The sequence below is a fragment of the Streptomyces sp. NPDC051104 genome (genome assembly GCF_040682835.1).
Taxonomy (GTDB): Bacteria; Actinomycetota; Actinomycetes; order Streptomycetales; family Streptomycetaceae; genus Streptomyces; species Streptomyces cynarae.
In genome coordinates this window covers 862,973-920,034 of the sequence record NZ_JBFBBS010000001.1, presented here as the reverse complement: position 1 = coordinate 920,034, position 57,062 = coordinate 862,973, and the positions used below count along the sequence as shown (strand labels likewise).

46 protein-coding genes, 4 pseudogenes and 1 riboswitch (2 of these 51 running past the window's edge) are annotated in these 57,062 nt (G+C 70.7%); of the genes and pseudogenes, 32 read left to right on the top strand and 18 right to left on the bottom strand.

Going from position 1 to position 57,062, the window contains the following annotated elements; genetic code table 11:
- A protein-coding gene (locus AB0N14_RS04485; RefSeq protein WP_366024259.1) for a MaoC/PaaZ C-terminal domain-containing protein crosses the window boundary here: on the bottom strand, nt 1-629 show its 5' portion. It extends 244 nt beyond the left edge of the window; only the first 629 of its 873 coding nucleotides appear in the window; the start codon lies at nt 627-629; its stop codon lies off the left edge, out of view.
- A pseudogene (locus AB0N14_RS04480) lies at nt 629-1,926 on the bottom strand (3-oxoacyl-ACP reductase). The gene AB0N14_RS04485 and the pseudogene AB0N14_RS04480 overlap by 1 nt, the downstream one beginning before the upstream one ends.
- An 84-nt stretch (nt 1,927-2,010) precedes the next feature.
- Between AB0N14_RS04480 and AB0N14_RS04475 the strand changes: the two are divergent.
- From AB0N14_RS04475 to AB0N14_RS04460, 4 genes are all read left to right on the top strand, one after another.
- Complete coding sequence (locus tag AB0N14_RS04475) at nt 2,011-3,300, top strand: acetyl-CoA C-acetyltransferase (RefSeq protein ID WP_366024184.1); 1,290 nt, start codon at nt 2,011-2,013, stop codon at nt 3,298-3,300.
- 207 nt (nt 3,301-3,507) lie between these two features.
- Nucleotides 3,508-5,445: an AMP-dependent synthetase/ligase gene (locus AB0N14_RS04470; RefSeq protein WP_366024183.1), complete on the top strand. Its 1,938-nt coding sequence runs from the start codon at nt 3,508-3,510 to the stop codon at nt 5,443-5,445.
- A 201-nt stretch (nt 5,446-5,646) separates the two neighbouring features.
- On the top strand, nt 5,647-6,654 hold the full coding sequence (locus AB0N14_RS04465; protein ID WP_366024182.1) for a DUF1259 domain-containing protein: 1,008 nt from the start codon (nt 5,647-5,649) through the stop codon (nt 6,652-6,654).
- Between the two features lie 72 nt (nt 6,655-6,726).
- Nucleotides 6,727-7,932 (top strand): cytochrome P450, encoded by a 1,206-nt coding sequence (locus tag AB0N14_RS04460; protein WP_366024181.1) that lies wholly within the window; start codon nt 6,727-6,729, stop codon nt 7,930-7,932.
- 15 nt (nt 7,933-7,947) lie between these two features.
- Here AB0N14_RS04460 and AB0N14_RS04455 read toward each other — a convergent pair whose 3' ends face one another.
- Nucleotides 7,948-8,262: an AzlD domain-containing protein gene (locus AB0N14_RS04455; protein ID WP_366024180.1), complete on the bottom strand. Its 315-nt coding sequence runs from the start codon at nt 8,260-8,262 to the stop codon at nt 7,948-7,950.
- A complete protein-coding gene (locus AB0N14_RS04450; protein WP_366024179.1) occupies nt 8,259-8,975 on the bottom strand; it encodes an AzlC family ABC transporter permease in 717 nt (238 codons plus the stop codon). The genes AB0N14_RS04455 and AB0N14_RS04450 overlap by 4 nt, the downstream gene beginning before the upstream one ends.
- Nucleotides 8,976-9,043: 68 nt before the next feature.
- Here AB0N14_RS04450 and AB0N14_RS04445 point away from each other — a divergent pair, with 68 nt between their 5' ends.
- The gene (locus tag AB0N14_RS04445; protein ID WP_366024178.1) at nt 9,044-9,619 is read left to right on the top strand and encodes an XRE family transcriptional regulator; all 576 of its coding nucleotides are present in this window, start codon (nt 9,044-9,046) and stop codon (nt 9,617-9,619) included.
- Between the two features lie 141 nt (nt 9,620-9,760).
- Here AB0N14_RS04445 and AB0N14_RS04440 read toward each other — a convergent pair whose 3' ends face one another.
- Nucleotides 9,761-9,964 carry a cold-shock protein gene (locus AB0N14_RS04440; RefSeq protein WP_043442843.1) on the bottom strand — a complete coding sequence of 68 codons (204 nt, stop codon included), beginning with the start codon at nt 9,962-9,964 and terminating at the stop codon, nt 9,761-9,763.
- Nucleotides 9,965-10,251: 287 nt separating this feature from the next.
- On the opposite strand from AB0N14_RS04440, the gene AB0N14_RS04435 reads away from it, so the two are divergent.
- The 5 genes and pseudogenes from AB0N14_RS04435 (at nt 10,252) to AB0N14_RS04415 (ending at nt 14,842) form a co-directional block, all read left to right on the top strand.
- Nucleotides 10,252-11,100, top strand: coding sequence for a menaquinone biosynthesis protein (locus tag AB0N14_RS04435; protein WP_366024177.1), 849 nt, complete (start codon nt 10,252-10,254; stop codon nt 11,098-11,100).
- Between the two features lie 33 nt (nt 11,101-11,133).
- Nucleotides 11,134-11,859, top strand: coding sequence for an A24 family peptidase (locus tag AB0N14_RS04430; protein WP_366024176.1), 726 nt, complete (start codon nt 11,134-11,136; stop codon nt 11,857-11,859).
- An 88-nt stretch (nt 11,860-11,947) separates the two neighbouring features.
- On the top strand, nt 11,948-13,162 hold the full coding sequence (gene mqnC / locus AB0N14_RS04425) for a cyclic dehypoxanthinyl futalosine synthase (RefSeq protein WP_366024175.1): 1,215 nt from the start codon (nt 11,948-11,950) through the stop codon (nt 13,160-13,162).
- A 269-nt stretch (nt 13,163-13,431) separates the two neighbouring features.
- Nucleotides 13,432-14,072 (top strand): annotated as a pseudogene (locus tag AB0N14_RS04420) (hypothetical protein).
- A 74-nt stretch (nt 14,073-14,146) separates the two neighbouring features.
- Nucleotides 14,147-14,842: a demethylmenaquinone methyltransferase gene (locus tag AB0N14_RS04415; RefSeq protein WP_366024174.1), complete on the top strand. Its 696-nt coding sequence runs from the start codon at nt 14,147-14,149 to the stop codon at nt 14,840-14,842.
- On the opposite strand, the gene AB0N14_RS04410 is transcribed toward AB0N14_RS04415, so the two are convergent.
- Together AB0N14_RS04410 and AB0N14_RS04405 are read right to left on the bottom strand one after the other, a co-directional pair.
- Nucleotides 14,829-15,170, bottom strand: a complete 342-nt coding sequence (locus tag AB0N14_RS04410) for a PASTA domain-containing protein (protein WP_366024173.1) — start codon at nt 15,168-15,170, stop codon at nt 14,829-14,831. The genes AB0N14_RS04415 and AB0N14_RS04410 overlap by 14 nt on opposite strands.
- Nucleotides 15,171-15,262: 92 nt before the next feature.
- Nucleotides 15,263-15,769, bottom strand: a complete 507-nt coding sequence (locus tag AB0N14_RS04405) for a GNAT family N-acetyltransferase (protein WP_366024172.1) — start codon at nt 15,767-15,769, stop codon at nt 15,263-15,265.
- Between the two features lie 158 nt (nt 15,770-15,927).
- On the opposite strand from AB0N14_RS04405, the gene AB0N14_RS04400 reads away from it, so the two are divergent.
- Together AB0N14_RS04400 and AB0N14_RS04395 are read left to right on the top strand one after the other, a co-directional pair.
- Entirely contained in the window at nt 15,928-17,217 is a 1,290-nt protein-coding gene (locus AB0N14_RS04400; RefSeq protein ID WP_366024171.1) for a geranylgeranyl reductase family protein, read from the top strand.
- Nucleotides 17,218-17,302: 85 nt separating this feature from the next.
- The gene (locus AB0N14_RS04395) at nt 17,303-19,093 is read left to right on the top strand and encodes an FAD-dependent oxidoreductase (protein ID WP_366024170.1); all 1,791 of its coding nucleotides are present in this window, start codon (nt 17,303-17,305) and stop codon (nt 19,091-19,093) included.
- 87 nt (nt 19,094-19,180) lie between these two features.
- Here AB0N14_RS04395 and AB0N14_RS04390 read toward each other — a convergent pair whose 3' ends face one another.
- Nucleotides 19,181-20,002 (bottom strand): C40 family peptidase, encoded by an 822-nt coding sequence (locus tag AB0N14_RS04390; RefSeq protein WP_366024169.1) that lies wholly within the window; start codon nt 20,000-20,002, stop codon nt 19,181-19,183.
- Nucleotides 20,003-20,808: 806 nt separating this feature from the next.
- Here AB0N14_RS04390 and AB0N14_RS04385 point away from each other — a divergent pair.
- Genes AB0N14_RS04385 through nuoN form a run of 14 tightly spaced genes read left to right on the top strand, consistent with a single transcriptional unit; the run spans nt 20,809 to nt 36,886 of the window.
- Entirely contained in the window at nt 20,809-21,168 is a 360-nt protein-coding gene (locus AB0N14_RS04385; protein ID WP_003992243.1) for an NADH-quinone oxidoreductase subunit A, read from the top strand.
- A gap of 13 nt (nt 21,169-21,181) precedes the next feature.
- Entirely contained in the window at nt 21,182-21,736 is a 555-nt protein-coding gene (locus tag AB0N14_RS04380) for an NADH-quinone oxidoreductase subunit B family protein (protein ID WP_007383964.1), read from the top strand.
- Nucleotides 21,733-22,524 (top strand): NADH-quinone oxidoreductase subunit C, encoded by a 792-nt coding sequence (locus AB0N14_RS04375; RefSeq protein WP_366024168.1) that lies wholly within the window; start codon nt 21,733-21,735, stop codon nt 22,522-22,524. Before AB0N14_RS04380 ends, AB0N14_RS04375 begins: the two co-directional genes overlap by 4 nt.
- The gene (locus tag AB0N14_RS04370) at nt 22,521-23,852 is read left to right on the top strand and encodes an NADH-quinone oxidoreductase subunit D (RefSeq protein WP_366024167.1); all 1,332 of its coding nucleotides are present in this window, start codon (nt 22,521-22,523) and stop codon (nt 23,850-23,852) included. Before AB0N14_RS04375 ends, AB0N14_RS04370 begins: the two co-directional genes overlap by 4 nt.
- Entirely contained in the window at nt 23,849-24,724 is an 876-nt protein-coding gene (gene nuoE, locus AB0N14_RS04365; RefSeq protein WP_366024166.1) for an NADH-quinone oxidoreductase subunit NuoE, read from the top strand. Before AB0N14_RS04370 ends, nuoE begins: the two co-directional genes overlap by 4 nt.
- Nucleotides 24,724-26,073 carry an NADH-quinone oxidoreductase subunit NuoF gene (nuoF, locus tag AB0N14_RS04360; RefSeq protein WP_366024165.1) on the top strand — a complete coding sequence of 450 codons (1,350 nt, stop codon included), beginning with the start codon at nt 24,724-24,726 and terminating at the stop codon, nt 26,071-26,073. The genes nuoE and nuoF overlap by 1 nt, the downstream gene beginning before the upstream one ends.
- A complete protein-coding gene (locus AB0N14_RS04355) occupies nt 26,070-28,574 on the top strand; it encodes an NADH-quinone oxidoreductase subunit G (RefSeq protein WP_366024164.1) in 2,505 nt (834 codons plus the stop codon). Before nuoF ends, AB0N14_RS04355 begins: the two co-directional genes overlap by 4 nt.
- Nucleotides 28,571-29,935 carry an NADH-quinone oxidoreductase subunit NuoH gene (nuoH, locus tag AB0N14_RS04350; protein ID WP_366024163.1) on the top strand — a complete coding sequence of 455 codons (1,365 nt, stop codon included), beginning with the start codon at nt 28,571-28,573 and terminating at the stop codon, nt 29,933-29,935. The genes AB0N14_RS04355 and nuoH overlap by 4 nt, the downstream gene beginning before the upstream one ends.
- Nucleotides 29,928-30,569 (top strand): NADH-quinone oxidoreductase subunit NuoI, encoded by a 642-nt coding sequence (gene nuoI / locus AB0N14_RS04345; protein ID WP_366024162.1) that lies wholly within the window; start codon nt 29,928-29,930, stop codon nt 30,567-30,569. The genes nuoH and nuoI overlap by 8 nt, the downstream gene beginning before the upstream one ends.
- Entirely contained in the window at nt 30,566-31,405 is an 840-nt protein-coding gene (locus AB0N14_RS04340) for an NADH-quinone oxidoreductase subunit J (RefSeq protein WP_366024161.1), read from the top strand. The genes nuoI and AB0N14_RS04340 overlap by 4 nt, the downstream gene beginning before the upstream one ends.
- Complete coding sequence (gene nuoK / locus AB0N14_RS04335; protein ID WP_023547474.1) at nt 31,402-31,701, top strand: NADH-quinone oxidoreductase subunit NuoK; 300 nt, start codon at nt 31,402-31,404, stop codon at nt 31,699-31,701. Before AB0N14_RS04340 ends, nuoK begins: the two co-directional genes overlap by 4 nt.
- A gap of 15 nt (nt 31,702-31,716) precedes the next feature.
- Nucleotides 31,717-33,663, top strand: a complete 1,947-nt coding sequence (nuoL, locus tag AB0N14_RS04330) for an NADH-quinone oxidoreductase subunit L (protein WP_366024160.1) — start codon at nt 31,717-31,719, stop codon at nt 33,661-33,663.
- 5 nt (nt 33,664-33,668) lie between these two features.
- On the top strand, nt 33,669-35,240 hold the full coding sequence (locus AB0N14_RS04325) for an NADH-quinone oxidoreductase subunit M (RefSeq protein WP_366024159.1): 1,572 nt from the start codon (nt 33,669-33,671) through the stop codon (nt 35,238-35,240).
- Complete coding sequence (gene nuoN, locus AB0N14_RS04320) at nt 35,237-36,886, top strand: NADH-quinone oxidoreductase subunit NuoN (protein ID WP_366024158.1); 1,650 nt, start codon at nt 35,237-35,239, stop codon at nt 36,884-36,886. Before AB0N14_RS04325 ends, nuoN begins: the two co-directional genes overlap by 4 nt.
- A gap of 70 nt (nt 36,887-36,956) precedes the next feature.
- Here the strand turns inward: nuoN and AB0N14_RS04315 are convergent, their stop codons facing one another.
- Complete coding sequence (locus tag AB0N14_RS04315; RefSeq protein ID WP_366024157.1) at nt 36,957-37,562, bottom strand: Uma2 family endonuclease; 606 nt, start codon at nt 37,560-37,562, stop codon at nt 36,957-36,959.
- Between the two features lie 194 nt (nt 37,563-37,756).
- Here AB0N14_RS04315 and recQ point away from each other — a divergent pair, with 194 nt between their 5' ends.
- Complete coding sequence (recQ, locus tag AB0N14_RS04310; RefSeq protein ID WP_366024156.1) at nt 37,757-39,769, top strand: DNA helicase RecQ; 2,013 nt, start codon at nt 37,757-37,759, stop codon at nt 39,767-39,769.
- Between the two features lie 25 nt (nt 39,770-39,794).
- Here the strand turns inward: recQ and AB0N14_RS04305 are convergent, their stop codons facing one another.
- The 8 genes from AB0N14_RS04305 to fahA form a co-directional block, all read right to left on the bottom strand.
- Nucleotides 39,795-40,988, bottom strand: coding sequence for an RNA-guided endonuclease TnpB family protein (locus tag AB0N14_RS04305; protein ID WP_366024155.1), 1,194 nt, complete (start codon nt 40,986-40,988; stop codon nt 39,795-39,797).
- A gap of 162 nt (nt 40,989-41,150) precedes the next feature.
- Nucleotides 41,151-43,907 carry a fumarate reductase/succinate dehydrogenase flavoprotein subunit gene (locus AB0N14_RS04300; protein WP_366024258.1) on the bottom strand — a complete coding sequence of 919 codons (2,757 nt, stop codon included), beginning with the start codon at nt 43,905-43,907 and terminating at the stop codon, nt 41,151-41,153.
- Nucleotides 43,908-43,939: 32 nt separating this feature from the next.
- Complete coding sequence (locus AB0N14_RS04295) at nt 43,940-44,707, bottom strand: ABC transporter ATP-binding protein (protein WP_366024154.1); 768 nt, start codon at nt 44,705-44,707, stop codon at nt 43,940-43,942.
- Nucleotides 44,691-45,566 carry an ABC transporter permease gene (locus tag AB0N14_RS04290; protein ID WP_366024153.1) on the bottom strand — a complete coding sequence of 292 codons (876 nt, stop codon included), beginning with the start codon at nt 45,564-45,566 and terminating at the stop codon, nt 44,691-44,693. Before AB0N14_RS04290 ends, AB0N14_RS04295 begins: the two co-directional genes overlap by 17 nt.
- Complete coding sequence (locus AB0N14_RS04285) at nt 45,563-46,900, bottom strand: ABC transporter substrate-binding protein (protein ID WP_366024152.1); 1,338 nt, start codon at nt 46,898-46,900, stop codon at nt 45,563-45,565. Before AB0N14_RS04285 ends, AB0N14_RS04290 begins: the two co-directional genes overlap by 4 nt.
- 14 nt (nt 46,901-46,914) lie before the next feature.
- The gene (locus AB0N14_RS04280; protein WP_103838192.1) at nt 46,915-47,142 is read right to left on the bottom strand and encodes a ferredoxin family protein; all 228 of its coding nucleotides are present in this window, start codon (nt 47,140-47,142) and stop codon (nt 46,915-46,917) included.
- Nucleotides 47,143-47,193: 51 nt separating this feature from the next.
- A complete protein-coding gene (locus tag AB0N14_RS04275) occupies nt 47,194-47,985 on the bottom strand; it encodes a GntR family transcriptional regulator (RefSeq protein ID WP_366024151.1) in 792 nt (263 codons plus the stop codon).
- Nucleotides 47,986-48,132: 147 nt separating this feature from the next.
- A complete protein-coding gene (gene fahA, locus AB0N14_RS04270; protein WP_366024150.1) occupies nt 48,133-49,353 on the bottom strand; it encodes a fumarylacetoacetase in 1,221 nt (406 codons plus the stop codon).
- Between the two features lie 255 nt (nt 49,354-49,608).
- Between fahA and AB0N14_RS04265 the strand changes: the two are divergent.
- From AB0N14_RS04265 to AB0N14_RS04255, 3 genes and pseudogenes are all read left to right on the top strand, one after another.
- Nucleotides 49,609-50,849 (top strand): annotated as a pseudogene (locus AB0N14_RS04265) (ATP-grasp domain-containing protein).
- Between the two features lie 95 nt (nt 50,850-50,944).
- Nucleotides 50,945-52,146: pseudogene (locus tag AB0N14_RS04260) on the top strand (FAD-dependent oxidoreductase).
- Nucleotides 52,147-52,425: 279 nt separating this feature from the next.
- Complete coding sequence (locus AB0N14_RS04255; protein WP_366024149.1) at nt 52,426-53,238, top strand: HAD family hydrolase; 813 nt, start codon at nt 52,426-52,428, stop codon at nt 53,236-53,238.
- Nucleotides 53,239-53,281: 43 nt separating this feature from the next.
- Here AB0N14_RS04255 and AB0N14_RS04250 read toward each other — a convergent pair whose 3' ends face one another.
- Complete coding sequence (locus AB0N14_RS04250) at nt 53,282-53,782, bottom strand: transglycosylase SLT domain-containing protein (RefSeq protein ID WP_366024257.1); 501 nt, start codon at nt 53,780-53,782, stop codon at nt 53,282-53,284.
- 19 nt (nt 53,783-53,801) lie between these two features.
- Nucleotides 53,802-53,966, bottom strand: a riboswitch (cyclic di-AMP (ydaO/yuaA leader).
- An 889-nt stretch (nt 53,967-54,855) separates the two neighbouring features.
- Here AB0N14_RS04250 and AB0N14_RS04245 point away from each other — a divergent pair.
- Nucleotides 54,856-55,866, top strand: coding sequence for a polyprenyl synthetase family protein (locus AB0N14_RS04245; protein ID WP_366024148.1), 1,011 nt, complete (start codon nt 54,856-54,858; stop codon nt 55,864-55,866).
- A gap of 275 nt (nt 55,867-56,141) precedes the next feature.
- Nucleotides 56,142-57,062, top strand: the 5' portion of a protein-coding gene (locus tag AB0N14_RS04240; protein ID WP_366024147.1) for a sigma-E factor regulatory protein RseB domain-containing protein. The gene runs 309 nt beyond the window's last position; only the first 921 of its 1,230 coding nucleotides appear in the window; it begins with the start codon at nt 56,142-56,144; its stop codon lies off the right edge, out of view.

Here is a 57,062-nt window from a genome sequence, read left to right as displayed (position 1 = left end):
GGGAAGCCGAACAGGCGGGCGGTGAGCGGGTGCATGTGGATGGGGTTGCGGTCGCCGGACACGGCGCCGTAGCGCCGGCCGACGTCTCCGGCCAGGTGCCACTCGGCGACGGCGGGCAGGGGCATGTGTTCCGCTCGTTCGGCGGGACTCCCCGCCGTGCGGTGCCGTGCCAGATACGTGCTCGTCGACTCCCATAGGACGTCCTCGCCGACCCGCACCTCGGTGACCACCGAAGCCTCGGTCCCGCGCCGGTGCGGCGCCAGTCCGCCGATGTACACGGCGAGTTCGTACTCCCCGGTGACCGCCGGCGCCCGGTACCGGGTGATCTCGATCGAGGTGTGGACGAGGCCGAGCAGCGGCAGCGGGAAGCCCAGGCCGCTCATCAGTCGCATGGCCAGCGGGAAGCCCAGCACGTGCGGATAGGCCAGAGGCAGTGCGTCGTCGCCGGTCGCGAATCCGCACACGCGCTCGTACGCCGCGAGCCGCGCGAGGTCGATGCGCAGGGCGGGCAGGACGAGCCGGTCGCGGGGGAAGTCGGCGTCCGGACGGGGGCGTTTGAAGGGGGACAGCAGGGCGCCGCGGGCCAGGAGCGGCCCGAGTGCGGGGGGTCGGGCGAGGACGACGGACATCACGCCCCCAGCAGGCTCTGGCCGCAGACGCGAACGACCTGCCCGTTGACCGCGCCCGACGCCGGGTGCGCGAGCCAGGCCGTGGTCTCGGCGACGTCTGCCGGAACACCGCCCTGCGCAAGGGAGTTCATCCGGCGCCCCGCCTCACGGATGAACAGCGGGATCGCGGCCGTCACCTCGTCTCGATGAACCCGGGCGCGACCGCGTTCACCGTGACTCCGTGGTCGGCGAGCGCACGCGGCGCGAGGGAGTGGACCAGGCCGACGACGCCCGCCTTGGCGGCGCCGTAGTTCGTCTGTCCGGCGTTTCCGGCGAGCCCCGCGATCGACGCGGTGGCGACGATGCGTCCACCCCGCTCGATCGTCCCGGTCTTCAGCAGCGCGTCCGTCGTCCGCAGCACGCTCGCCAGATTGACGTCGAGGACCGAACTCCACTGAGCCGCAGGCATGTTGACCAAGCGCAGGTCGCGGGTGATCCCCGCGTTGTGGATCAGCACGTCCAGGCCGTCCGGGAGTGCGGAGGCGATGCGCTCACCCGCGTCGGCGTCGGCGATGTCGAGCGCGAGGGCCCTGCCGCCGAGCCGTTCGGCGACCGACCGGGCCTCCTGCGCGGCCTGCGGTGTGTCGAGTACGACGACCCGGGCCCCGTCCCTGGCCAGCGTCTCCGCGACCGCCTCGCCGATGCCGCGGGCGGCGCCGGTGACGAGAGCGGTGCGGCCGGCGAGGGGGCGGTCCCAGCCGGCGGTGGCCTCTGTGGAGGTTCCCACCTCGATCAACTGGCCGCTGATGTAGGCGGACCTGGGGGAAAGGAGGAAGCGCAGGGTCGACTCGGCGGCGGCGTCCGTCAGCCGGACGAGATTCACGGTCCGCCCGCGCCCGATCTCCTTGCCGAGCGAGCGCACGAACCCCTCCAGCGCCTGCTGGGCGGCGGCCTGGTGGTGGTCGGTGGGGTCGAGGGGCGAGCCCAGGACGACGACCCGGCCGCTGCTCGCTACCGACCGCACCACAGGGTGGAGCGCCGCGTGCACCTCGGCGAGCGATTCGACCTCCCGCACGCCGGTGGCGTCGAGGACGACGGCGGCGGGGTTGTCCCGGCCGGGTGTGAGCCCCGTACGGTCGAGAACGGGAGCGAGGTCCAGGTCGGCCTTGCCGGCCGTGAGATGGAGCAGCGGACCGGACAGGGCCGGCCGCCCGGGCGACCAGCGCTGCAGGGGCGCCGGCTGCGGCAGCCCCAGGCGGCGGGTCAGGAAGCGGCCGGGCGTGGTGCCGGTGAAGCGCAGATAGCGGTCGGTCGTCATGGCAGCTCCCTGCTCGCCCCAATGCTTACTCCGGAGTAAGGTTACCTGCGGTAAGGCTACGTCACCGGTGAGGAGCAGGTCGAGATGAGCAGTCCCCTCACGATCGGGAAGGTCCGGCGGGTCGCGGTCGTCGGCGGCAGCCGCATTCCCTTCGCCCGCTCCGACGGCCCGTACGCCACCGCCTCCAACCAGCAGATGCTGACCGCGGCGGTCGACGGCCTGGTCGAGCGGTACGGCCTGGACGACCCCGGCGCGGTCGGCGAACTCGTCGCCGGGGCGGTCCTCAAGCACAGCCGCGACTTCAACCTCGCCCGCGAGACCGTCCTGGGCTCCCGACTTCACCCCCGCACCCCCGCGTACGACATCCAGCAGGCCTGCGGCACCGGCCTCCAGGCGGTGATCGCCGCCGCCAACAAGATCGCCCTCGGGCAGACCGAGTCCGCGATCGCGGGCGGCGCCGACACGGCCAGCGACGCGCCGCTCGGCGTCAACGACCGCCTGCGCCGCATCCTCCTCGAGGCCCGCCGCGCGAAGTCGCCCGGCGCCCGGCTGAAGGCCCTGGCGAAGATCCGCCCCACCCATCTGATCCCGGACATCCCGCGCAACGCCGAACCCCGCACCGGACTGTCCATGGGCGAGCACGCCGCCGTCACGGCCCGCGCCTGGGGCATCACCCGCGAGGCGCAGGACGAACTCGCGGCGACCAGCCACCAGCGGCTGGCGGCGGCGTACGAACGCGGCTTCCTGGCCGACGTGGTGGTCCCCTTCCGGGGCCTGGAACGCGACCAGAACCTCCGCCCGGACTCCACCCCGGCGAAACTCGCCCGCCTCAAGCCGGTGTTCGGCGCGGACGGCCCGGATCCGACCATGACGGCGGGCAATTCGACCCCGCTCACGGACGGCGCCGCGGTGGTTCTGCTCGCGAGTGAGGAGTGGGCGCGGCGGCGGGGCCTCGAACCGCTGGCGTATCTCACGGCGTACGAGACCGCGGCCGTCGACTTCGTCCGCGGGGATGTCGCGGGCGGCGAGGACGGCCTGCTGATGGCGCCGGCGTACGCGGTGCCGCGCATGCTCGAGAAGGCCGGACACGGCATCGAGGACTTCGACCTCGTCGAGATCCACGAGGCGTTCGCGTCCCAGGTGCTGGCGACCCTCGCCGCCTGGGAGAAACGGGGTCTCGCCCCGGTGGACCGCGCCCGGCTGAACGTGGCCGGGTCCTCCCTGGCCACCGGCCACCCCTTCGCCGCCACGGGCGCCCGGATCGTGGCGACGATCGCGGGGCTCCTGGCCGAGCGGGACACCCCCTCGCGCGGCCTGATCTCGATCTGCGCGGCCGGCGGCCAGGGCGTCACGGCGATCCTGGAACGCCCCTGACGGCACCTCAAACCCGTACGGCAAGGCCTGCACAGCCCCGTCCCCGGACCATCCCCGAACCCGCACAGCCTCCCCACGCGGGCGCCGTACGATCGCGGTCCTGACCGACGGTAACAGCGAGCCGCTGCCGCAGGTGAACATATCGGTGCGCACCGCGCGTACCTATGCAGCACAGCAGTGTGTAGCTGCAGGCCCCAGGAGCTGCCCATGCCCATCTCGTACTCGTCCGCGCCCGTGCCCGCCGCGCCCGTCGCCCTCGATCACGACGGCCGCCCGGTGTTCGTGGAGCCGGAGACCCGGCGGCTGAACGGGGAGGTCCGGGAGGCCTACGTGCCGCCGCTGGTGCCGCCGGTGACCCACGGCTCGCTCGCCGACCTGCCGTTCGAGAACGCGAGCGAGGCGCCCGGCCACCGGGTGCTGAGCCGCCGGGACGCGGGCGGCGGCTGGACGGATGTGACGGCGGCCCAGTTCGCCGACCAGGTGCTGGCACTGGCGAAGGGACTGATCTCCGAGGGCCTGATGCCGGGCGACCGGATCGCGGTCATGGCGCGCACGACCTACGAGTGGACGCTGCTCGACTTCGCGGCCTGGGCGGCCGGCCTGGTCACGGTCCCCGTCTACCCCACCTCGTCGCTGTTCCAGACCCGCTGGATCCTCCAGGACTCCGGCGCGGCGGCCCTGATCACGGAGACGGTCGGCCAGGCCGCGGCCATCGGCCCGGAACGCCACCGCCTGCCCGACCTGCGCCACGCCTGGGTGATCGAGAAGGGGCACGTGGAGCGGCTGGCCGAGCTGGGCGCGGCGGTCCCCGACCAGGAGGTGACCGTCCGCCGGGGCGTGCTCGGCCCGGACACCCTCGCCACCCTCGTCTACACCTCGGGCACGACCGGCCGCCCCAAGGGGTGCGCGCTGACACACGGCAACTTCCTGGCGGAGGTGGACAACGCCACCCAGCTCCTCCACCCGGTCTTCCACGCCAGGACGAGCGAGGAGCCGTCGACGCTGCTGTTCCTGCCGCTGTCGCACGTCTTCGGCCGTATGGTCGCGGTCGCCTGCATCCGCGCACGGGTACGGCTCGGGCACGGGCCCAGCATGAAGGCGGAGGACCTGCTGGCCGACCTGGCGAGCTTCCGGCCGACCTTCCTGCTGGTCATCCCGTACATGCTGGAGAAGGTCTTCAACAACGCCCGGGCGGCGGCCGAGCGCGGCGGCCGGGGAGCGCTGTTCGACCGCGCGGCCTCGGTGGCCCGCCGCTACGGCGAGGCGCTGGAGGCCCGGCAGCACGGCACCGGCCCCGGCCCGAGCCGGGCCCTGAAGGCGGCCCGCGCCTTCTACGACCCTCTCGTCTACCGCCGCATCCGCGGCGCCCTGGGCGGCCGGCTCCGCCATGTGATCAGCGGCGGCTCCCCGCTGGGCACCCGCCTCGCCGCCTTCTACGCGGGCGCCGGCATCGAGATCTTCGAGGGCTACGGCCTGACGGAGTCGACCGGCGCGGCCACCGTCACGCCCCCGCTCAAGCCCCGGCTGGGCACGGTGGGCCGGCCGCTGCCCGGCACCCGGGTGCGGATCGCGGCGGACGGGGAGGTGCTGCTCTCCGGCGGGCAGGTCTTCCGCGGCTACTGGGACCCGCACGCGGGCGGGGTCATCCCGGCGACCCTCGACGGCTGGTTCCCGACGGGCGACATCGGCCGCCTGGACGACGAGGGCTACCTCACGATCACGGGCCGGAAGAAGGAGATCCTGATCACCGCGGGCGGCAAGAACGTGGCGCCCGCCCCGCTGGAGAACTGGCTTCGCTCCCACCCCCTGATCTCGCAGTGCCTCGTCATCGGCGACGGCCGCCCCTATGTCTCCGCCCTCGTCACGCTCGATGCGGACGGCGTCACCCACTGGCGCCGGATGAACGGCAAGCACCCCGTCCCGCCGGAGCTGCTGGTGGGGGACGAGGAGCTCGACGCGGTCCTGCAGCGAGCGGTGGACGAGGCCAACAAACTCCTCTCCCGCCCCGAGTCGATCCGCCGCTTCGCGGTCCTGCCCGTGGACTTCACCGAGGAGGCCGGGCATCTGACGCCGTCGATGAAGCTGCGCCGTGAGGCGATCATGCGGGACTTCGCCCGGGAGGTCGAGGAGCTGTACGCGCCGTAGGGCCCGTACGCGCCGTAGGGCCCGTACGCGGCGCAGGGCCCCTACGCGCAGTAGGGTCCGTGTGTCACGCCCCCGCCGGCGACGGATCTCACCCGTTCGCAAACGACCACTAGCCCACTTGGCCGCAGGCGGCGGCCGTGCTGGCGGCGGTCCGGGGGCCCCCGTGTTTCCATCGCGTCGAGAGGCGTCGAGGAGGCTCACATGATGGCCGATGATCCACAGCAGAACACCCGCGCCCGATCGGGTGCACCCCGGCGGCGCGTGCTGGCCGCGGCCGCCGCGCTGGCGCCCGTGCTGGCCGCCGCGCACACCGCCCCCGCCCGTGCCCTGCCCGCCGCGGCGGACCACGGACACCGTGACGGGCCGGTCAGACCGGTGCGCACCGCCCTGTCGGACTGGGCGGACGTGGCCAAGGCGCTGGGCCGCGGCGGCGACATGAAGCGCGACGTGATGTACCACACGGGCCTGCCGCGCCGGGACCTGTCGGTGATCTCCCAGGGCGTCCTCGTCAAACCGGAACTCGCCCTGGGCTCCCACGTGTCCTTCGTCCGCTATGCCGACGGCAGCACGATGACGATGGGCGACCTGGTGGTCACCGAGCAGGAACTGCAGCCGTTCCTCGATGTCCTCCAGCAGCACCGGATCGCGGTGACCGCGCTCCACAAGCACCTGCTCTCCCAGATGCCCGACATCTGGTGGGTGCACGTCCACGCGCACGGCCACGACCCGGTGACGGTGGCCCGCGGGCTGCGCGCGGCGTTCGACCGTACCGGCACCCCGCCCCCGCAGCGTCCCGCACCGTCGGGCCACACCCTGGACACCGCGGGCATCGATGCCGCGCTGGGCGTCAAGGGCATCTACGACGACGGGGTCTACAAGAGCCTCTTCCTCCGCCGCGAGACGATCACCGAGGGCGGCATGGTGCTGCCGCCGGGCCTGGGGGCGACCACCGCGTTCAACTGGCAGCCGCTGGGCGGCGACCGGGTGGCGATCAGCGGCGACGTCGCGATGGTCGCCGGGGAGGTCCAGAACGTCCTCGCGGCCCTCAGGCGCGCCAAGACCCAGCTGGTCGAGCTGCACAACCACGGGCTGAGGGACGAACCCCGCCTGTTCTTCACCCACTTCTGGGCCGTCGGGGACGGCGTCACGCTGGCCCGGGGCCTGCGCCCCGCGGTGGACGCCACCAACGCGGCACCGGCCGGCGGTTGAAGAGACGTCATCCCCCCGCTTCCGGTACCGCCGGGGGCCAAGCAGAGCACGTGGACGAGGGAGAACCCCGCGATGACCCAGAGCAGCGAACCCATGATGTGCCCGTTCGACTTCAGCGAGGGTCTGGAGTTCGATCCCGCGCTCGCGGAGCTGATGGGCGGTGATTCCATCACCCGTATCCGGCTGCCGTACGGCGACGGCGCCGCCTGGCTGATCACCGACTTCGAGGGCGTACGCCAGGTGACCACCGACCAGCGGTTCAGCCGGGCGGCGATCATGGAGCACGACTATCCGCGGCTGACCCCGGAGCCCATCGTCTCCCGGGAGTCCATCAACGTGATGGACCCGCCGCACAGCAGCCGCCTGCGCCGCCTGGCGTCCCAGGGCTTCGCCCGGGGGCACGTGGAGCGGATGCGGCAGCAGATCGTCCGGCTGGCCGACACCCTTCTGGAGGAGATGGCCGAGCAGGGGCCGCCCGCGGACCTCGTCCAGCACCTGTCCAACCAGCTCCCGCAGCAGACCATCTACGACGTCCTCGGCATCCCCCGCGAGGACTGGGCGCGGATGCAGGAGTACGCGCACCAGTTGCTCGAGACCGGGCCGGACAGCCGCGAGACCGCCGCGAACGCCAAGGCCGCGCTGCGCTCCTACTTCCTGGAGCAGGTCGAACAGCGGCGGCGCACCCCCGGGAACGACCTGATCAGCGCGCTGGCCGCGGCTAGGGACGGCGACGACGCCCTCGACGACGAGGAACTGGCGGTCATGGCGCTGACGCTGGTGCTCAGCGGGCAGGACACCGCCACCTGCCAGATCAGCGACATCTGCTACCTGCTGCTGACGCGCCCCGAGCTGATGGAGCACCTCAGGAGCCGGCCGGAGTCCCTGACCGACGTCATCAACGAACTGCTCCGCTACATCCCGTTCCGCAAGGGGGTCGGCATCCCCCGCGTGGCGCTGGAGGACGTCGAGATGGACGGCGTCCGGATCCGCAAGGGCGACTTCGTCCACGTGTCGTACCTGACGGCGAACCGCGACCCGAAGCGCTACCCGGACCCGGACGTCATCGACCCGGAGCGGCCGCCCATGCCCCATATGACGTTCGGCTGGGGCGGCCACCGCTGCATCGCCGTACCGCTGGCGATGGCGGAGCTGGAGGTGGCCATCGGGCGGCTGGTGGAGCGGTTCCCGACGCTGCGCCTCGCCGTGCCGGCGGAGGAGATCCGCTGGGACACGGAGACGATCCGCCGCTTTCCGCTGGAGCTGCCGGTGACCTGGTGAGGCGCGGCCGGGCGGTCAGGCCACCCCGGCCGCCCGCAGCAGGGCCGTCGTGGCCGCAGCGCCCAGCACGACGACCACGAACGGCGCCCGCCGCCACGCCAGGCCCACGGCCACCAGGACCCCGGCCGGGCGCGCCCACCCGGCGAAGCCGCCCGACTCGGTGAGCGCGCCCGTTGTCAGCAGGGCGACCAGCAGCACCACAGCGCCCGCCGACAGCAACCGCTGGACCCGGTCCGGGAGTTCGACACGGCCGTGCAGCAGCGGGCCCGCCAGCCGGAAGGCGTACGTCCCCACGGCCAGCGCCACGATCGCGGCGAGCGTCACCGTCATGCCTGCCTCCCGGAGCCCTGTCGGCCCAGCGCGAGCAGCCCTGCCAGTGCCAGCAGCACCGGCAGCCCCGCCGGCACGAACGGTGTCACCGCGAGGGCCACCGCGCCACCGGCCAGCGCCGCCCGCCGTACGCCCGCGTCGTCCCGTACGGAGGGGAGGACCAGCGCCGCCAGCACGGCGGGGAAGGCGGCGTCCAGCCCGAAGGTGTCGGTGTCGCCGAGCGCGCCCCCGGCGAGGGCCCCGCCGAGCACGCTCACGTTCCAGACCGTGTACATCCCGATCCCGGAGATCCAGAACGCCGCGCGGCGCCGGGCCGGGTCCCGCTGGGCCAGGGCGAAGGCCGCGGTCTCGTCGGTCACCAGGTGAGCGCCCAGGAACCGGGCCGCGCGCCCCCGGCCGCCCAGCACGTCCGCCACCGCGAGGCTGAACGCCGCCGTACGCGTGTTCAGCAGCAGACCCGTCGCCGCCGCGGCCACGGGACCGCCCCCGGCGAGCAGGATCCCCACCGCGCTGAACTGAGCGGAGCCCGCGTACACCACCAGCGACATCACCACCGGCACCCACACCGGCAGCCCGCCCGCGACCGCGATCGCCCCGAACGACACGCCGACCACTCCACTGGCGAGGCAGACGAGGGAGATGTCCTGGAGCAGGGCACGGTCCACGGTCGTCGGTAAGGGGAGAAGATCGGGTGTTCGGAACGGCGAACGCATGTTTCCTACAATGGACAACAGCCTCTCTGTTCGTCAAGGTGAACGAACGTACCGATGGAGCGAACGCGATGACCGACGACACCGCCGCCCCACCGCCCCGGCTCCCGCTGGACTGGATCGCCGCCGCCCTGCGCCGAGAGCGCACCCGGGCCGGGCTCTCCCTCTCCGAGCTGGCCAAGCGGGCCGGCATCGCCAAGTCCACGCTGTCCCAGCTGGAGGCGGCGGGCGGCAATCCCAGCGTGGAGACCCTCTGGGCGCTCGGCGTCGCCCTCGGCGTGCCGTTCAGCGCGCTGGTCGAACCGCCCGCCCCGGCCGTTCAGGTGATTCGCGCGGGTCAGGGGCCGACCGTGCACTCGGAGCAGGCCGGCTACGCGGCGACCCTGCTGTCCGCGAGCCCGCCCGGCGCGCGCCGGGACCTCTACCACGTCCGGCTGGAACCGGGGGCGGCGCGCGTATCGGAACCCCATATTCCGGGCAGCATGGAGCACTTGATCGTGAGTGAGGGGCGGGTTCTCGCCGGGCCGCGCGGTGAGGAGGTGGAGCTGGGCCCCGGGGACTACATGGCGTTCCGCGGTGACGTCGCCCATGCGTACGAGGCGCTGGCACCCGGGAGCGCCTTCGTGCTCGTCATGCAGCACGTCTGAGTGCGCCCCGGCTCTCGTGGGGAAGACCGGCGCACAGGGAAGAATTCGCGAAGAATTCACCGAAAGGCAGGAGCCCCGCCGCCGAATGGCGCGGGGCTCCTTGGGTACTGCTCTCAGTTCTGGATCAGGGACTCAGCGATCTCAGATCGCGGTGACGTTCTCCGCCTGCGGGCCCTTCGGCCCCTGCGTCACGTCGAAGGAGACCTGCTGGTTCTCCTCGAGGGAACGGAAGCCGTTCGCGTTGATCGCGGAGTAGTGGACGAAGACGTCCGGGCCGCCGCCTTCCTGGGCGATGAAGCCAAAGCCCTTCTCGGCGTTGAACCACTTCACGGTTCCGGTAGCCATAAGCCCTCCTTGGGCCCAAAGGGTTGCCCTGCTCCAGAACTGCAAGTGTGAAAACGGAACCGCTGCACAACTGCATATGTCTGAAAACGACGAGAGCCCGCGGTCACATGCTCCGCAGGCTCTGTACTGCAAGGAAACCAAACTGCAACTTGCTGCGAGCGTAGCACGCGGGGAGCCAAAAGCAATAGAGGTCAAGATCACGTCACCCGGACGTTTGAATGATGCGGGAACCCTTGACAGCGGGGGGCGGAGACGGCGCCGCACGGCGCGAGGGCTAGTCTCGCGATGTGGACAATTCTCGCACCCGGCCGCGCGTCGGCCACATCCAGTTCCTCAACTGCCTGCCCCTGTACTGGGGGCTCGCGAGAACCGGCACCCTCCTCGACTTCGAGCTGACCAAGGACACACCCGAGAAGCTCAGTGAGCGGCTCGTGCGGGGCGACCTCGACATCGGTCCGATCACCCTGGTGGAGTTCCTCAGGAACGCCGACGACCTGGTCGCCTTCCCCGACATCGCGGTCGGCTGCGACGGCCCGGTGATGTCCTGCGTGATCGTCTCCCAGGTCCCGCTGGACCGGCTGGACGGCGCCCGGGTCGCCCTCGGCTCCACCTCGCGGACCTCCGTACGCCTCGCCCAGCTGCTGCTCGCCGAGCGGTACGGGGTGGCCCCGGACTACTACACCTGCCCGCCCGACCTCAGCCTGATGATGCAGGAGGCCGAGGCGGCCGTGCTGATCGGCGACGCCGCCCTGCGCGCCAACCTCATCGACGGACCGCGCTTCGGCCTCGACGTCCACGACCTGGGCACGCTGTGGAAGGAGTGGACGGGCCTGCCGTTCGTCTTCGCGGTGTGGGCGGCCCGGCGCGACTACCTGGAGCGGGAGCCCGTCATCACCCGCACGGTGCACGAGGCCTTCCTCTCCTCCCGCAACCTGTCCCTGGAGGAGGTCGGCAAGGTCGCGGAGCAGGCCGCGCGCTGGGAGGCCTTCGACGAGGACGTCCTGGAGCGCTACTTCACGACGCTCGACTTCAGCTTCGGGAGCCCGCAGCTGGAGGCTGTCGCCGAGTTCGCCCGCCGGGTCGGCCCGACGACCGGTTTCCCGGCGGACGTGAAGGTGAAGCTGCTCGAACGGTAGGGGAGTTGTCCGCTCCGTCCCTACGCTGTCCGGGTGGATCTGGACCTCTGGGCGGCCGTCGGTGCCGCGGTGTGGGGTGCGGCGGCCGGCGCGCTGGTGCCCCGTGCCGCGTACCGGCTGTCCGTCGAGCCCGGGCAGCCGTGGCGGGACCGGTGCCCGGACGGGCATCCGGTCGGCGGATGGGTCGGACGGGCGCGGTGTCCGGACGGGAGGGCGTACGGCCCCGGGACCGTGCTCGTGGGCGCGGTCACCGCACTGGTGTGCGCGGTGCTCGCACTCGCCACCGGCACGCGCCCGGAGCTGGCCGTGTGGCTGCTCCTCGCCCCCGTCGGCGTCCTGCTGACCCTCGTGGACTTCCGGGTACAGCGGCTGCCGGACGTCCTGACCCTGCCGCTGGCCGGCGCGGCCCCCGCCCTGCTGGGGCTGGCCGCGCTGGCGCCCGAGCACGCGGGACGGTGGCGCACCGCGCTGCTCGGCGCGCTCGTGCTGGGCGGCGCCTACTTCCTGCTGTTCCTCCTCAACCCGCACGGCCTCGGCTTCGGGGACGTCAAGCTGGCGCCCGGGCTCGGTGCGGTGCTCGGCTGGTACGGCTGGGGGACCGTGGTGCTCGGGACCTTCGCCGGGTTCCTGTTCGGGGGGTTGTACGGGCTCGGGCTCGTCCTCGTCCGGCGCGCCGGACGACGTACGACGATCCCGTTCGGGCCGTTCCTCATCGCGGGCACGTTCGTCGGGCTGCTCATCGGCGCGTACGCGGCCTGACGTCGGGCCCGTAAAAGCGCTGGCGTAGGCTGGTTCGGTCCGCCCACGACCCTTACGTGTCCGTCCATCCCCGCCGAAAGGGAGCCCGGTGACCGAGAAGGCCGACCTCACGTCCATTGATGTCACAGCCGTGCTCGACCGTGCCGCCGACGGTGGGCGGATCACCCCCGAGGAAGCCCTCGTCCTCTACCGCGACGCGCCGCTGCACGCGCTGGGCGCCGCCGCCGACGCCGTGCGCCGGCGCAAGTACGCCGGGACCGAGCACATCGCGACGTACATCATCGAGCGCAACATCAACTACACGAACGTGTGTGTGACGGCGTGCAAGTTCTGCGCCTTCTACGCGGCCCCCAAGGACACGGAGAAGGGCTGGACGCGCGACCTCGACGACATCCTGCGCCGCTGCGCCGAGACCGTCGAACTCGGCGGCACCCAGATCATGTTCCAGGGCGGCCACCACCCCGACTACGGCGTCGAGTACTACGAGCGGCACTTCCGCGCCATCAAGGAGGCGTTCCCCCAGCTGGTCATCCACAGCCTGGGGGCGTCCGAGGTGGAGCACATGGCCCGTATCTCGGGCGTGTCCGTGGAGGAGGCCGTCTCCCGCATCCACGCCGCCGGGCTCGACTCCTTCGCCGGTGCCGGTGCCGAACTGCTGCCCGAGCGGCCGCGCAAGGCGATCGCGCCGCTGAAGGAGAGCGGCGAGCGCTGGCTGGAGATCATGGAGACCGCGCACCGGCTGGGTGTGGAGTCCACCTCGACCATGCTGATGGGCACGGGCGAGACCAACGCCGAGCGCATCGAGCACCTGCGGATGATCCGCGACGTGCAGGACCGCACGGGCGGGTTCCGGGCGTTCATCCCGTACACCTACCAGCCCGAGAACAACCACCTGAAGGGCCGCACCCAGGCGACCGTCTTCGAGTACCTGCGGATGATCGCGGTCGCCCGCCTCTTCCTCGACAACGTCCGGCACATCCAGGGCTCCTGGCTGACCACCGGCAAGGACGTCGGCCAGCTGACCCTGCACTACGGCGCCGACGACCTCGGCTCGATCATGCTCGAGGAGAACGTCGTCTCCTCGGCCGGCGCCAAGCACCGCTCCAACCGCATGGAGATCATCGACCTGATCCGGAAGGCGGGGCGCGTCCCGGCCCAGCGGTCGACGACGTACGAGCACCTCGTGGTCCACGACGACCCGGCCAACGACCCGGTCGACGACCGCGTGATGTCCCACATCTCCTCCACGGCCATCGAGGGCGGAACGGCCCACCCGGAGTTGAAGCTCCTGGCGTCCAACTAGTGCCCCGACAGGCAACGTTCGCCCCGTCGCGACGCCCGGCACTCCCCCAAGCTCTCGGCTTCGCTCGAGCAGGGGGGACCCCCACCCCCAAGCTCTTCGAGCAGGGGGGACCCCCACTCGCCGCACCGGCCGAAAGCCCAAGTACGTCCAGTACGAGGGCTTCCGGCCGGCACTCCCCCAAGCTCTTCGAGCAGGGGGTACCCCCAGAGCACGCACCGGACGCCGCTCCTTGACGGGCAAACGTTGCCTGCCGGGGCACTAGGGCGCGCATGCTGACGCTTCAGGTAGCCGACCTCGTGGTCACCGGTGATGCGCGGCCGTCCGTCCCGGAAGGCGCCCTGCTCGTCGACGGCCGGGAGCTCGCGGGCCTCGGGACGTACGAGGAGTTGGTGGCCGCGCACCCCACGGCCCGGGTCAGGCGCTGGCCCGGACTGCTCGCCCCCGGGCTGCTGAATCCGTACGGGCCCGAACTGCTGGAGCAGGCCTACCACCCGGACCCGCGTGAGGCCGATGAGCTGGGTACCGAGCCGCTCAGTGGCGCGGCCCTCGCGGCGCTCGCCCTGAGCGACGCCCGCTGGGGCGCCAGCGCACGGCGCGGGGTGCAGCGGATGCTGGCGCACGGGACCGTCGCGGTGGCGGGTGACCTGTGGCGCCCCGCCGTGGTGTCCGCCGTGTACCGGGCGGGGTTGACGGTCGAGCAGCGGTTCGGGGCTCCCACGGGCCCGCCGTGTTTCGATCCGCTGACCGGACGGAGCATGGAGGAGGCGATCGTGCTGCCGCTGCCGCTCGTCGGCATGGACGCCACGTTCGCCGTGTTCGACGTCCCGGACGATGCGGCGCTCGCCGAACGCGGAGCCGGAACGTGCGTGGCGACCTCATCGCCGGACGTCTGGTGCACCGGCGTCGATAGCGAGGCCTGGTGCACCGGCGCCGATGGCGAGGCTGCCGACCCGACGCCGTACCCCCTGCTGCCACAATGGCCCCGTGACCCGCGCATCCCTGGACAAGCAGCCGCACGAAGTCGCCTCGATGTTCGACGACGTGGCGGAACGGTACGACCTGACGAACGACGTGCTGTCACTCGGGCAGGCGCGGCTGTGGCGCAAGGAGGTCGCGAAGGCGGTCGACGCGCGGCCCGCGCAGAAGGTCCTGGACCTCGCGGCCGGCACGGCGACCTCGTCGCTCCCCTTCACGCGGACCGGCGCGTACGTCGTACCGTGCGACTTCTCGATCGGGATGCTCCAGGTCGGCAAGAAGCGGCACCCCTGGATGCCCTTCACCGCGGGCGACGCGACGAAGCTGCCGTTCAAGGACGACACCTTCGACGCCGTCACCATCTCCTTCGGCTTGCGCAACGTGCAGGACACGGACGCGGGGCTGCGCGAGCTGTACCGGGTGACCAGGCCTGGCGGGCGGGTCGTGATCTGCGAGTTCTCGCATCCCACATGGGCGCCGTTCCGCACGGTCTACACCGAGTACCTGATGCGCGCGCTGCCGCCGGTGGCCCGCGCGGTGTCGTCCAACCCCGACGCGTACGTCTACCTCGCCGAGTCCATCCGGGCCTGGCCCGACCAGCCGGCCCTCGCCGAGCGGCTGCGCAAGGCGGGCTGGTCCAAGGTGGCGTGGCGGAACCTCACCGGCGGGATCGTGGCCCTGCACCGGGGCTTCAAGCAGGACTGACCGCGTACGGGTCGCCCGGCTCGTCCAGCTCGCGCTGCATTCCGCCCGTCGGCGGTGGCGGCACGCGCGGTTCGCGTACGCCCGCTCCGCCGCCCCCCTCGCCCTCACCGAGGTCGAACCAGACGGTGACTACGGCACCGCGCGGCACCTCGGCGCCCGGCTGCGGGTACTGCCGTACGACGTAGTCGACGACGGTGCGGTGGAAGTCGGGCCGGTCGGGTGCGGCGAGCAGGACGCCCTGCTGCTCGGCGGCCTCGCGCGCGTCCATCGCCATCAGACCGATCAGCCGCGGCACGCGCACTTCGGGTGTTTTGGGTGGTATAGGCACAGATGTCACCCCCAGCGGTATTGGAAGGGTAACCGGCCGGGGTGCCACCCGGAAGCGCCAGGTGTCTTTCTGTGACAGTCGATCACGCTCGGTCACAGATCGAGGCGGTAGCAGTGGCCCTGCCGCTGCGACGCAGGCGTGGTGAAGGTCTCCGCGAGGCGCATCCCCAGCCGCTGTGTGACCGCGATGGACCGCGTGTTGCGGGAGTCGACCATGGCCACCACGCCGCTCACGCCCGCCACCCGCACGCGCTCCAGGGTCATCCGGGCGGCCGCCGTCACATACCCCTTGCCCCAGTGCGCCCGCCCGAGCCGCCAGCCGATCTCGATCTCCCCCTTCGGGCCCCACTCGCGCGGCCACGGCTGAGCGCCCGTGAAGCCGATGACCTCCCCGGACTCGTCGAGCACGCTCCACAGGCAGAAGCCGTACTCGGCGTCGTGCCGGCGCTGGCGGGCGGTGAGCTCCTCGTAGACGGACAGCTCGGCGGCCTTGCCGCCGCGGAACTCCATGACCTCGGGGTCGGCGAACACCCGGTGCCAGGCGAAGGCGTCCTCGTCGGTGGGGACGCGCAGCCGTACGTCGGGGAGAGCTCGGTTCATGGGGGCAGCCCTTCAGCCGGGGGGTCGGTGACGCTGAATAGACTGCCCATGTCCAGTGCCCGTCAGAACGCTGTTTCGGCCGCGGTTTCCCCGTGGCCTTCTCGCCGCCTGCCGCAGGCGCTGGTGTTGCCGTCGTCGAGCCTTGGGGAGAACCCGCCGTGACCGAGCCCCAGCCCCTTACCGAACACACCGCCGATGTGATCGTCGTCGGGGCCGGGCCAGCCGGTTCCACCACCGCGTACTACCTCGCGAAGGCGGGCCTGGACGTCCTGCTGCTGGAGAAGACCGCGTTCCCGCGCGAGAAGGTGTGCGGTGACGGCCTGACGCCGCGCGCCACCAAGCAGCTCGTCGCGATGGGCATCGACATCTCCGAGGAGGCCGGCTGGCTGCGCAACAAGGGTCTGCGGATCATCGGCGGCGGGGTGCGGCTCCAGCTCGACTGGCCGGATCTCGCCTCCTACCCGGACTACGGACTGGTCCGCAAGCGCGACGACTTCGACGAGCAGCTGGCCCGGCAGGCGCAGAAGGCGGGTGCGCGGCTGTACGAGCGCTGCAATGTGGGCGCCCCGATCGTCGACGACCGCACCGGCCGTATCACCGGCGTGCACGCCAAGCTGGGCGAGGAGAAGCGCGAGGTCACCTTCCACGCGCCGCTGGTGGTCGCGGCGGACGGCAACTCCTCGCGGCTGTCGCTGGGGATGGGCCTGCACCGCCGAGAGGACCGCCCCATGGGCGTCGCGGTCCGTACGTACTTCACGTCCCCGCGCCACGACGACGACTACCTGGAGTCCTGGCTGGAGCTCTGGGACCGGCGCGGCGGCCAGGAGCGGCTGCTGCCCGGCTACGGCTGGATCTTCGGCATGGGCGACGGGACGAGCAACGTCGGCCTGGGCGTGCTGAACACCTCCGAGGCCTTCAAGGAACTGGACTGGCGCGAGGTGCTCAAGGCCTGGTGCGCCTCTATGCCGGAGGACTGGGGCTACACCCCCGAGAACATGACCGGCCCGATCCGCGGTGCCGCCCTCCCCATGGCCTTCAACCGCCAGCCGCACTACACCAAGGGCCTGTTGCTCGTCGGTGACGCGGGCGGCCTGGTGAACCCCTTCAACGGCGAGGGCATCGCCTACGCCATGGAGTCCGGCCAGATCGCGGCGGACGTCATCGTCCAGGCCCTGGCCCGCGCGACCCCCGGCCAGCGCGAACTCGCCCTGCACAATTACCCGAAGATCCTGAAGGACACCTACGGCGGCTACTACACGCTGGGCCGCGCCTTCGTGAAGCTGATCGGCAACCCGAAGGTGATGAAGATCGCGACCCAGCGCGGCCTCACGCACCCCGTGCTCATGAAGTTCACCCTGAAGATGCTCGCCAACCTCACCGACCCGACGGGCGGCGACGCGATGGACCGGATCATCAACGGGCTGAGCAAGGTGGCTCCCAAGGCGTGAACAGGTGACCGGTAGGTGAGGGTGCTGTAGGTGACCGGGCCGCGACCTTCCGTCGCGGTCCGTCTCTCCCTACCCTCCGGTGCCCATGACAACAGAACACCAGGGACCCACCCGCAGACGCTTCCTCGCAGGGGCCGGAGGAGCCGCCGCCGCTGTCTCGTTATGGCCCGGCGGCAGCGCCCGTGCCGCCGCCCGCAGGCACGTCGCCGTGCTCGGCGGCGGTGTCTCGGGGCTCAGCGCCGCCCAGGAACTCGCCGAGCGCGGCTATGCCGTCACCGTCTACGAGTACTACGACGTCCTCGGCGGCAAGGCCCGCTCCATGGACGTGCCCGGTACGGGGACCGGCGGCCGCAAGCCCCTGCCGGGCGAGCACGGCTTCCGGTTCTTCCCCGGTTTCTACCGGAACCTGCCGGACACCATGCGCCGCATCCCCTTCCCCGGCAATGCGAACGGCGTCCACGACAACCTGCGCAGTGGCACCGAGGAGTTGTTCGCCCGCAGCTCCGGCCGCCCCGACCTGCACTTCCCCCTGCGCCGGGTCACCACCCCGCCGGCCCCCGGCGACATCACCCCGTCCTGGCTCCGCGACCAGATCCTGTCCGTACTGGACCTGGGCACCCACCTCCCCGCCCACGAGGCCGCATACTTCGCCGACCGCCTCCTGGTCCACCTCACCAGCTGCGACGCCCGCCGCGAGGACCAGTGGGAGAAGACGTCCTGGTGGGAGTTCATCCGGGCCGAGGAGATGAGCGCGGAGTACCAGACCCTCCTCGGCATCGGCCAGACCCGCAACCTCGTCGCCACGCGCGCGGAGGTGGCGTCCACGCGCACGGTCGGCCGCGTCATCATCGAGGCCCTCATCCTCTGGGGCCTGCTCGGCCGCGGCCTGGACGGTGACGCCGACATCGACCGCGTCCTCAACGCCCCTACCAGCGAGGCCTGGATCGACCCCTGGGCCGCGCACCTGCGCTCCCTCGGTGTCGAGTTCGTGCTCGGCACCGAGGTCCGTGAGGTGGGCTACGCGGGCGGGCGCGTCACCGGCGTGAGGGTCGCCGCGCGCGACGGAGGGGACGAGCGCACCGTCACCGCCGACCACTACGTCTCCGCGATGCCCGTCGAGCACGCCCGCCGCACCTGGGGCGCCGCCCTGCGCGCCGCCGACCCGCAGCTCGCCCGGTGCGACGCGCTCAAGACGGACTGGATGACCGGGGTGCAGTTCTATCTGCGCACGCCCACGCCCGTCGTCCACGGGCACATCAACTGCCTGGACTCACCCTGGTCGGTGACCGGGATCGGGCAGGCGCAGTTCTGGGACGTACGGGACCTCTCGCGGGACTACGGCGACGGTCAGGCCCGGGACTGCCTGTCCGCGATCATCTCGGAGTGGGACAAGCCCGGCATCCTGTTCGGCAAGCCGGCCCGCGAGTGCACCAAGGAGGAGATCGTCGCCGAGCTGTGGGCCCAGCTGAAGGACGGACTCAACGACTCCGGCAAGACCACGCTGTGGGACGAGGACCGCCTCGGCTGGTTCATGGACCCGGCGGTGACCGGTCTCGGCGGCCCGGACCCGCAGAACCGCGAGCCGCTCCTCATCCATCCGACGGGCACGCTCTACAACCGCCCCTCGGCGAGGACCGCCGTACCGAATTTCTTCCTCGCGGGCGACTACGTCCGGACGGATGTGGACCTGGCGACGATGGAGGGCGCCAACGAGTCGGCGCGCAGGGCCGTCAACGCACTGCTGGACGCGGACGGCGCGGACGCCGAGCGGTGCCGGATCTGGGAGCTGTACCGCCCGCCGGAGCTGGAGCCCCTCAAGCGGGTCGACGAGGTGCGCTATCGGCTCGGCCTGCCGAACACGTTCGACGTGGGGTGAGCGGAGTCGGCCGGGGATGAGCCGGGAGGGCCGTCGCCTCGAACGGGCGGCGGCCCTGCAATCCCCGTACCGCTTACGACGGCTCGGTCAGAGCACGCGGACCGCGCCGGACGGCGGGTCGTAGGACAGCGGGTGCTCCCCGACGCCGCTGGAGGGGTTCTGCGCGCCGACGAACATGCCGTCGCCCACGTACACCGCGACGTGGTAGGCGCTGCCCGCGCTGCCCCAGTACAGGATGTCCCCGGGCTGCAGGTTGCTCAGCGAGACCTGGGTGCCGGCCGTCGACTGGTCCTGGGAGACCCGCGGAAGGTTGATCCCGACCTGCTTGAAGGCCGTCTGCACCAGGCCGGAGCAGTCGTACGCCGACGGACCGGTGGCGCCGGATACGTACGCCTTGCCGATCTGCGCCTTGACGAAGGCGACGACCTCCGCGACCGAACCGGTGGCCGTGGAGGAGCTCGTCGAGACGCTGGTCGAGGCGGCGGTGAGGACGGTGCGCTCGGCGCTGCGCGAGGCGGCCTCCGCCTGCTTGCGCTCCGCCTCGGCCTTCCGCTTGGCCTCGGCCTTCCGCTTGGCCTCGGCCTCCTTCTTCTTGGCCTCCGCGAGGTCCGCCTTCGCCTGCTTCGCGGCGTTCGCGGCGGCTGCGTCACGCTCGACCTGCAGTTGGTAGTTGGCCGCGGCCTGCTGGGTGGCCGCCGCGGACTGTGCGACCTGCGTGGCCACGTCGGCCGTCAGGATCGGCAGCTCGAGCGTCTGGGTCACCGGCTCCGCGGCGTCGGCCGATGCCGAGGCCCCGGCCACGGCCAGGGTGCTGAGGACACCACCGGCGACTGAGGCCCGCATCGCGATGGTCGACGCGCTGCGGTTGCGGGGCTTCCGGTGGCTGCGTATGTGAGCGGTGTGGGACATGGGGACAAGCGGTACCAGGGACTCCTCCATACCTTCAAGAAACGTGTGGTGCGCCACAGTTGTTCAATCGACGGCCTGAATCCCGGGCGTGTCATTCTTTATTGACGCCGTAACGGGCAAAGCGGACAGTGGCGATCAAGCCTGTGATCATGGGCTTTCGTCGTTACGTCCTGAATTGCTCCGGGCCTACCACCGGTTGGGGCAGATGGCCAAGCCCGCTTTATTGAACCCTCACACAGGTGTGGCGCAGGTCACGGAACGGTCACTGGCGCGAGGGCGTCTCGCGCGCGCAGCGGGCCCCTCGGTCCGTGCGCCTGCCCCTGCCGCTTGTGAATGCATGCACCTCTGTGCGTGAAGCCGCCCCTCTGCTCGTGAACGCGCGCACACGTCCACATTCGCCCCCGCTCCTCCCTCTGAAGTGTGAACGGGCGCCCTTATCAAGGGTTCTGGTTCAGCGCCAATTTGCTTTGAACCCTTGGCGTTTGATAGTGCGAGATCGCCTCTACCAGCGGAGACGCGGGAAAATGTCACCTCTTGGTGATCACTCGACTGCTTCGCGTACGTAGATCACCGCTCATCCGACTTCATGATCGTTCGCCTGGTGGTGGAGATCACAAAGTACGTGCTGACCCCCGTGTCGCAGATCACACACCCGCGGGCATAAGATGCACGGCAGTTGGGCTTGTGACCTGCTTCACATGTCCGCGATCTTCGCTGGGGCGAGCGGGGCTTTCGGGACATGTGGGACGGATGTGAGCCCAGCGCAACCGCCAGCAGTCAGTGCCGACTGAGAGGAGCGAGGAGCGGTGAACGCGTATGCGCCCATCCTCGTACTGGGAGCCCTCGGGGCAGGCTTTGCGATCTTCTCCGTGGTCATGGCCACGCTGATCGGTCCGAAGCGGTACAACCGCGCCAAGCTCGAGGCCTACGAGTGCGGTATCGAGCCGACCCCCACGCCGGCCGGCGGCGGGCGCTTCCCGATCAAGTACTACCTGACGGCGATGCTCTTCATCGTCTTCGACATCGAGATCGTCTTCCTCTACCCCTGGGCCGTCACCTTCGACGCCCTGGGGATCTTCGGGCTCGTGGAGATGCTGCTCTTCGTGCTCACCGTCTTCGTCGCGTACGCGTACGTATGGCGGCGCGGCGGCCTGGAATGGGACTGAGGGGCCTTACGTCATGGGACTCGAAGAAAAGCTGCCGAGCGGTTTCCTTCTGACCACCGTCGAGCAGGCCGCGGGCTGGGTGCGCAAGGCGTCGGTCTTCCCCGCCACCTTCGGCCTCGCCTGCTGCGCCATCGAGATGATGACCACCGGCGCCGGCCGCTACGACCTGGCGCGCTTCGGCATGGAGGTCTTCCGCGGCTCGCCCCGCCAGGCGGATCTGATGATCGTCGCGGGCCGGGTCAGCCAGAAGATGGCGCCGGTCCTCAGGCAGGTCTACGACCAGATGCCGAACCCCAAGTGGGTGATCTCGATGGGCGTGTGCGCCTCCTCGGGCGGCATGTTCAACAACTACGCGATCGTCCAGGGCGTCGACCACATCGTCCCCGTCGACATCTACCTGCCCGGCTGCCCGCCACGGCCCGAGATGCTGATGGACGCGATCCTCAAGCTGCACCAGAAGATCCAGTCCTCCAAGCTCGGCGTCAACGCCGAGGAGGCGGCCCGTGAGGCGGAGGAAGCGGCGCTCAAGGCCCTGCCGACGATCGAGATGAAGGGGCTGCTGCGATGAGCGACGCGAACCGCAACGGCGCGGGCGCGCACCCGGGTGGCGTGAACGGCAACGGGGTGAACGGCAACGGCGTCAATCCCGAGAAGGACCTCGGCGCCGCCAACCTCCCCGGCCGGCGCGGCGAGGGCGGCGAGGAGATCCGCGTCCAGCGCGGCATGTTCGGCGCCGACAACGGCGGCGACACCTCCGGCTACGGCGGCCTGGTCCGCTCCATCCGCCTCCCGGGCGCGGCCACCCGCCCCTACGGGGGCTGGTTCGACGAGGTCGCCGACGAGCTGGAGGGCGCCCTGGAGGAGCAGGGCCTCGTCCCCGGGAACGCCATCGAGAAGACCGTCGTCGACCGCGGCGAGCTGACGTTCCACATCGAACGCGAGTACCTTCTCGCCGTAGCCCAGACCCTCCGCGACGACCCGGCGCTCCGCTTCGAGCTGTGCACGGGCGTGAGCGGAGTGCACTACCCCGGCGACAAGGGCCGCGAGCTGCACGCCGTCTACCACCTGCGCTCGATCACCCACAACCGGCTGATCCGCCTGGAGGTCAGCGCCCCCGACGCCGACCCGCACGTCCCGTCGCTCGTGTCCGTGTATCCCACGAACGACTGGCACGAACGCGAGACGTACGACTTCTTCGGCCTGGTCTTCGACGGCCACCCGGCGCTGACGCGGATCATGATGCCGGACGACTGGCAGGGCCATCCGCAGCGCAAGGACTACCCCCTCGGCGGCATCCCCGTCGAGTACAAGGGCGCCCAGATCCCGGCTCCGGACCAGCGGAGGTCGTACTCATGAGCACGCACACCCCGTCCTCCGCGTCCGCACGCGAGACCACGGAAGGCACCGTCTACACGGTCACCGGCGGTGACTGGGACGAGGTCGTCGAGTCCGTGACCCGTGCCGACGACGAGCGCCTGATCGTCAACATGGGCCCGCAGCACCCGTCCACGCACGGCGTGCTGAGGCTCATCCTGGAGATCGAGGGCGAGACGGTCACCGAGGCCCGCTGCGGCATCGGCTACCTGCACACCGGCATCGAGAAGAACCTCGAGTACCGCACGTGGACGCAGGGCACCACGTTCGTGACGCGCATGGACTACCTGACGCCGTTCTTCAACGAGACGGCGTACTGCCTCGCCGTGGAGAGGCTCCTCGGCATCGAGGACCAGGTCCCGGACCGCGCCTCGGTCATCCGGGTGCTCCTGATGGAGCTGAACCGGCTCTCCTCCCACCTGGTGTGCATCGCCACCGGAGGCATGGAGCTCGGCGCCACCACGATCATGATCTACGGCTTCCGCGACCGGGAGATGATCCTCGACATCTACGAGCTGATCACCGGCCTGCGGATGAACCACGCCTACGTCCGCCCCGGCGGACTCGCCCAGGACCTGCCGCCGGGCGCCGTGGACCAGATCCGCGAGTTCGTGAAGAAGATGAAGAAGAACCTCCCGGAGTACGACAAGCTCGCCACCGGGAACCCCATCTTCAAGGCCCGCATGCAGGACATCGGCTACCTGGACCTCGCGGGCTGCATGGCCCTCGGCGCCACGGGGCCGATCCTGCGCTCCGCCGGCCTGCCGCACGACCTGCGCAAGACACAGCCCTACTGCGGCTACGAGACGTACGACTTCGACGTCCCGACCGCCGACACCTGCGACGCCTACGGCCGCTTCCTCGTCCGCCTGGAGGAGATGCGCCAGTCGGTCGGGATCATCGAGCAGTGCCTGGACCGGCTGCAGCCCGGCCCGGTCATGGTCGCCGACAAGAAGATCGCCTGGCCCGCCCAGCTCGCCCTGGGACCGGACGGGCTCGGCAACTCCCTGGACCACATCAAGAGGATCATGGGCACCTCCATGGAGGCCCTGATCCACCACTTCAAGCTGGTGACCGAGGGCTTCCGCGTCCCGCCGGGACAGGCGTACGCGGCGGTCGAGTCGCCCAAGGGCGAGCTCGGCGTGCACGCCGTCTCCGACGGCGGCACCCGCCCCTACCGGGTCCACTTCCGCGACCCGTCCTTCACCAACCTGCAGGCCATGGCGGCGATGTGCGAGGGCGGCCAGGTCGCCGACGTCATCGTCGCCGTCGCGTCCATCGACCCCGTGATGGGAGGCGTCGACCGGTGACCACCTCTTCTTCTCAGCGGGGCGTCAGTCTGGGCATGCCCGAACTGCCCGCGCCCGACTACCCGGACGACGTGCGGGCCCGGCTGGAGCGGGACGCGCACGAGATCATCGCCCGCTACCCGGACTCCCGGTCCGCCCTCCTGCCGCTGCTGCACCTGGTGCAGTCGGAGGAGGGCCATGTCACGCGCACCGGAATGCGGTTCTGCGCCGAGGTGCTGGGCCTGACCACGGCCGAGGTCACCGCGGTCGCCACCTTCTACACCATGTACCGGCGGCGGCCCTCCGGTGACTACCAGGTGGGCGTCTGCACCAACACCCTGTGCGCCGTCATGGGCGGCGACGCCATCTTCGAGGCCCTCCAGGAGCACCTGGGCGTCGGCAACGGCGAGACCACCGACGACGGCAAGGTCACCCTGGAGCACATCGAGTGCAACGCGGCCTGCGACTACGCGCCGGTCGTGATGGTCAACTGGGAGTTCTTCGACAACCAGACCCCCGAGACCGCCAGGCGCCTCGTCGACGACCTGCGCGCGGGACGGCAGGTCGCTCCCACCCGCGGTGCCCCCTTGTGCACCTTCAAGGAGACCGCCCGGATGCTGGCCGGCTTCCCCGACGAACGGGACGGGGCCGTCGAGGCGACCGGCAGCGCGGGTCCGGCCTCCCTGGTCGGGCTGCGGCTGGCCAAGGGGGAGTCCCCCGCCGCGCGCGTGGTGCACCCGCGGGACGGCGGGCCGCACGACGAGGCCGGGGACACGGCCGTGCACGAGCCGTCGCCGTCCGAGCACCTCAGTTCGCACGACGCGCCGCAGGACACATCGGCCTCCGACCCGGCCCACCCGGCCGGGCCCGTAGCCGACGAGGGAGGGCAGTGATGACCTTGGCACCCGAGCTCAACGAGACCAGCCCCGAGAAGCTGCTCGTGCCCGTGCTGTCGGCCTTCTGGGACGAGGAGAGGTCCTGGACGCTGGACGTCTACCGCAGTCACGACGGCTACGAAGGGCTCCGCAAGGCGCTCGCCATGTCGCCGGACGACGTGATCGCGTACGTCAAGGACTCCGGACTGCGCGGGCGCGGCGGCGCGGGATTCCCCACGGGAATGAAGTGGCAGTTCATTCCCCAGGGTGACGGCAAGCCTCACTATCTGGTTGTCAACGCCGACGAATCGGAGCCCGGAACCTGCAAGGACATCCCGCTCCTCTTCGCGAACCCGCACAGCCTCATCGAGGGCATCGTCATCGCGTGCTACGCCATCAGGTCGTCGCATGCCTTCATCTATCTGCGTGGTGAAGTCGTCCCCGTACTGCGGCGGTTGCACTCGGCCGTGCGCGAGGCCTACGCGGCGGGCTACCTGGGCGAGGACATCCTGGGCAGCGGGCTCGATCTCGACGTCACCGTGCACGCGGGCGCGGGCGCCTACATCTGCGGTGAGGAGACCGCACTGCTCGACTCGCTCGAAGGCCGCCGTGGTCAACCGCGGCTCCGTCCCCCCTTCCCTGCGGTCGCGGGCCTCTACGCGTGCCCGACTGTTGTGAACAACGTCGAGTCGATCGCGTCGGTTCCCGCGATCCTGAACCGGGGCAAGGAATGGTTCCGGTCGATGGGCAGCGACAAGTCGCCCGGCTTCACGCTGTACTCGCTCAGCGGCCATGTGGCCAACCCCGGCCAGTACGAGGCCCCGCTCGGCATCACGCTGCGGCAGCTCCTCGACATGAGCGGCGGCATGCGGCCCGGCCACCGGCTGAAGTTCTGGACGCCGGGCGGCTCCTCCACGCCGATGTTCACCGAGGAGCACCTCGACGTCGCGCTGGACTACGAGGGCGTGGGCGCCGCCGGGTCCATGCTCGGCACCAAGGCCCTGCAGTGCTTCGACGAGACGACCTGCGTGGTGCGGGCCGTCACCCGCTGGACCGAGTTCTACGCGCACGAGTCCTGCGGCAAGTGCACGCCCTGCCGGGAGGGCACCTACTGGCTCGTGCAGTTGCTGCGGGACATCGAGGCGGGCAAGGGCGTCATGTCCGACCTCGACAAGCTCGCCGACATCGCCGACAACATCAACGGCAAGTCCTTCTGCGCCCTCGGCGACGGCGCCGCCTCGCCGATCTTCTCCTCCCTCAAGTACTTCCGCGAGGAGTACGAGGACCACATCACGGGCCGGGGCTGCCCCTTCGACCCGGCCAAGTCCACGGCCTGGGCGGACAAGCCCGCGGAGGTGACCGCATGACTGTGACCACCAGCGCTCCCTCAGGTGGGGGAGAGGCGGCGGTCCCGCCGGAGGACCTCGTCACGCTGACGATCGACGGCGTCGAGATCAGCGTGCCCAAGGGCACCCTGGTCATCCGCGCCGCCGAACAGCTCGGCATCGAGATCCCCCGCTTCTGCGACCACCCCCTGCTCGACCCGGCCGGCGCCTGCCGCCAGTGCATCGTCGAGGTCGAGGGCCAGCGCAAGCCCATGGCGTCCTGCACGATCACGTGTACGGACGGGATGGTCGTGAAGACGCACCTCACCTCGCCCGTCGCCGAGAAGGCCCAGAAGGGTGTGATGGAGCTCCTGCTCATCAACCACCCGCTCGACTGCCCCGTCTGCGACAAGGGCGGCGAGTGCCCGCTGCAGAACCAGGCGATGTCGCACGGCAACGCCGAGTCCCGCTTCGACGGGAAGAAGCGGACGTACGAGAAGCCGGTCCCGATCTCCACGCAGGTGCTGCTCGACCGTGAGCGGTGCGTGCTGTGCGCCCGCTGCACCCGGTTCTCCAACCAGATCGCGGGCGACCCGATGATCGAGCTGCTGGAGCGGGGCGCACTGCAGCAGGTCGGCACCGGAGAGGGTGATCCCTTCGAGTCGTACTTCTCCGGGAACACCATCCAGATCTGCCCGGTCGGTGCGCTGACCTCGGCGGCGTACCGCTTCCGCTCCCGCCCCTTCGACCTCGTCTCGTCCCCCTCGGTCTGCGAGCACTGCTCCGGCGGCTGCGCGACCCGCACCGACCACCGGCGCGGCAAGGTCATGCGGCGCCTGGCCGCCTACGACCCCGAGGTCAACGAGGAGTGGATCTGCGACAAGGGGCGGTTCGCGTTCCGGTACGCGCAGATGAAGGACCGGCTCGATGTGCCGCTGGTGCGGCGCGAGAGCGGTGAGCTGGAGCCCGCGTCCTGGCCCGAGGCGCTGGACATCGCCGCCCGGGGGCTGCTCGCCGCGCGGGGCCGGGCCGGGGTGCTCACCGGCGGCCGGCTGACCGTGGAGGACGCCTACGCGTACAGCAAGTTCGCGCGCGTGGCGCTCGACACGAACGACATCGACTTCCGCGCGCGCGTGCTCAGCGGCGAAGAGGCCGACTTCCTGGCCGCCCGGATCGCCGGACGCGGCCGCGACCTCGACGGTACGGGCGTCACGTACACCTCCCTCGAGAAGGCGCCCGCCGTCCTGCTCGTCGGGTTCGAGTCCGAGGAGGAGGCGCCCGGCGTCTTCCTGCGGCTGCGCAAGGCCTGGCGGGGGCACGGCCAGCAGGTGTTCGCTCTCGCCACGCACGCCACCCGGGGCCTGGAGAAGGCCGGCGGCACCCTGCTGCCCGCCGCGCCCGGGACCGAGACCGAGTGGCTGGACGCGCTGGCCGGACGGGTCGGCCTGGAGGAGGACGGCGTACGGGCCGCGGAGGCGCTGCGCACCGAGGGCGCCGTGATCGTCGTCGGTGAGCGCCTCGCCGCCGTGGCGGGCGGCCTCACCGCCGCCGTCCGCACCGCGGCCGCCACCGGGGCCCGGCTGGCGTGGATCCCGCGCCGGGCCGGAGAACGGGGCGCGGTCGAGGTGGGCGCGCTGCCCCCGCTGCTGCCGGGCGGGCGTCCGGCCACCGACCCGCGGGCGCGGGAGGAGGTGGCCGCCGTCTGGGGCGTCGCCGACCTTCCGCACCGCTACGGCCGGGACACGGGCCAAATCGTCGAGGCGGCGGCCGCCGGCGAGCTGCGCGCCCTGGTCGTGGCCGGCGTCGAGGTCGCCGACCTGCCGGATCCGGCACGCGCGCGTGAAGCACTGTCCGAGGTGGACTTCCTGGTCTCCCTGGAACTGCGGCCCGGCGAGGTCACCGAGCGCGCGGACGTGGTGCTGCCGGTCGCGGCGGCCGCCGAGAAGGCCGGCACCTTCCTCAACTGGGAGGGCAGGGCACGATTCTTCGAGGCCACGCTCAAGCCCGACCAGATGACCCGCCCGCTGATGCCGACCGACGCGCGCGTGCTGCAGATGCTCGCCGACGCGATGGACGTGCACCTGGGGCTGCCCGATCTGCGCACGATCCGCGTGGAGCTGGACCGCCTCGGCGCCTGGGACGGTCCGCGGGCCGCCAACCCTCTGGAGATCGGCGGACAGCTGCCCCGCCCGGCCGCCGGGGAGGCCGTGCTCGCCGGCCACCGGCTGCTGCTCGACCAGGGCCGCCTCCAGGACGGCGACGAGGCGCTCGCCGGTACCCGGCACGCGGCACGCGCGCGTCTGTCCGCCGCCACCGCCGCCGAGGCGGGCGTCGAGGACGGCGACCCGCTGGCCGTGCGCGGCCCGTCCGGAACCGTCGAACTCCCGCTGCAGATCACCGAGATGCCCGACCGCGTCGTCTGGCTCCCGATGAACTCCACGGGCGGCGGCGTCCCCTCCGACACCGGGGCACAGCCCGGCACCCTCGTCCGCATCGGCCCGGCGACGCCCGCCGCCGAAGCCCCCAAGGAGGTGGAGGCATGAGCCCGTACCTCGCCGCTGAAGACCTCTCCATGTTCGGCCACGACCCCTGGTGGCTGGTCGTCATCAAGGCGGTGTTCTGTTTCGCCTTCCTGATGGTGACCGTGCTGTTCTCCATCGTCTGGGAGCGCAAGGTCGTCGCCTGGATGCAGCTTCGCATCGGCCCCAACCGGCACGGCCCCTGGGGCATGCTCCAGTCGCTCGCCGACGGCGTGAAGCTGATGCTGAAGGAAGACCTCATCGTCAAGCGCGCGGACAAGGTGGTCTACATTCTCGCGCCGATCGTCGCGGCCATCCCGGCCTTCATGGCGATCGCGGTGATCCCCTTCGGGCCCGCCGGCAACGAGATCTCGATCTTCGGGCACCGCACCACGATGCAGCTCACCGACCTGCCGATCGCGATGCTCTACATCCTCGCGGTCGCCTCGGTCGGCATCTACGGCATCGTGCTGGCGGGCTGGAGTTCCGGCTCCACCTACCCGCTCCTCGGCGGCCTGCGCTCCTGCGCGCAGATGATCTCCTACGAGATCGCCATGGGCGCCGCCTTCGCCTCCGTGTTCCTCTACTCGGGGTCGATGTCGACGTCGAGGATCGTCGAGGCGCAGCACGACCGCTGGTACATCCTGCTGCTGCCGGTGTCGTTCATCATCTACATCGTCACGATGGTCGGCGAGACCAACCGCGCCCCCTTCGACATGCCGGAGTCCGAGGGCGACCTGGTCGGCGGCTTCAACACCGAGTACTCGTCGATCAAGTTCGCGATGTTCATGCTCGCCGAGTACGTCAACATGGTGACGGTCTCGGCCGTGTCCACCACCCTCTTCCTGGGCGGCTGGCGCGCCCCGTGGCCGATCAGCACGGTCTGGGAGGGCGCGAACCACGGCTGGTGGCCGCTGCTCTGGTTCGTCATCAAGGTCCAGCTGCTGCTGTTCTTCTTCATCTGGCTGCGCGGCACGCTCCCGCGCGTCCGCTACGACCAGCTGATGAAGCTCGGCTGGAAGGTCCTCATCCCGGTCTCCGTGGTCTGGCTGATGCTCGTCGCGACGGTACGGGCGCTTCGCAACGAGAACTACGGGTTCGGCGACATCGCGCTGTACGTCGCGGGCGGAGTCCTCGCGCTGCTCCTGCTGTCGTTCGTCGTCGACATGTTCCGCGCGAAGGACAAGGAGGCCGAGCGGCCCGCCGAGGAGCCCGCCGCCTTCGAACCGATGGCCGGCGGATTCCCCGTGCCGCCGCTGCCGGGACAGACGCTGCCACCGGTGCCCAGGCGCCGCTCCCGCCGGGAGCGGGAGCTGATTGTCAGTGGCGGACCGGAAACTGTCAGTGACGGATCTGCGGATGGAAAGGAGGCGTCCGATGGCTGACGAGCCCAAGGACACCAAGCCGGGTTTCCAGAACCCGGTGGCCGGCTTCGGCGTGACCTTCAAGGCCATGTTCAAGAAGCGGCTCACCGAGCAGTACCCGGAGCAGAAGAAGACCACGGCTCCGCGGTTCCACGGCCGGCACCAGCTCAACCGCCATCCGGACGGCCTGGAGAAGTGCATCGGCTGCGAATTGTGCGCCTGGGCGTGTCCCGCCGACGCGATCTACGTCGAGGGCGCGGACAACACGGACGAGGAGCGCTACTCCCCGGGCGAGCGGTACGGGCGGGTCTACCAGATCAACTATGCCCGCTGCATCCTGTGCGGCCTGTGCATCGAGGCGTGCCCCACGCGCGCGCTCACGATGACGAACGAGTTCGAGTTGGCCGACTCCAGCCGCGCCAACCTCATCTACACCAAGGAGCAACTGCTCGCCGGCCTCGAAGAGGGCATGGTCGACACGCCCCACGCCATCTACCCGGGGACGGACGAGCAGGACTACTACCGGGGCCTGGTGACGGAGGCCGCGCCCGGCACGGTGCGCCAGGTCGCCGTCTCGAAGGGCGAGGTCCCGCAGGAGGCCGTCTCCACCTTCGGCGAGGGCGAGCCGGCGTCGAAGAAGGTGATCGGCGGATGACTGATCTCGCGGCCTACTCCACCTCCACCGGAGAGGCCTTCCAGTTCTGGGTCCTCGGCACCGTCGCGGTGCTCGGCGCCCTCGGCACCGTCTTCATGAAGAAGGCCGTGCACAGCGCGCTGTGCCTCGCGGGCACCATGATCGTCCTGGCCGTGTTCTACCTCGCCAACGGCGCCTACTTCCTGGGGATCGTGCAGATCGTCGTCTACACCGGCGCGATCATGATGCTGTTCCTGTTCGTGGTGATGCTCGTCGGCGTCACCGCGGCGGACTCCCTGAAGGAGACCATCAAGGGGCAGCGCTGGCTGGCCCTCCTGTGCGGGCTCGGCTTCGGCGTCCTGCTGTTCGCGGGCATCGCCAACGCGTCCCTGAAGGACTTCGCCGGCACCGGCAAGGCGAACACGGGCGGCAATGTGGAGGGCCTGGCGGCCCTCATCTTCACCAAGTACGTGTTCGCCTTCGAAATCACCGGCGCCCTGCTCATCACGGCCGCCGTCGGCGCCATGGTGCTCACCCACCGCGAGCGCACCGAGCGCGCCCGCACCCAGCGCGAACTCTCCGAGCAGCGCGTACGGGAGGGCAAGCACCTTCCGCCGCTGCCGGCCCCCGGCGTCTACGCCCGGCACAACGCGGTGGACATCGCGGGCCTCCTGCCGGACGGCACCCCGTCCGAGCTGACCGTCAACAAGACGCTGCGCGCCCGCGGCCAGATCCGCGACGTGTCCGACGAGGCGATCAGCGATCTCAAGGCGCTGGAGCAGCACGCCGCCGAGCGCCTGGAGCGCACCGAGGAGAAGCGGCCGGCGCTCAAGAGGACCGAGGAGGCGTCGAAGTGAACCCGGTCAACTACCTGTATCTCGCCGCCCTGTTGTTCACGATCGGTGCCACCGGCGTACTGATCCGGCGCAACGCGATCGTGGTGTTCATGTGCATCGAGCTGATGCTCAACGCGTGCAACCTCGCGTTCGTCACCTTCTCCCGGATGCACGGCAATCTCGACGGCCAGATCATCGCCTTCTTCACGATGGTCGTCGCCGCCGCGGAGGTCGTCGTCGGGCTCGCGATCATCGTGTCGCTGTTCCGTACCCGCCATTCGGCCTCGGTCGACGACGCCAGCCTGATGAAGCTGTAAGGGGTCGGGAGAATCGTGGAGAACCTGATTGCGCTGCTGATCGCGGCGCCCCTGCTCGGAGCGGCCGTGCTGCTGTGCGGCGGCAGAAGGCTGGATGCGGTCGGCCACTGGCTCGGCACGGTGCTCGCCGCCGTCTCCTTCGTGTTCGGTGCCGTCCTCTTCACCGACATGCTGGGGAGGGCCGCCGACCACCGGACCGTCACCCAGCACCTGTTCAGCTGGGTCCCGGTGGCCGGCTTCCAGGCCGACGTCACCTTCCGGCTCGACCAGTTGTCGATGACGTTCGTCCTGCTGATCACCGGAGTCGGCTCGCTCATCCACCTGTACTCGGTCGGGTACATGGAGCACGACGAGCGCCGGCGCCGCTTCTTCGGCTATCTGAACCTGTTCCTCGCGGCGATGCTGCTGCTCGTCCTCGCCGACAACTACCTGCTGTTGTACGTCGGCTGGGAGGGCGTCGGTCTCGCCTCCTACCTGCTGATCGGCTTCTGGCAGCACAAGCCCAGCGCGGCGACCGCGGCGAAGAAGGCGTTCATCGTCAACCGCGTCGGCGACATGGGCCTGTCGATCGCCATCATGCTGATGTTCACGACGTTCGGGACCTTCGCCTTCGGCCCGGTCCTCGGCCACGTCGGGGACACGAGCGAGGGCAAGCTCACCGCGATCGGCCTGATGCTGCTGCTCGCCGCCTGCGGCAAGTCGGCCCAGGTGCCGCTGCAGTCCTGGCTCGGTGACGCGATGGAGGGCCCGACCCCGGTCTCGGCCCTGATCCACGCCGCGACCATGGTGACCGCGGGCGTGTACCTGATCGTCCGCTCAGGAGCGATCTTCAACGCCGCGCCCGACGCACAGCTGGCCGTCACCGTCGTCGGTGCCGTCACGCTCCTCTTCGGTGCGATCGTCGGTTGCGCGAAGGACGACATCAAGAAGGCGCTGGCCGGCTCGACCATGTCGCAGATCGGCTACATGGTGCTGGCGGCGGGCCTGGGCCCCATCGGCTACGTCTTCGCGATCATGCACCTGGTGACGCACGGCTTCTTCAAGGCCGGGCTGTTCCTCGGCGCCGGCTCGGTCATGCACGGCATGAACGACGAGGTCGACATGCGCCGCTACGGCGGTCTCAGGAAGTACATGCCGGTCACCTTCGTCACCTTCGGCCTCGGCTACCTCGCGATCATCGGCTTCCCGGGCCTGTCCGGCTTCTTCTCCAAGGACAAGATCATCGAGGCGGCCTTCGCGAAGGGCGGCGCCGAGGGATGGATCCTCGGCGGCGCGGCCCTGCTGGGCGCGGCCATCACGGCGTTCTACATGACGCGCGTGATGCTGATGACGTTCTTCGGCGAGGAGCGATGGCGCCACGCCCCGACTCCGTCCCCGGCGGAGCCGAGCGTGGAGCCCGCCGCCGAGACCCGGGGGGAACACGCCGAGCCGCATCCGCACGAGTCGCCGGGCGTCATGACGATCCCGATGATCGTGCTGGCGGTCGGATCGGTCTTCGGCGGCGCGTTCTTCAGCATCGGCGACCGCTTCCTGCACTGGCTCGAGCCGGTCACCGGGCACAGCGAGGGGCACTCGCCCGTCAGCGCCTGGACGGTCACCGGAGCGACCATGGTGTGCCTGGTCATCGGCGTGGCCATCGCCTGGGCGCAGTACGGCCGCAAGCCCGTCCCGGCCGTCGCCCCGCGCGGCTCCCTGCTCACCCGGGCCGCCCGGCGCGACCTGCTCCAGGACGACTTCAACCACGTCGTCCTCGTCCGGGGCGGGGAACACCTCACGCGCTCCCTGGTGTACGTGGACCACACCCTGGTCGACGGCGTCGTCAACGGCACGGCGGCCTCGGTCGGCGGCCTGTCCGGCCGGCTCCGCCGACTGCAGAACGGCTACGCACGGTCGTACGCCGTCTCGATGTTCGGCGGTGCGGCGGTGCTCGTCGCCCTGACCCTGCTGATGAGGGCGGTCTGATAGCGATGTCCTTTCCCCTGCTGACAGCGACGGCGGTGCTCCCGGCCGTGGGGGCGATCGCCACGGCCGCGGTCCCGGCCGCGCAGCGCACCGCCGCCAAGTGGCTGGCGCTGGTCGTCTCGCTCGCCACGCTCGCGCTCGCCGCGGTGATCGCGTTCCGCTTCGAACCGGGCGGCGCCCGGTACCAGTTCACCGAGTCCCAGGCCTGGATCAAGGACTTCGGGGTGCGGTACGAGCTGGGCGTGGACGGCATCGCGGTGGCGCTCATCGCGCTGACCGCGCTGTTGATCCCGTTCGTGATCCTGGCGGGCTGGCACGACGCGGACCCGCTGGAGACCGGAAGCCGGCGCTGGCGGCCGACGCAGGGCTTCTTCGCCCTGATCCTGGCCGTCGAGGCGATGGTGATCATCTCGTTCGAGGCCACCGACGTCTTTCTCTTCTACATCTTCTTCGAAGCCATGCTCATCCCGATGTACTTCCTCATCGGGGGCTTCGGGGACCGCGCCCACGAGCAGGGCGAGAAGGCGGCGTCCACGCAGCGGTCGTACGCCGCAGTGAAGTTCCTCCTCTACAACCTGGCCGGCGGCCTGATCATGCTGGCCGCGGTGATCGGCCTGTATGTGCAGGCGGGCAACTTCTCCCTCCCGGACATCGTGCAGGCGCGGGCGAACGGCTCGCTGCACATGGCGACCAGCACCGAACGCTGGCTGTTCCTCGGCTTCTTCTTCGCCTTCGCGGTGAAGGCGCCGCTGTGGCCGCTGCACACCTGGCTGCCCAACGCCATGGGCGAGGCCACCGCCCCCGTCGCCGTGCTCATCACGGCGGTCGTCGACAAGGTGGGCACGTTCGCGATGCTGCGGTTCTGCCTCCAGCTGTTCCCGGAGGCGAGCAAGTGGGCGACACCGGTCATCCTCGTCCTGGCCCTGATCAGCATCCTGTACGGGGCGCTGCTGGCGGTCGGCCAGCGGGACATCAAGCGGCTGGTGGCCTACGCGTCGATCTCCCACTTCGGCTTCATCATCATGGGCATCTTCGCGATGACCAGCCAGGGCCAGTCCGGGGCGACGCTGTACATGGTCAACCACGGCATCTCGACGGCCGCCTGGATGCTGGTGGCGGGCTTCCTGATCTCGCGCCGCGGCTCGCGTCTGGTCGCGGGGTACGGGGGCGTGCAGAAGGTCGCGCCGGTGCTCGCCGGCACGTTTCTGATCGGCGGCCTTGCGACGCTGTCCCTGCCGGGGCTCGCGCCGTTCGTCAGTGAGTTCCTGGTGCTGGTCGGCACGTTCACGCGCCATCCGGTGATCGGCATCATCGCCACCTTCGGCATCGTCCTCGCCGCGCTCTACACCCTCGTCCTGTACCAGCGGACGATGACGGGCCCGGTGAAGGCGGAGGTCGCGGCGATGCCGGACCTGCGGGTCCGCGAACTCGTGGTGGTCGTCCCACTGATCGCGCTACTGATCTTCCTGGGCGTCTACCCGAAGCCGGTCACCGACCTGGTCAACCCGGCGGTCCAGCACACCATGTCCGACGTACACCAGACCGATCCCAAGCCCGCAGTGGAGGCGGCCAAGTGAGCGCAACAGCCGTCCACAGCCTGTGGACAACCGCGGCCGACCCGATCGCGAAGATCCAGGCGCCGAAGATCGAGTACGGGCAGTTGTCGCCGACCCTGATCGTCATCGGTGCCGCCCTCATCGGGGTGCTGATCGAGGCGTTCGTGCCGCGCAAGTCCCGTTACTACGCACAGGTGTTCGTGTCCGTCGTCGCACTCGCCGCCGCGTTCGCCGCGGTGGTGGCGCTCGCCGCCGACGGATACGGCACCACCAAGGCCCACATCGCGGCGATGGGCGCGCTGGCGGTCGACGGGCCGTCCCTGTTCCTGCAGGGAACGATCCTGCTGGCGGGCCTGCTCGGCGTGTTCACGTTCGCCGAGCGGCGACTCGACCCGGCGGCGCACGGCAACCGCGTGGACTCGTTCGCCGCGCAGGCCGCGTCCGTGCCGGGCAGCGAGAGCGAGAAGGCCGCCGTCAAGGCGGGCTTCACGACGACTGAGGCGTTCCCGTTGCTGCTGTTCGCGGTCGGCGGCATGCTGGTCTTCCCCTCGGCGAACGACCTGCTGACCCTCTTCGTCGCCCTGGAGGTCTTCTCGCTGCCGCTGTACCTGCTGTGCGCGCTCGCCCGGCGCAAGCGGCTCATGTCGCAGGAGGCCGCGGTCAAGTACTTCCTGCTCGGCGCCTTCGCCTCCGCCTTCACGCTGTTCGGCATCGCCCTGCTGTACGGCTACGCGGGCTCGGTGTCGTACGCGCGGATCGCCCAGGTCGTCGACGGCACGGTCACGAACGTCGACCCGGCGCTCGCCAACACCATGGGCAATGACGCGCTGCTGCTCGTCGGCGCCGCGATGGTCGTGATGGGCCTGCTGTTCAAGGTGGGAGCGGTGCCGTTCCACATGTGGACGCCGGACGTGTACCAGGGCGCGCCGACACCGGTGACCGGCTTCATGGCGGCGGCGACCAAGGTGGCGGCGTTCGGCGCGCTGCTGCGACTGCTGTACGTGGTCCTGCCGGGCATGCGCTGGGACTGGCGGCCGGTGATGTGGGCGATCGCGATCGTCACCATGCTGGGCGGTGCGATCGTGGCGATCACGCAGACCGACATCAAGCGGATGCTGGCGTACTCGTCCATTGCGCACGCGGGATTCATCCTCGCGGGTGTGATCGCGACCACGCGGAGCGGCGTGTCCTCGGTCCTCTTCTACCTGGCCGCGTACTCGTTCGTGACGATCGGTGCCTTCGCGGTCGTCACCCTCGTCCGCGACGCGGGCGGCGAGGCGACCCACCTGTCCAAGTGGGCCGGGCTCGGCCGCAGGTCCCCGCTGGTGGCGGCCGTGTTCGCGGTGTTCCTGCTGGCCTTCGCGGGCATCCCGCTGACCTCGGGCTTCGCCGGGAAGTTCGCGGTGTTCAAGGCGGCGGCGGAAGGCGGGGCGATCCCGCTGGTCGTGATCGGTGTGATCTCGTCCGCCGTGGCGGCGTTCTTCTACATCCGTGTGATCGTCCTGATGTTCTTCAGCGAACCGCGCCCCGAGGGCCCGACGGTGGCGGTCCCCTCACCGCTGACGATGACGGCGATCGGTCTCGGCGTGGCGGTCACCGTGGCGCTGGGTGTGGCACCGCAGTACTTCCTCGACCTGGCGAACCAGGCGGGGGTGTTCGTGCGCTGAGGCGCCCGCGCCCGATTACGCGACGGCCCGGTACCCGCTCGGGGGGTGCCGGGCCGTGTGCTGCTCGGAGCTACTGCTTGTCGGCGCGACGCGTCTTGATCTGGGTGAGGTCCAGGTCGACGGGGAACGGAACGTCCATCTTCATCCGCTCGCGGAAGATCCCGACGCTGGTGTACGTGCCGGTGGTCGGCTCCAGCTCGAAGGCGTGCACCGCGGCGCGACCCTTCTCGTTCTCGACCCGCCAGTAGTGGGGGATCTTGGCCCGGGCGTACTTCAGGGGCTTGGTCTCGCGGTCGCGGGACACGGAGTCCTCCGAGACGACCTCGATGGCCAGGACGACAGCCTCTGCCGGAAAGCGAGTCTGCTCCGGGTCCTCCACAACGTCCCCGTGGACCACTACCACGTCTGGTTCGGGCCTGTTTTGGCTGTCCAGATCGATGGTGAACTCGCGGAACACCTCAAGGTCCGCAGGTGCCAGCGACTGAAGCCGCCACTTGAAGAAATCGATGGCACGCTCGTGAAAGACGGTCTGCGGACTCACGAAGACCAGGCTCCCGTCGATCAATTCCGTGTGCGGAGGCAGATTCGGAAGCCGGTCCAGGTCGTCGGCGGTCCAACCGCCCTCCGGCGGGATCGGCCAGGTGGGCGTGGAGGAGGCCTTCGGTGCGACGCTCATGAGTGCTCCCATGGGACGGAGTCTCGCCGGTCCATTCAGACTATCGACCGGAAACGGGCAGGTCTCCCACGCACGTGTGAACGATGGTCGTGTCCCTGACCGCTGAACAAGGGCTTGTGGATAACTCCGGGGCTGTCCGCCGCGACCCCTATCGTGGACGCAGTGGTCGAAGGACGACTGACGGGGGACGGGCGATGGACGGGACGGCTGTGATGACCGAGGTGGGCGCGCCGGTGGTGGACGGTGGGAGTGAGGCGCTGGCCGCGCTGCACCGGGTTTTCGGATACGACGCCTTCCGCGGCGAGCAGGAAGCGGTCATCGAGCATGTGGTGGCCGGCGGCGACGCCGTCGTGCTCATGCCGACCGGTGGCGGCAAGTCGCTCTGCTACCAGATCCCGGCCCTGGTCAGACCCGGTACAGGCGTCGTGGTCTCCCCGCTCATCGCTCTCATGCAGGACCAGGTGGACGCCCTGCGGGCGCTCGGTGTGCGTGCCGGGTTCGTCAACTCCACGCAGGACTTCGACGAGCGGCGCGTGATGGAGGCGCAGTTCCTGGCCGGTGAGCTGGACCTGCTCTACCTGGCGCCGGAGCGGTTGCGCCTGGAGTCCACGCTGGACCTCCTCTCCCGCGGCAAGATCTCGGTCTTCGCCATCGACGAGGCGCACTGCGTCTCCCAGTGGGGCCATGACTTCCGCCCCGACTACCTGGCGCTGTCCCTGCTCGGCGAGCGCTGGCCGGACGTGCCGCGGATCGCGCTCACCGCGACCGCGACACGGGCGACGCACCAGGAGATCACCCAACGGCTGAACATGCCGCAGGCCCGCCACTTCGTGGCCAGCTTCGACCGGCCCAACATCCAGTACCGGATCGTGCCGAAGGCCGACCCCAAGAAGCAGTTGCTGGCGTTCCTGCGCGAGGAGCACGCGGGCGACGCGGGCATCGTCTACTGCCTCTCGCGGAACTCGGTGGAGAAGACGGCCGAGTTCCTGACCCGTAACGGCATCGAGGCGGTGCCGTACCACGCGGGCCTGGATGCGGGCACCCGTGCGGCGCACCAGTCCCGGTTCCTGCGCGAGGAGGGCCTGGTGGTGGTCGCGACGATCGCCTTCGGGATGGGCATCGACAAGCCGGACGTGCGGTTCGTCGCCCACCTCGATCTGCCGAAGTCGGTCGAGGGCTACTACCAGGAGACGGGCCGTGCGGGCCGCGACGGACTGCCGTCCACGGCCTGGATGGCGTACGGGCTGAACGATGTCATACAGCAGCGCAAGCTCATCCAGTCCGGGGACGGCGAAGAGGCGTTCCGCCGCCGGGCCCAAGCGCACCTGGACGCCATGCTGGCGCTGTGCGAGACCGCCCAGTGCCGCCGTGGCCAGCTGCTCGCCTACTTCGGCCAGGACACCCAGCCGGGCGGCTGCGGCAATTGCGACACCTGCCTGGAGCCGCCGGACACCTGGGACGGGACGATCGCGGCGCAGAAGGCGCTGTCCACGGTGTGGCGGCTGCACCGGGAGCGGCGGCAGAAGTTCGGCGCGGTGCAGATCGTCGACATCCTGCTGGGCCGGCGCACGGCCAGGGTCATCCAGTTCGACCACGACCAGCTGTCCGTGTTCGGCATCGGTGAGGAGCTGACCGAAGGCGAATGGCGCGGCGTCATCCGGCAGTTGCTGGCGCAGGGGCTGCTCGCGGTCGAGGGCGAGTACGGGACGCTGGTGCTGACCGAGGCCAGCGGGGCGGTACTGCGGCGGGAGCGCGAGGTGCCGCTCCGCAAGGAGCCGAAGAAGCCGACGGCGGCCCCCCGGTCGTCGTCGCTCTCGGCCCGGCCCGACCGCAAGCCGAAGGCGGCCGCCGCCGAGCTGCCCCCGGAGCTGGCCCCCGCCTTCGAGGCGCTGCGCGCCTGGCGTGCCGAACAGGCCCGGGAGCAGGGCGTCCCGGCGTACGTCATCTTCCACGACGCCACGCTGCGCGAGATCGCCACCGTGTGGCCCACGTCGGTGACCCAGCTCGGCGGTATCAGCGGAATCGGCGAGAAGAAGCTGGCCACCTACGGGGAGGGGGTGGTCGGCGTGCTCGCCTCGCTCGGCGGAGCACCGACCGCGCCTCAGGCCGCGACGACGAGCGATGAGCCGGAGCCGGACGACTGGCCCGGGCGGGACGACGAGCCGGAGCATCCGGCCGGGCCGGCCGGACGACTGGATTTGACCTGATCCCCCTCCTGAAGGAGGGGGATTCCTACGGCTCGCGCCGTGGGGTTTCCTGCTTCGTCGCCGGCTGCCCGCCCGGAGTGCTCCGTTGAGGTCTTACACCTGCTCCACAGGCCGACACCGCCAGCCCGGCGGCCAGAAGGTTCTTCGCCGCGTTCCCGTCGCGGTCGTGGGTGACGCCGCAGTCGCACGTCCAGGTGCGGATGTTCAGCGGCATCTTGTCCTGCAGGCGCCCGCAGTTCGAGCACAGCTTGGAGGAGGGGAACCAGCGGTCGACCGCGATCACTTCGCGCCCGTACCACTGGGCTTTGTACTCCAGCATGCTGCGGAACTCCGACCATGCCGCGTCGGAGATGGCGCGGGCGAGACGGCCGTTCTTCAGCAGGTTGCGAACGGTGAGGTCCTCGATCACGATCGTTTGGTTTCCACGAACGAGCCGAGTGGTCAGCTTGTGCAGGTGATCGCGCCTGCGGTCGGCGATGCGGGCATGGATACGCGCGACCTTCCCGCGCGCCTTGCCCTGGTTCGCCGACCCTTTCGCCTTGCGGGACAACTCCCGCTGGGCCTTTGCCAGGCATGCCCGGTCGCGCCGCTCGTGCCGGGGGTTGGTGATCTTCGCCCCGGTCGACAGGGTCAGCAGGTGGTCGAGTCCGGCGTCCACGCCCACCGCGCCCCCGCCTGCCGGGAGCGGCTTGATGCCGGGGTCTTCGACGAGGAGGGACACATGCCAGCGTCCGGCCGCGTCCTGGGAGACGGTCACTGTGGACGGTTGTGCGCCCTCGGGCAGGGGACGCGACCAGACGATGGCGAGGGGCTCGCTCATCTTGGCCAGGGTCAGCTTCCCGTCCCGGAACCGGAACGCCGACGTGGTGTACTCGGCGGACTTGCGGGACTGCTTCTTCGACTTGAACCGCGGGTACTTGGCCCGCTTGGCGAAGAAGTTCGTGAACGCCGCCTGCAAGTGCCGCAGGGCCTGCTGGAGCGGGACGGAGGAGACGTCGCCCAGGTAGGCGAGTTCCTCGGTCTTCTTCCACGCCGTCAGCATCGCCGACGTCGCGTTGTAGTTGATCCGCTCGGCCCGCAGCGTCCACGCCTCCGTGCGCGCCGCGAGCGCGAGGTTGTAGACCTTCCGAACGCACCCGAACGTGCGCGACAACTCGGCCGCCTGCGCATCGGTCGGATAGAAGCGGTACTTGAACGCCCGCTTCACGTGAGTGGTCATCACTCACAAATTAACACATCAGCTTCTGAAAGCTTTTATGTTGCGGATAGTGGACGCCGAATCGCCCTGGTGGCGATTCGGCTTTCCCTGCCCTGCTCCGCAGGTGTCCGATTCCTCCCCGCCTGAAGGCGGCGCTTTCCCGGATGAGCCGCCCGGCAGGGCTCACAGCGCACGTGCCGCGTACGCCCTGACGTCCGCGTCCGAGTCCGTTGTGGCCGTGGCGAGCGCCGCGCGGGCGCCGTCCGTGCGGGTGTGCCGGGTCAGCGCCAGGACTGCCGCCTTGCGGACGTCCGCGTTGCGGTCGGCGAGGGCCTTGGCGAGGGTGGGGACGGCCACCTCGGGGTCGGCGGCGGTGAGCGCGGCGGCGGCACCGGCGCGGACCTGCCAGGCCGGGTCGGACAGGGCGGCCGTGGCACGGTCGGCGAGTGGTGGCGGGCAGCCGACAGCGGCCAGTGCGCCGTAAGCGGCCGCACGGACGAGCGCGTCGGGGTCGCCGGTGAGGGCGGCGAGAGAGGACAGGACACTGTCCGCTCCGGTTGACCCTCCGCCACCGGGTCCTGCCGCGTCCACCGTGCCGAGGCCCTTGGCGAGCGCGACGCGGACCTCGCGGGACGGATCGGCGGTCGCCGCGCGCACCAGCGGCGCGACCGCGTCGACCGAGACGAGGGCGCGCACGGCCTCGATACGGACTGTCGTGTCGGAGTCGGCGAGAGCCTCGGTGAACAGGTCGGCGTCGCCGAGCCGCAGCGCCCGCAGGACGTCCAGCGCTGCAGCGCGGACGACGGGGTCGGGCTCGGAGACGGCAGTGGCGAGGCGGTCGCGCAGGGCCGGCTCGGGTGGCAGCGTCTCCACGAGTTCGCGCAGTGAGGCCGCCGCGGCGGCGCGCACGTCGGCGTCGGCGTCGGAGAGCAGGCCGGCGAGGGCCGGTCCGGTGCCCGGTGGCGCCGTCTCGGTCAGGACCGTGACGGCGGTTCGCCGCATGGAGGGGTCGGGGTCGGCCAAGTAGGGCCTCAGGGTGGTCAGTTCGGGCTGCTCCTCCGCCAGGGCGAGGAGGTCGAGTAGACGGGGTGACGTCGGCACGTCGGGGCCGGCCACGGGGCGGACGGCCTCGTCGCCCGCTGCGGGCGACGTCCGCACCGCGGTGGGCGCCACCTCCCGCGCCCCGGCCGTCGCCACCTGCTCCGGACGCACCTCGCCGAGCCGACGGGAGGGACCGCCCGCAGGGGCGAAGCCCTCCACCGGAACCAGGTAGGGAGCCACTGGACGTGCCGTGAACTCCATCGCACCCGAGGGGGACTTGTGCAGATCGAGATGGTGGAACCAGGACGCGTCGTCGCGTTCCGGATGGTCGATGCGGTCGTGGTAGAGGCCCCAGCGGGACTCCGTGCGGGCCAGGGAGGCGCGGGCCGCCATCTCCGCGCAGTCGCGGATGAAGGTGACCTCCGCGCAGCGCATCAGCTCGTGCGGGCTGCGGGCGCCCATGGAGGCGACGTCGGCGTGCATCCGCTCGAACGCCTCCAGCGCCAGGGACAGCCGGGCGCCGGACTTCGGCGGGGCCACGTAGTCGTTCACGAAGCGGCGCAGCTTGTACTCGACCTGGGGCTGCGGCGGGCCGTCCGGGTTGCGCAGCGGGCGGTAGATCAGCTCGTGCGCCTCGTGGAGCTGGTCCTGCGGCAACTCGCCTTCGTAGGCCTGGTACTGCGCGGCGTCCTCACCGGCCAGCTCCCCGAACACGAACGCGCCGATCATGTAGTTGTGCGGCACACAGGCCAGGTCACCGGCGGCGTACAGGTTGGGGACCGTCGTCCGGGCGTGGTCGTCGACGCGGACGCCGGAGGCGGAGTGGCCGCCGCACAGGCCGATCTCCGAGATGTGCATCTCCACGTCGTGGGTGCGGTAGTCGTGGCCGCGGCCCGCGTGGAAGGTGCCGCGCGTCGGGCGTTCCGTCGAGTGCAGGATCGACTCCAACGCCGAGATCGACTCCTCCGGCAGATGGCTCAGCTTGAGGTACACCGGGCCCCGGTCCGAGGCCACCTCCTCCGCGAACTCCGCCATCATCTGCCCGGACCAGTAGTCGGAGTCGACGAAGCGTTCGCCGTGCCGGTTGACCTGGTAGCCGCCGAAGGGATTGGCCACGTAGGCGCAGGCCGGTCCGTTGTAGTCCTTGATCAGCGGGTTGATCTGGAAGCACTCGATACCGGTCAGCTCGGCGCCCGCGTGGTAGGCCATCGCGTAGCCGTCGCCGGCGTTCGTCGGGTTCTCGTAGGTGCCGTAGAGGTAGCCGGAGGCGGGCAGGCCGAGGCGGCCGCAGGCGCCGGTCGCGAGGATCACCGCGCCCGCTCGGACGGTCAGGAAGCGTCCGGTGCGGGTGTGGAAGCCCGCCGCCCCCACGGCCCGGCCCCCGGATGTCAGCACCCTGACCGGCATCACGCGGTTCTCGATCCGGATCCGCTCCCGCATCTCGCGCCGCCGCAGCTGCCGGTACAGGACCTTCTTGACGTCCTTGCCCTCCGGCATCGGCAGCACATAGGAACCCGACCGATGCACCTGGCGGACCGCGTACTCGCCGTGCTCGTCCTTCTCGAACTTCACCCCGTACGACTCGAGCCGCTTCACCATGGCGAAACCGCGGGTCGCGGTCTGCCGGACCGTGGACTGGTCGACGATGCCGTCGTTGGCGCGGGTGATCTCGGTGACGTAGTCGTCGGGCTCGGCGCGCCCGGGGACGACCGCGTTGTTGACGCCGTCCATGCCCATGGCGAGCGCTCCGGAGTGCCGGACGTGCGCCTTCTCCAGCAGGAGCACGTCCGCACCGTGTTCGGCGGCAGTCAGTGCCGCCATGGTGCCGGCCGTGCCGCCGCCGATGACGAGGACGTCACAGGAGAGTTCCTCGGCGTCGGTGAGGGCGGGGATCTCCATCGGGGTGTCCACCAGGGATGCCTTTCGCGTGCTCAGGAACCGAGTGAGGAGAGGACGTCACGGCGCAGGGCGAGCCGCGCCGGGTCGTCGTGCGCCGTACGGTCGCGTGGACGCGGCACGTCCCGTACGGCGAGGAGCCGGCCCGTGCTGAGCAGCGCCAGCCGGTCGCCGAGGTACAGGGCCTCGTCCACGTCGTGGGTGACGAAGACGACGGTCGCGCCCGTGCCGTGCAGCACCTCCACCAGCAGGTCCTGCATGCCGGCGCGGGTCTGTGCGTCGAGGGCGCCGAAGGGCTCGTCCATGAGGACGGTGCTCGGACCGGCGGCGAGGGCGCGCGCCAGTTGTGCCCGCTGGCGCTGGCCGCCGGACACGCGGTGCGGCAGGTGCCGTGCGCGGTCGGCCAGTCCCACCCGGTCCAGCCAGGCGTCGGCCTGGGTGCGGCGCTCGACGCGCGGAACGCCCTTGACGGCGAGGGGAAGTTCGACGTTCGCGCGCAGGGTGCGCCAGGGCAGCAGGGCGTCCTCCTGGAACACCAGCGCCCGGTCCGCGGCGGGACCGTTCAGGGGACGGCCGTCCTGCTCCACCGTCCCGGCGAGCGTCGGCAGCAGCCCGGCCAGCGTCCGCAGCAGGGTCGACTTGCCGCAGCCCGAGGGGCCGACGACGGTGAGGATCTCGCCCGGGGCGATGTCCAGGTCGACGCCCTCGAGGGCCGGTGCGCCGGGGCGGCCGAGCGTGGCTGCCCGCAGGGTGAGGCCGGCACCGGTGCGGGACGGCGACACGACGTCAGACGAGCTGGTCATCGGGGACCTCCGCAACGGTCGTCCCGGTGCTGCTCGGCATCGGCGCGGAGACGGCCGAGCGCTCCCGGGGAACGCGGTCCGCGGTGGCGTCAGAGGTGCGCGGGAGCCAACGGGTCAGACGGCGTCCGAGCAGTTCCACCGCCGTGGACGTCACCCAGCCGAGCACGCCGATCGTCACCATGCCGACGAAGACGTCCGGGTAGTCGACGACCGTGTAGTCCTGCCAGGTGCGATAGCCGACGCCGTACTGGCCGGAGATCATCTCGGCGGAGATCACACAGATCCACGACACGCCGATGCCGACGGACAGGCCGCCGAAGATGCCGGGCAGCGCACCCGGCAGGACGACCGAGCCGAGGACCCGCCACCGGCCGCCGCCCATGGTCCGCACCGCCTCCTCCCACACGGGGGTCAGCGCGCGGACCGCGTGCCGGGTCGAGACCAGCACGGGGAAGAAGGCGGCCGTGCAGGTGATGAAGACGATGCCCTGTTCGTTGCTGGGGAAGAGCAGGATCGCGACGGGAACCAGTGCAATCGCCGGGATCGGGCGCACCACCTCCAGCAGCGGGCCGAGCAGGTCCTCGGCGAGGCGCGAGCGGGCCACGAGCACGCCCTTGGCCACCCCGAGGACCGCCGCCAGCAGGAAGCCTGTGAGGATGCGGGTCAGGCTGTCGGCCAGGTCCGTCCAGTAGTCACCGCCGGAGAGCCGGCCGGCGAAGGCGCGGGCCACCTCGGTGACCGTGGGGAACTGCGAGAAGCGCAGCCACACGTTGACGTCCAGGCTGGTCAGCAACTGCCACAGACCGAGGGCGGCGGCCAGGGACGCCACCCTCAGCGCATACCGGCGGTACCGGCTCATGACGCCCGTCCCAGGGCGTCGGCGTACGAGATCGTGCGCGCCCCCGGGTGCGCCGCCACGTACGCCTGCGCGGTGGCCGGCGCGACGAAGGGGAGCAGTCGGCTGCCGTCCACCACCCACTCCGCCCTGTCGGCGAACCACAGGGTGCCGGTGGTGGCGTCGGGCACGTACGCGGCACGGATGTCCGAGCGGTGCTGCGCCACGTACTTCAGCAGCTCATCGGGGGAGTTGAAGGTCCGCGTGGTCTCCGCGCCCGTGGGCCACACCTCGCTCGCGGCCGGCGGAGGCGTCGCGGCGAGATCCTTGGTGTACGCCGAGCGGAGTGCCTTCTTCGCGTACTGGTCGTCGACGAAGGAGTCCACGTCGATGTCACCCGTCAGCTTCTCGGACTTCAGGATCGACACGTCCTGCTTCAGCGCGGACACCAGCTGCGGCTTGACGGCCGGGTCGAAGGTGGAGATGCCGTGGGCGCCGTTGTAGAGGTAGACGACCTCGGCGGGCAGGCCGGTGGCCTTCGCGACCTTCTCAGCCGCGGCCACGGGATGGGCGTTCAGGTAGTCGGTCGCCTGCGCCTGCGCCTTCAGGAAGGCTTCCAGGACGGCCGGACGCTGCTTCGCGAAGTCCTCGCGCGCGGTGAGGGCGTGGAACGTCGGAAGGTCGAGCTGCGCACCGTCGTACAGCGCCTTCGCCTTGCCCTGGTAGGCGAGCAGGCCCGGCCAGGCCACGAACTGGCTCAGCGCGTCCGCACTGCCGGCATCGAGCGCCGACGCGCCCACCGCGGGCTGCTGGTTGAGCTTCTCGATGCCCTTGTCCGGGTCGATGCCGGCGCGCTGCAGGGCTCGTACGAGGGTGCCGTCCGCGGCGGAGCCGATGCTCGTGGAGACCTTCCTGCCCTTCAGGTCCTGCACGGAGGAGAGCTTGGAATCCGGTGCGGTGACGATGGTGTTGAGGCCGCCGCGCAGGTTGTAGCCGGTGACGGAGACCAGGTGGGTGGGGCGGCCGAGCTGCTTTCCACGGGCGGCGTTGATGAGGAGCGGGAAGTCGCCCATCGATCCGATGTCGATCTTCCCGGCGGTCATCTGGGCGGTGATGGGGGCTCCGGTCGCGTAGTCCTGCCAGACGACCTTGTAGGTGTGGCCGTCGTGCAGGGCGCCCAGCTGCTGCTCGAAGTAGCCCAGGGAGCGCAGGAGGGTGCCCGCGGTGACGGTGTTGATGGTCTTGGACTGGTAGCCGACGGTGACCGTGGAGCCGGTGCCCGCCTGTGCGCTCGTGCCGCAGGCGGCGAGCGGGAGGAGGAGGGCGACCGTGGCGAGGGGGACTGCCGTGCGTTTCATGGAGTTCGGGCCTCTCAGCGGAGCAGGTAGGGCATGTTGACCGTGACCGCTCCGGTGGGACAGCGGGCCGCGCACGGCCCGCAGTACCAGCACTCGTCGACGTGCATGTACGCCTTGCCGGTGCTCTCGTCGATGGCGAGGGAGTCCAGCGGGCACATGTCCACGCACAGGGTGCAGCCGTCGATGCACTTCGACTCGTCGATGGTCACGGGCACGTCGGCCCGCTGGGGCGCCAAGGGCATGGCTGTCTCCAGGAAGGTGCCCGGACAGGGCGGAAGGGGGGCGAACAGGGGTTACAGAGACCGGTGCAGGAGACCGCTCATGGTGATGCGGTCGCCGCGGAAGCGGATGAACTCCAGGTCGACGGGCCGGCCGTCGGCGAGGTGGGTGAGGCGTTCCAGCATCAGTACGGCGGCGCCGCGGGGGGCCTGGAGCACGGCGGAGGAGTGCGCGTCCGCGTTCACCGCTTCCAGGGTGATCTCGGCGTGGCCGAGGCGTTGGCCGGTGATGGCTTCCAGGAGGCGGAAGACGTCGGTGTTCTCCAGGTCGGCGTCGAGGAGGGCGGTGCCGATGTCGAGGGGGATGTAGGTGAGGTCCAGGGAGAGGGGGAGGCCGTTCAGTCTGCGCAGGCGTTCGACGTAGAGGACGTCGGCGCCGGGTTGGACGTGGAGGCGCTCCGCCACGGGGGCGGGTGCGGGGGCGGGGCCCAGGGTGCGGACCTCGTTGGTGACGCGGCCGTGTTCGAGCAGGGTTTCCGCCAGGCCCATCAGCCGGTCCAGTCCATGGGGGTACTTGCGGGCGGCGACGATCGTGCCGACTCCCGGCAGCCGGTCCACCAGGCCCTCGGCGCGGAGGAGGTCGAGGGCCTGGCGGATGGTGTTGCGGGAGGCGCCGTAGTCGGTGCCGAGGGTGGTTTCGTGCGGGAGCGTGCCGTCCGGGAAGTCGCCGGTGAGGATCTGGTGGCGGAGGAGATCGGCAAGCTGCCTGGCCTGGTCCGCACGCAGCCGGCGACGCGTGCGGTGGGCGGCGACGGTGGTCGCGGCGCCCTGACCGGCGTGGTCTCGGATGCGGTCGGTGGGTGGCATGTTTCGAACCATACCGAGGCGGTAGGGAAAGCTGTGTTGCCGAATTGTTGCGCCATGTGCCGGGGCGTCACGTACGCCGCTGAGCTGGGGTTTCGTTGGGCGGTGGGGCAAGGTCTGCCACTGCCGGGTGAGCGGGCGCGGCGGTGGCTACGACAGGCTGGTCGGCGCCACCCGCCCCGTCACCTCCCCCAGACCCACCCGCGTCCCACCAGGACCCGGCGCCCACGCTGTCAGTGTCACCACGTCCCCGTCCTCCAGAAACGTCCGTTTCCCGTCCGGAAGTTCGAGAGGGTCCCGCCCGTTCCACGTCAGTTCCAGCAGCGAGCCGCGTTCGTGCTCCGTCGGGCCGCTCACCGTGCCGGAGCCGTAGAGATCACCCGTCCGCAGGGACGCGCCGTTCACCGTCATGTGCGCCAGCTGCTGGGCCGCCGTCCAGTACATGGTGGAGAACGGCGGCTCGGAGACGACATGGCCGTTGATCGCGACGGAGATGCGCACGTCGTAGGCCCCCGGTTCCTCCTGTGAGTCGTCCAGGTACGGCAGCAGCGGATGCGTGCGCTCGGGCGGGGCCACCCGCGCCTCCTCCAGCGCGTCCAGCGGGGTGATCCACGCCGAGACCGACGTGGCGAACGACTTGCCGAGGAACGGCCCGAGCGGCACGTACTCCCAGGCCTGGATGTCCCGCGCCGACCAGTCGTTGAGCAGGCAGAGCCCGAACACATGGTCGCGGAAGGCCGTGAGCGGCACCGGTCGCCCCAGTCGCGACGGCACGCCCACCACGAAGCCCACTTCCGCCTCGATGTCCAGACGGACGGACGGCCCGAAGACCGGCGCCGGGTCGGTGGGAGCCTTGCGCTGCCCCGACGGCCGCACGACATCCGTGCCCGACACCACCACCGTGCCGGACCGGCCGTGGTAGCCGATCGGCAGGTGCTTCCAGTTGGGGGTCAGGGAGTCCGCCGCGTCCGGGCGGAAGATCTGCCCGACGTTGCGGGCGTGGTTCTCGGAGGCGTAGAAGTCGACGTAGTCCGCGACCTCGAAGGGCAGGTGCGGCGTCACCTCGGAGAGCGGGTGCAGCAGCGGCTCCACGGTCTCCCGGTGCGCTGGCACCGTCACCCACGCCGTCAGCGCCCGCCGCACATCCGACCAGGTGGTGCGGCCCGCGGCCAGCAGCGGATTCAGGGACGGACGCGCCAGCAGGGAGGCGTACGGGGAGCCGAGCGCCGTGGCCGCCGCGCCCGCGTCGAGCACGTGGTCGCCCAGGCGGACGCCGACGCGGCGCTCGTCGGAGCCGGCGGGGGAGAAGACGCCGTAGGGGAGGTTGTGCGGGCCGAAGGGGTCGCCCTCGGGGACGTCGAAGGGGGGCATGGGATGCTGCCTCGCTTTCGTGCACTTCGGGTGTGCCGTGCCATGGGTGTGCGTTCCAGTGCGTTCCATGCGGTCGCCGCACACGTTACGGGTGAGTCATCTGTCTTGGGCAGTGTCTAAAGAGTTTGCAATGTCCGTATTGGCCTTGTCGGAGGGGTTAATTCCGGCTTAGCGTCCTTTGGGGGACACGGACGGGGTGGGTCCGGTCCGTAGGGGGGACACGTGGGGGGACCCGTGGCCAGGAGCACCGGCGGTGTGCCGTTCGACGCGGACCGCGATGTGCCGGGGCTCATCGTGAAGCTCGGCGACTACCCGCTGCACCACGGCGGGGTCGGCGCGATCCGCAGCCTCGGCCGGCTCGGCGTACCGATGTATGCGATCACGGAGGACCGTTACACACCGGCCGCGGCCTCCCGCTATCTGCGGCGCGCCTTCGTGTGGCCGACCACCGGGACCGAGAAACCGGAGCGGCTCGTGGAGGGCCTGCTGCGCATCGGGCGCCGTATCGGCCGGCGGTCCTCGTCCCCACCGACGAGGAGGCAGCGGTCCTGATCGCCGAGCACCGGGGCGCCCTGACCGGATCCTTCCTGTTCCCGAAAGTGGACGCGGGACTCCCGCGCCGCCTCGCCAGCAAGCAGGGCCTGCACGAACTGTGCGTGGAACACGGCATCCCGAGCCCGCAGGCGGCCTTCCCGCAGTCCTACGACGACATCGTGCGCTTCGCCGACAAGGCCCGCTTCCCGCTCGTGGCGAAGAACCGCGAGGCGTTCGTGCGCCGCGAACGGCCCGCGGTGGGCGGCACGACGAAGATCGCCACCCGTGAGGGGCTGCTCAGGCTCGCCCGCGACTGGGGCGAGCACCCGGGCGTGATCCTCCAGGAGTACCTGCCCCGGGAGCAGACCGAGGACTGGATCGTGCACGCCTACTTCGACCAAAACTCCACCCCGCTCGCCCTGTTCACCGGCGTCAAGGTGCGCTCCTCGCCGCCCCACGCGGGCATGACGGCGAACGCGTACGTCGTCGACAACCCGGAACTCGCCGATCTCGCCGCACGTTTCATCAAAGAGATCGGCTTCACCGGTGTCATCGACCTCGACCTCCGCTTCGACCGGCGCGACGGACAGTACAAACTGCTCGACTTCAACCCGCGCATGGGCGCCCAGTTCCGGCTCTTCGAGAACAAGTCGGGTGTGGACGTCGTCCGCGCCATGCACCTGGACCTGACCGGTCGCGCCGTACCGGAGGGGGAACAGCGCGCCGGCCATCGGTACATCGTGGAGAACATCGACCTGCCCGCCCTGCTCGCCTACCGCCGCAGCGGCTACACGACACCGCACGAACCGGCCCGTGCGAGCGGCACGGAACTGGCCTGGTTCGCGGAGGACGACCCGCTGCCGTTCGTCACGATGCTCGCGCGCTTCGTGCGGCCGGGCGCGAAGCACCTGTATCAGCTGTGGCGGACCAACCGCCACGGCAGCACGACCCGTACGTCGTAGGCGTACGACCGGTACGTCGGGGCGTACGACCGGTACGCCACAGGCGTACGCGCTCCACCACGAAGCAGGCACGTAGCGTCCTGGGGAGGGACTTCGTGATTCAACCGGTAGCAGTCATCGGCGCCGGGCCTTTCGGCCTGTCCACCGCCGCCCATCTGCGCGGGCGCGGTATCCCGGTCCGCGTCTTCGGCGAGCCCATGGTCAGCTGGCGCGACAACATGCCCGCGGGCATGCTCCTGAAGTCCACCCCGGTCGCCTCGAACATCGACGCGCCCCAGCGTGGCCACACCCTGGCCGACTACTGCGACGCGGCGGGGATCCGCCGGCTGGTGACGGACGAGGACATCATCCCGGTCGAGACGTTCATCGCGTACGGGGAGTGGTTCCAGCAGAAGCTGCTGCCCGAGCTCGAGCGGGTCCGGGTGGTCTCCGTGGACCGCCGCAAGGGCGGTGGCTTCGATCTCAAGCTGGACTCGGGCGAGTTGTTCACCGCTCGGGCGGTCGTGGTGGCGACCGGCCTGTCGGGCCTCGCGCACCTCCCGCCGGAGCTGGCCGCCGCGGCAGCGGACGGCCCCGCGCGCACCGGTCCGGTCTCGCACAGCTCCCAGCACCATGACCTCAGCAGTTCTCCGGCAAGGAGCTGCTGGTCGTCGGCGCCGGCCAGTCCGCGCTGGAGACGGCGGCACTGGCGGCCGAGGCGGGCGCACGAGTGCGCGTGGTGGCGCGCGGGAGCGGCAAGGTCGCCTTCGGCGCTCCCCCGTGGGACCAGCCGAAGCTGCGCCCCGAGTCGCCCTTCGGCCGTGCCTGGTCCCTGTGGGCGCTCAGCTACTACCCTCACCCGTACCGTTACCTGCCCGCCCAGACCCGCCACTACCTGGTGCGTCGCGTCCTCGGCCCGCTAGGCGCGTGGTGGCTGCGCGACCGCTTCCAGGAGAACGTGCAGGTGCGCGGGGTGGAAGGGATCATCCGTGCGTCCGTGGCGGACGGCGGCACGGCCCTGACGGTCCGGACCCACACGGGCCGCACGGAGGAACTCACCGCGGACCACGTCATCGCCGCGACCGGCTACCGTGTGGACATCTCCGCGATGGACTTCCTGGGCCACGAACTGCGCACACGCCTGGCGGTGAGCCGGGGCGCCCCGAAGCTCGGCGCGGGCTATGTGTCCTCGGTCCCGGGCCTGTACTTCACGGGCCTGCCGGCGGCGGCCTCCTACGGACCGGTGATGCGGTTCGTCTGCGGCACGGAGTTCGCGTCGCCGCGCCTGGCGAAGCACCTGGCGACGGCTCACGGCTGACCCGGCCGCCCACCGGACCACCCCGTGGCCCTCCCCTCTCGGAAGGGCCACGGTTGTCGAGCCGGATGCCGACCGGTTCTCGGCAGGGGGCCGGAGGTCGGCGGGTGCTCGGCAGGGGGCCGGGGGCCGGCCGGTGCTCGACAGGCGCCCGGAGGTCGGGCGTAGGTCAGTCGTAGGTCGGCCGTAGGTCAGCCGTGGGTCGGCCGGTTCACGACGGGTGGCCGGGCGTCGGCTGGTTCGCGGTGAGTCGTGGGGGTGTTCCATCCGTATTCTCTGATCATGGCCGCACCCCTCGCATATTCACTCATCGCCACTGACCTGGACGGGACGCTGCTGCGCGGTGACGACACGCTCTCCGACCGGTCGAGGGACGCGCTGGCGCGGGCCGCCGCGGCCGGCGCGCAGCACCTCGTGGTGACGGGGCGTCCGGCGCCCAGGGTGCGGCCGCTGCTCGACGACCTGGGCGGCAGGGGGCTCGCGGTGTGCGGACAGGGCGCGCAGGTGTATGACGCCGGCGCGGACCGGCTGCTGTTTTCCGTCACCCTGGAACGGGAGTTGGCCGAGACCGCGCTGGGCAAGATCGAGGCCGAGGTGGGGCAGGTGTACGCGGCCGTCGACCAGGACGGCGTGGACGGGCTCACGCTCATCGAACCCGGCTACCGGATGCCGCACCCCACGCTGCCCGCGGTGCGGGTCCAACGGCGCGACGACCTGTGGTGCGCGCCCATCAGCAAGGTGCTGCTGCGCCATCACGCCCTGGCCGACGACGAGTTGGCGACGGTGGCGCGCAGCGCGGTCGGTTCGCTGGCGACGGTCACCATGTCCGGGCCCGGCACGGTCGAACTCCAGCCATGCGGCATCACCAAGGCGACGGGGCTCGCGCTCGCCGCCGAGTATCTGGGCCTGGGGCCGCGCCGGACCATCGCGTTCGGCGACATGCCGAACGACATCCCGATGTTCGACTGGGCCGCGCACGGCGTCGCCATGGCGAACGCCCACCCCGAACTCAAGGCGGTCGCCGACGAGATCACGAAGTCGAACGAGGACGACGGCATCGCCGTCGTCCTCGAACGACTCTTCAGGGGCCGCTAGGCCTCGGCCTCGGCCTCAGCCCCGGTACGCGCGGCGCACAGCGTCAGTACGCGCTGTGGACGTTGTCGATGGAGCCGTACCGGTGGGCGGCGTAGTTGCACGCGGCCGTGATGTTCGCCACCGGGTCGTAGATGTTCCAGGACGTGCCCGGCACGTGGTACGCGCGGAAGGTCGGGTCGATGACCTGGAGGAGGCCCTTGGACGGGATGCCCATCCGGGCGTTGGAGTCCCAGAGGTTGATGGCGGACGGGTTGCCCGACGACTCACGCATCACGTTGCGGTGGATGCCGTAGTAGGAGCCGGGGATCCCGTGCTGCTGCATGACGACCAGCGACTGACGGATCCAGCTGTCGAGGTTTCCGGCGCGCGTCGTCACCGTCTTGGCGGCGGCGGTCGTGGTCGTCGCGGAGGTGGGGGTCGCGGCGGAAGCGCTGGTCGCGCCCAGGACCGGAAGGGCCAGAACGGCGGCACCCGTCCCCGCGACAGCGAGGGCACGGGTGAGGCGCGCGGCCTTGGAGCGGCGGTCCCGACGGCGTGCGGGCAGGGCGAAAGCGGGCATGTCGTAGTCCTCTCCGGCGCCTGCGAGGTGAGCTGTCGGGTTCGGGCTGGGAGGTGCCCGGCCGTGTCCTCGGTGTCGAGGAATCGGCTTCACCCCAAGCCGTTCCGGCGCTGTGCCCGGTCCGGCGACTTACCTGGGTCCCCCGCTCCTGCCGTGGTGGTCAATGGATCGCGGGCGGCGGCAGGATTCGGCGGTCCGCCCGGATCGATTGGGAAGGTATGCGAGAGCACATGTCGGGAACAAGCCTGGAAGTCGCAGTCCGAGGTAAATGACCATGAAATGCGGGAATAAGGGATGTGATCCATTTTGTTGAGCACAGTTCAAGTTGGCATAAGTAAAGGAGAAGTTGAGATTCCGCATGCTCCGCACCGCCTACCGGTGGCGTGAGCTAATTCACTCGTGCTTTCCTTGATCGCCACCTCTAATCCAGAGCCCTGGGGCGGCAATTCGGACAAAAGGCTCGATTGTTGCCCTCGAGTGGCGGCTTTTATGGGGACGAATTACGGCAATTCGGACATCGGTCGGGTCTACGGGAATCCGCATCTCCGGATCGGAGGGCGTGACCGACGTCACTCCTCATGCCATCTCGTCACGCCCTGTGGATCTGTACGCGCGCGTGCCTCGGCGTTCCGCGCGTCCCCGTCGAGACTGGGTGTGCGCTCGGCCGGGTGATGGCGCCGGGCGGGGCGGCCGGGCCGCGTGGCCCTGCGAAGGCCTTGGGGGTGCCGGGCTGCTCCGGAGGTGGGATGCGAGGGGGTGTTTCAGGGGACCGGTGCGCGTCGCCGGCCACCAGGTGGGGCAGCTTTCCGCTGTGTCGCTCCAAACCCGCTCGTATCACCTGATCAAGAACATGCCTCTCGTGATCCGATACCGCCCGGCCTGGAACAGCGGGCACTCGTGGTGATCGAAACCTGACCGGATACGCTGACTTGAGTGATGGCGGCGACAGATCGACAAACTCGGTGAGCCGAGTCGCCCTGACGCGTCATCGATCAAGTGACCGACCTCGATACCGACCGTGTGATCGTCAGCAGACGTCAGCAGACAGGAGACCTCACGTGACCGTCGTCGGGCCGTTCGGGCTGAGCGTGCGGGACCAGGCTCTGGAAGCCGATGTCCAGGCCGGATTGGCCGCTGTCGAGGAAGGGCTGCTCGACGCCACGAAGAGCGAGGTGCCCTTCATCACCGAGGCCGCGCAGCATCTCGTGCGCGCGGGCGGGAAGCGGTTCCGGCCGCTGCTCGTCATGCTCGCGGCACAGTTCGGTGACCCGTACGCGCCGGGGGTCGTCCCTTCGGCCGTGGTCGTGGAGCTCACCCACCTCGCCACGCTGTACCACGACGACGTGATGGACGAGGCCGATGTGCGGCGCGGGGTGGCCAGCGCGAACAGCCGCTGGGGCAACTCGGTGGCGGTTCTCACCGGCGACTTCCTGTTCGCCCGCGCGTCCCACATCCTGGCCGACCTCGGCCCGGAGGCGGTCCGTATCCAGGCGCAGGCGTTCGAGCGGCTCGTCACCGGCCAGATCCTGGAGACGGCGGGCCCGCGGGACGGCCGTGACCCGGTGGAGCACTACCTCGACGTCCTCGCCGGCAAGACGGGCTCCCTGGTGGCGGTGGCGTGCCGCTTCGGCGCGATGATGTCGGGCGCCGACGAGACGGTCGTGGACGTGCTGACGCAGTACGGCGAGCGTCTCGGCGTGGCGTTCCAGCTGGCCGACGACGTCCTGGACATCGCCTCCGACTCCCACGAGTCCGGCAAGACGCCGGGGACGGACCTGCGCGAGGGCATCGCGACCCTCCCGGTCCTGCGCCTGCGCGAGCGCGCCCAGCGGCACGGGCTGCCGGAGGATGTCGCCCTGTGCGAGCTGCTGGCCTCCGACCTCACGGACGACGCCCGCCACGCCGACGCCCTCGCCCGCCTCCGGGTCCACCCGGCCCTCGAGCAGGCCCGCCGCGACGCCGTCCGCTACGCGGAGGACGCCCGCTCGGCCCTGGCCCCGCTGCCGGACTGCGGCGCGAAGGCGGCCCTGACGGAGATGTGCGACGCGGTGGTGCACCGGGCGGGGTGACGCGCCAGGCGTTCCCTGAGCCCCCCGCCCGGCGTGTGCCACGTCCCACGCCTTTCGGTACGCCCTGACAACCCCTACGGGTGGGGCGCCGTGCCCCGCCCGTCATGTCATACCCCAGGAGTACGCGGAGTTGGCCCCGCGGTCTGACGCTTCCCTCCCGGTGATTTGGTCATATGGAGAGGACCACCTCACAGGAGTCCGGGGGAGAATGGCGGCGCAGGGGTGGACGAGTGCACAGACAGCAGGCCGCCGCCGACGACGGAGGTAAGGCACACATGGCACCGTACGAATCCGACGACAGCACACCCGCCGGGGAGGTCGAGGACGTACGCGACGGGCGGCGCAAGGCCGCGCGGTACGTCGTCCCGGTCACGGTCGTGGGCGTGGCGGCGGCGACCATCGGGCTCGTCCCGGCGTTCGCCGGCTCCGGGGACCCCGACCTGCCGAAGATCAGCGCGCAACAGCTCATCGAGAAGATCGCCAAGTCGGACGTCCAGCAGATGTCCGGCACGGTGACGATCAGCACGGACCTGGGCCTGCCCAACCTGGGCGGCCTCGAGGGCAGCCTGGCCTCGGGCGCGCTCTCCCAGGGCGGGCAGGGCAAGGGCGACTCGGCCGCCGACCCGAGCTCCAAGCTGCTGGAGCTGGCCTCCGGCACCCACACCGTGCGGGTCGCCGCCGACGGCCAGGACAAGCAGAAGCTCTCGCTCATCGAGAAGGCCGCCGAGTACAGTGTCATCCGCAACGGCGACCAGGTGTGGGCGTACGACAGCGCCTCCAACCAGGCGTACCACGCGACCGGCGCGGGCGAGCACAAGAGCGGCGAGGCGGCGCCGAAGGACGTGCCCGCCACGCCCAGGGACTTCGCTGATCAGGCACTGAAGGCGGCCGACAAGACCACCTCCGTGACGGTCGACGGCACGGCCCAGGTCGCGGGCCGGGACGCCTACAAGCTGCTCGTCCGGCCGAAGCAGTCGGGTACGACGGTCGGCGCGATCAGCATCGCGGTGGACGCGAAGACCGGGCTGCCGCTGAAGTTCACGCTGACCCCGGCGAAGGGCGGCGCGGCGGTGCTGGACGTGGGCTTCACGCAGGTCTCGTTCGCCAAGCCGGCCGCGTCGACGTTCGACTTCACGCCGCCCAAGGGCACGAAGGTCGCCCAGGGCGACGACCTGAAGGCCGGGAAGACCGGGCAC

Bases quoted from the DNA above. Each gene is read 5' to 3' on its own strand.
- AB0N14_RS04475 (WP_366024184.1), top strand. From the start codon at position 2,011: ATGAGCAGTCCCCTCACGATCGGGAAGGTCCGGCGGGTCGCGGTCGTC.
- AB0N14_RS04470 (WP_366024183.1), top strand. From the start codon at position 3,508: ATGCCCATCTCGTACTCGTCCGCGCCCGTGCCCGCCGCGCCCGTCGCC.
- AB0N14_RS04465 (WP_366024182.1), top strand. From the start codon at position 5,647: ATGATGGCCGATGATCCACAGCAGAACACCCGCGCCCGATCGGGTGCA.
- AB0N14_RS04460 (WP_366024181.1), top strand. From the start codon at position 6,727: ATGACCCAGAGCAGCGAACCCATGATGTGCCCGTTCGACTTCAGCGAG.
- AB0N14_RS04455 (WP_366024180.1), bottom strand. From the start codon at position 8,262: ATGACGGTGACGCTCGCCGCGATCGTGGCGCTGGCCGTGGGGACGTAC.
- AB0N14_RS04450 (WP_366024179.1), bottom strand. From the start codon at position 8,975: ATGCGTTCGCCGTTCCGAACACCCGATCTTCTCCCCTTACCGACGACC.
- AB0N14_RS04445 (WP_366024178.1), top strand. From the start codon at position 9,044: ATGACCGACGACACCGCCGCCCCACCGCCCCGGCTCCCGCTGGACTGG.
- AB0N14_RS04440 (WP_043442843.1), bottom strand. From the start codon at position 9,964: ATGGCTACCGGAACCGTGAAGTGGTTCAACGCCGAGAAGGGCTTTGGC.
- AB0N14_RS04405 (WP_366024172.1), bottom strand. From the start codon at position 15,769: ATGAACCGAGCTCTCCCCGACGTACGGCTGCGCGTCCCCACCGACGAG.
- AB0N14_RS04395 (WP_366024170.1), top strand. From the start codon at position 17,303: ATGACAACAGAACACCAGGGACCCACCCGCAGACGCTTCCTCGCAGGG.
- AB0N14_RS04390 (WP_366024169.1), bottom strand. From the start codon at position 20,002: ATGTCCCACACCGCTCACATACGCAGCCACCGGAAGCCCCGCAACCGC.
- AB0N14_RS04380 (WP_007383964.1), top strand. From the start codon at position 21,182: ATGGGACTCGAAGAAAAGCTGCCGAGCGGTTTCCTTCTGACCACCGTC.
- AB0N14_RS04375 (WP_366024168.1), top strand. From the start codon at position 21,733: ATGAGCGACGCGAACCGCAACGGCGCGGGCGCGCACCCGGGTGGCGTG.
- AB0N14_RS04370 (WP_366024167.1), top strand. From the start codon at position 22,521: ATGAGCACGCACACCCCGTCCTCCGCGTCCGCACGCGAGACCACGGAA.
- nuoF (WP_366024165.1), top strand. From the start codon at position 24,724: ATGACCTTGGCACCCGAGCTCAACGAGACCAGCCCCGAGAAGCTGCTC.
- AB0N14_RS04355 (WP_366024164.1), top strand. From the start codon at position 26,070: ATGACTGTGACCACCAGCGCTCCCTCAGGTGGGGGAGAGGCGGCGGTC.
- nuoH (WP_366024163.1), top strand. From the start codon at position 28,571: ATGAGCCCGTACCTCGCCGCTGAAGACCTCTCCATGTTCGGCCACGAC.
- nuoI (WP_366024162.1), top strand. From the start codon at position 29,928: ATGGCTGACGAGCCCAAGGACACCAAGCCGGGTTTCCAGAACCCGGTG.
- AB0N14_RS04340 (WP_366024161.1), top strand. From the start codon at position 30,566: ATGACTGATCTCGCGGCCTACTCCACCTCCACCGGAGAGGCCTTCCAG.
- AB0N14_RS04325 (WP_366024159.1), top strand. From the start codon at position 33,669: ATGTCCTTTCCCCTGCTGACAGCGACGGCGGTGCTCCCGGCCGTGGGG.
- AB0N14_RS04315 (WP_366024157.1), bottom strand. From the start codon at position 37,562: ATGAGCGTCGCACCGAAGGCCTCCTCCACGCCCACCTGGCCGATCCCG.
- recQ (WP_366024156.1), top strand. From the start codon at position 37,757: ATGGACGGGACGGCTGTGATGACCGAGGTGGGCGCGCCGGTGGTGGAC.
- AB0N14_RS04305 (WP_366024155.1), bottom strand. From the start codon at position 40,988: ATGACCACTCACGTGAAGCGGGCGTTCAAGTACCGCTTCTATCCGACC.
- AB0N14_RS04300 (WP_366024258.1), bottom strand. From the start codon at position 43,907: ATGGAGATCCCCGCCCTCACCGACGCCGAGGAACTCTCCTGTGACGTC.
- AB0N14_RS04295 (WP_366024154.1), bottom strand. From the start codon at position 44,707: ATGACCAGCTCGTCTGACGTCGTGTCGCCGTCCCGCACCGGTGCCGGC.
- AB0N14_RS04290 (WP_366024153.1), bottom strand. From the start codon at position 45,566: ATGAGCCGGTACCGCCGGTATGCGCTGAGGGTGGCGTCCCTGGCCGCC.
- AB0N14_RS04285 (WP_366024152.1), bottom strand. From the start codon at position 46,900: ATGAAACGCACGGCAGTCCCCCTCGCCACGGTCGCCCTCCTCCTCCCG.
- AB0N14_RS04280 (WP_103838192.1), bottom strand. From the start codon at position 47,142: ATGCCCTTGGCGCCCCAGCGGGCCGACGTGCCCGTGACCATCGACGAG.
- AB0N14_RS04275 (WP_366024151.1), bottom strand. From the start codon at position 47,985: ATGCCACCCACCGACCGCATCCGAGACCACGCCGGTCAGGGCGCCGCG.
- fahA (WP_366024150.1), bottom strand. From the start codon at position 49,353: ATGCCCCCCTTCGACGTCCCCGAGGGCGACCCCTTCGGCCCGCACAAC.
- AB0N14_RS04255 (WP_366024149.1), top strand. From the start codon at position 52,426: ATGGCCGCACCCCTCGCATATTCACTCATCGCCACTGACCTGGACGGG.